Source organism: Lacrimispora xylanolytica (genome assembly GCF_026723765.1).
Classification (GTDB): Bacteria; Bacillota; Clostridia; order Lachnospirales; family Lachnospiraceae; genus Lacrimispora; species Lacrimispora xylanolytica.
The window spans coordinates 1,203,358-1,261,028 of sequence record NZ_CP113524.1; the positions used below are offsets into that span (position 1 = coordinate 1,203,358).

The window sequence follows — 57,671 nt, forward strand, 5'->3', positions numbered from 1 at the left end:
CGTAAGAGAAAAAGATATTCTGATCATGGAGCATCCTGCCGTCCGTTTCCGTCAGGCAGGAGAGAACATGGAAAATCCTCTGGATTTTCTGGAGCAGAATCTATACCGTTATAAGGGTAAGGTATCAAAGGACTTTACATCCATTCGTTTGGTAAAGGCATTAAACCCATCCGAAGAGATTTTATTTGTGATCCATTCCATGGAAGAAGCCATACGGACCAGGGGACTTCAATACCGGGATATGGCGGTGATTACGGGAGATTTAGGAAGCTATGCCAATGAGATCATTCATCAGTTCCAGGTAAATGGCATTCCGTTCTTTCTGGACGATAAAAAAAGCATTTTAAAAAATCCCATGGTGGAGCTAATCAGGGCGGCCACCCAGATGATACAAAAGGATTTTACGTATGAATCCGTGTTCCGTTATGTTAGAACTGCTCTCATCGTTTCGGATGAGGAGAAGGAAAAGACAGACCGGCTGGAGAACTATGTCATTGCCATGGGGATTCGCGGCTTTAAACGATGGGATTCCACCTGGGAAGGCTGGTACCGTGGAGCCAAAGAGCTTAATCTGGAGGAATTAAATGAATTCCGGGAAAGGATCATTGCCCCCCTACGAGGGCTCAGAGAGGCATTTCGAAAGGAAGATTCCACCGTAAGAACCATGACAGCAGCAGTCACAGAGCTTTTAATGGAGCTTGGAATCGAAGAAAAACTCCTCGCCTATGAAGCCAGATTTAAGGATATGGGAGAAATGATACTTGCAAAGGAATACAGTCAGGTCTATGGCCTGGTCATGGATTTATTCGACCGTCTGGCAGGACTTTTAGGAGAGGAACACGTAAGCGGGAAAGAGTATGGAGAAATCCTGGATGCCGGTTTTTCTGAAATAAAAGTGGGACTGATTCCTGCATCCGTGGACCGGGTGGTGGTTGGAGATATAACCAGAACAAGGCTTGATCATGTAAAGATTCTCTTTTTTGTAGGAGTCAATGACGGAATCGTACCGGTAAAAAAGGAAAAGAGCAGCTTATTTACGGACAGGGAACGGGAATTTTTAGGAGCTCAGGCCATAGAGCTTGCACCTACAAGCAAGGAAGAGGGCTTTCGCCAGAGATTTTATCTATATCTTGCCCTCACAAAGCCGGAGCAGGAGCTTTGCTTATCTTATTCCGCCATGGATGGATCAGGAAAGAGCCTTCGTCCCTCCACTCTCATTGGAGAACTGAAAAAGCTGTTCCCAGGGCTGACTGAATCGATCCCTCAAAAGGATCAGGTTCCTCTGTCCATGAGAGAGGCAAAGGATTCTCTCCTCCATGGGCTTCGGGAATACCGGATGAATGGAGAGAACAACCGGTTTCTGGAGCTTTTTAAGGCATTTCTTTTATCGGACCGTTACAGCGGGGAGGGGAAGAAGCTTTTAGATGCAGCCTTTTATACTTACGAGGAAAAGGGAATCGGAAAGGTGGCAGCCAGAGCTCTCTACGGCTCGGTCATCAGCGGAAGTGTCACTAGAATGGAACAGTATGCTTCCTGCGCTTATGCCCATTTCTTAAATTACGGTCTGGAGTTAATGGAGCGGCAGGAGTATGAGCTGGCAGCCATGGATATCGGGAATCTGTTTCATGATTCCATTGATTTATGCTTTCAGAAGATCAAGGAGGAAGGAAAGGATTTTAAGACATTATCCGAGGAAGAGCGAAAATCACTGGTACATGAATGCGTTTCCCTTGTGACTGGAGAATACGGAAATACCATTCTTAAAAGTTCAGCCAGAAATGCTTATCTGGCTGGAAAGGTAGAACGGATCACCGACCGAACCATGTGGGCACTGACCGAACAGCTGAAAAAGGGTGATTTTGTTCCTGTTGGGTTTGAAGTAGCTTTTTCCGCCTCCGATCATCTAAAGGCCATGCGGATTCCCCTCTCAGGAGAGGAGGCTATCCATCTGCGGGGAAGAATTGACCGCCTGGATCTTTGTGAGGATGAGGATGCGGTGTATGTAAAGATCATCGATTATAAATCAGGCAGCACTGCCTTTGACTTAACTTCTCTATTCTATGGGTTGCAGCTCCAGCTTGTAGTCTATATGGATGCAGCCCTTGAAATGGAGGAGAGGCACAGGCCGGAAAAACAGATAATTCCTGCGGGAATCTTCTATTATAACATCGGCGATCCAGTGGTGGACAAGGAAGGAAATATGACAGACTCTCAGATTGACCAAAGGATGTTAAAGCAGCTTCGCATGAACGGTCTTGTCAACACGGATTTAAACTCCATCTCCCATCTGGACCGGGAGATCGAGACAGAGTCTGATGTCATACCAGTTGCCATGAAAAACGGCATCATACAGGAAGCAAGGTCCTCGGTTGCCGGGGGAAACCGGTTCAAAGCTCTCCGCCAGTTCGTGCAGGAGAAGCTAAAGACAGAGGGGCAGGAGATTTTAGACGGTGTCATTGATGTAAAGCCTTATAAGCAGGGAAACAGAAGTGCCTGCGATTATTGTCCCTATCATGCTGTCTGTGGCTTTGACCTAAAGACAGAAGGATATGGCTACCGCAAGTTTAAGGCTTTGAAATCAGATGAAATATGGCCAGTTATTGAAGGCGAAAAGGAGGCTAAGGACGATGGCGATCAGCTGGACGGATGAGCAAAAAGCGGTCATTGAAAGCAGAAACAGGAATCTTCTTGTCTCAGCGGCAGCAGGAAGCGGAAAGACAGCCGTTTTGGTGGAACGAATTATCCGTATGATCACAGAGGGGGAAGAGCCTTTAAAGATCGATCAGCTTTTAGTTATGACCTTTACAAAGGCAGCGGCAGATGAGATGCGGGAACGTGTCTTAAAGGCGGTAGATGAAAAGCTTATGGAACAACCGGACAATACTCATCTGCAGATACAGGCTGCTATGATTCCTTATGCCCAGATCACGACCATCGACAGCTTTTGTCTTGGACTCATAAGAGAGCATTACAACAAGCTGGACATTGATCCCGCTTTCCGGGTGGGAGACGAAGGGGAGCTTATTCTCCTTCGGGCAGATGTGATGAAGGAGATGCTGGAAGATTTTTATGAGGCAGCAGACCCTCAGTTTGAGAAGTTTGTGGAGACCTATGCCACCGGTAAAACGGATTATGGCATTGAAGATTATATCATGCAGGTTTATACCTTTTCCCAAAGCAATCCGTGGCCGGGGGAATGGATTGACCGCTGTCGGGCAGAGCTTTTGGCTGATGACATGGAAGGAATGATGGAAACGGAATGGATGAAATTTCTCATGCATGATAGGAAGCTTCAGATTTCTGAGTTAATAATCCAGATAGAGCGAGCCGCAGAGGTGTGCGAGGAAGAAAATGGGCCAGAGGCATATCTGCCCATGATGATCAGTGATCAGCGCCTGTTAAAGCGGCTTTTAGACGCAGAAAATTATGAGGCTTTTAACAGAGAGTTAAAGGAGGTTTCCTTTGACCGTCTGGCCTCCATTCGGAAAAAAGACATTGATGCGGAGAAAAAGGCTTATGTAACAGGAATCAGGGACCGTGTGAAAAAGGCAGTTTCAAAGCTTTCTGATCTTTACTGCTTTGAGTCCCCGGATGAAGTTCTCTCAGACATACAGGGAACCAGGGAAGCCGTATCCATGCTCCTTGATCTTGCTTTGGAATATGCCAGAAGGTATCAGGAGAAAAAGCGGGAAAAGAATCTGGTGGATTTTAATGACTTAGAGCATTATGCCCTTGAAATCCTGTTAAAGCAGAAGGGGGATGAACGAATTCCATCCGATGCAGCCGATGAGTTAAGCAAGCAGTTCGTTGAGATTTTGGTGGATGAGTATCAGGACAGCAATGATGTTCAGGAGGCTTTAATCACCAGTATATCAAGGGAGCGGTTCGGTACACCCAATGTTTTTATGGTAGGAGATGTGAAGCAGAGTATTTATCAGTTCCGTCTGGCCAGACCTCAGCTTTTTTTGGATAAATACGAGACCTACCAAAAGGAAGAGGGATTATACCAGAAAATAGAGCTACATCAGAATTTCCGAAGCAGAAATGAGGTTCTTACCGGAATCAATGAAGTGTTTTATCAGATTATGACAAAGAATCTGGGAAATATTCGTTATACCAGAGATACCGCTCTTCACCCCGGAGCCTTTTACCCGGAAGGGGAAGGCAGGATAGGAGAAAAGCCGGAGCTTATGATGATTCATGCAGAAGGCGATCTCTTAAAGCAGCTTGATGAGGATGGGGGAGAGTTTACCAGCCGTGAATTGGAGGCAAAGGCGATTGCTGCCAGGATTCGTGAATTCGTTCATCCGGAAACAGGACTTATGGTCTTTGATAAGAATTTAGGCGGCGGGGGTGGTTATCGGACGGCACAGTATGGAGATATGGTTATTTTGCTAAGAAGCTTAAGCGGCTGGGCAGAGGATTTTGTAAACGTATTGATGAACGAAGGAATTCCGGCTTATGCGGAAAGAAAAACCGGTTATTTTACTGCCATTGAGGTAGAGGTAATACTTTCCCTTCTTAACATCATAGATAACCCCATGCAGGATATCCCTCTGGCAGCCGTGTTAAAATCCCCTGTCTGTGAGGTAACAGACGAAGAGATGGCCCACATGACCGCTCTCTTTAAAAAGAAGGCAAAGAAGGGACAGGACCGGGGAATCTATGGAGCCTGGCAGCAGTACCTTTTGGAATATGAAGAAGCAGAGGATATGGCTTATCCTTATTTATATAGGAAACTGGAGCGATTATCTCACATGCTGATGACCTACCGGGCAAAGGCAGCTTATTTATCCATCCATGAACTGCTTTATGATATATACGAAGGAACCGGGTACTATGATTACGTTTCAGCCATGCCAGCCGGAGAAGTAAGAAGGGCCAATTTAGCCATGCTGGTGGAAAAAGCATCTGCTTATGAAAAAACCAGCTACACCGGGCTGTTTCATTTCATCCGTTACATTGAAAATCTTAAAAAATACGATACGGATTTTGGAGAGGCTTCCCTGTCCGGGGAGGATAATACCGTTCGTGTCATGAGTATCCATAAGAGTAAGGGACTGGAATTTCCCGTTGTATTCTTAGCGGGTATGGGGAAAAAGTTTAATAAACAGGACGCATATGGAAAAGTGCTCATTGATCCGGACCTTGGGATTGGAACCGATTATCTGGATCTGGAGCGGCGTATCAAAGCCCCCACCCTAAAAAAGCATGTCTTACGCCGAAAAACAGAGCTTGGGGCTATGGGAGAAGAGCTTAGGGTTCTCTATGTTGCCATGACCAGAGCAAAGGAAAAGCTGGTCATGACTGGACTGGACCGTTATCTGGAAAAGAAGATGGAGCGGTATCAGGAGGTCTTTCGGGTAGACGGAGCCATTCCGTTTACCATTCTCTCTACTGCAGATTCTTATTTAGACTGGATGCTCATGAGTCTTTCGGGGAAATATTCGGATACAGCCATTCTTTTGGAGGAAGGTCAGGATACGGGCAGCCTGATTGTAAAGGAATTGCCTGTGACCCATCTGGTAGGTAGGGAGGTTGAGCGCCAGGCAGGAAAGAAACTGACCAAGGAGCGGCTGCTCTCCCTTAATACAGAAGAAATCTATGATGAGGAGCTTCAAAAGGAGTTACATGCAGCGTTTCACTACCAATATCCTCATGCAGCTGAAATAGGACTTCACACCAAGCTGTCAGTTTCAGAGCTAAAGAAACAGGGACAGTTTCTCGATGAGGAGGAAAGCGAGTTTCTGCCTACCATTCCCATGTTCCTAAAAGAAGAAGGGGAGGGGGATTCCGTTAAAGGTGCTTACCGTGGAACCGCCTATCACCGCGTGCTGGAGCTGCTTAACTTTGGAGAGGTACACACAAAGGGAGAGATTTTAGAAGCCATCGATGGTTTTCGAAGAGAAAAGCGTATGGATGAGGAAAGCATTTCCCTCCTGTCAGAAACCATACTTTTTAACTTTTTAATGTCTCCTCTTGGAAAACGGCTGTCCCTGGCACAAAGGGAAGGAAGATTAAAGAAAGAACAACAGTTCGTTATTGGGATTCCTGCAAGAGAAATGGACCTTGGAGATTCAGATGAGCTTATTTTAGTCCAGGGTATTATTGACGCTTATATGGAAGAAGAGGACGGGCTGGTTTTAGTGGATTATAAAACGGACCGCATCAGAGAAGGGGAAGAAGAGATCTTAAAAAACAGGTATCAGGTGCAGATTAATTACTATACCCGGGCTCTGGAGCAGATGACTGGAAAAAAGGTAAAAGAAGCAGTCATTTATTCCTTGTCCCTTCAAAAAGAAGTGATAGTAAGCAGTTCATAAAAGAAGGATTCTCTGCCGGTAAGCATAAAAACCCGGCAAAGCAGTATAATAAGAAACAGCAATCCGGCATAACTTAAGCGGGTATAAAATCTGGCAGAGAATCCTTGATAGAAGTATTATTATGAAACGCAATTTCTGGAGAAAAATTAACTGATAATTACAGATAATGGATTAAAAATCAGCAATAATATTGGAAGTGCACAAGAATAAAAATAGCGTTGACAAATAGTTTTACAATATGTTATAGTCGACCTGTCAGAGATCACAAAATTTAAATTGTTACAGTATCAATGAAGCTTATATATGCTCATAATTGGTTGAGTGTTTCTACCAGCTACCGGAATAGTTGTCTATAAGTTTTCGCATGGATTACGGCGCAGCCCTTGTTGGCTGTGATTTGTGGTGCGTGAGCAGGAGGATAGAGAAAAACGGTGGTTTTTTATTGCGCATGGAACAAACACGCTGCAATGGAAACTGCCGTATTGTATTTTATGGATAGCAGAGCAGGAGGTTTTATGGCTGAACGAAAAAATTTTGTCTTAAAAGGAAACATATGCTACAGTGAGGATATTCATCTGTTACGGACAGTGGAACAAGGGTATTTGGTATGTTTGGAGGGAAAAACAGAAGGTGTTTATAAAGAGCTGCCAGAGCAGTTTAAAGCCCTTCCCCTTACGGACTGGGGAGATATGCTTATCATTCCTGGTCTTGTGGACCTTCACATTCATGCCCCCCAGTTTTCATTCCGCGGGCTAAATATGGATCTGGAGCTTTTGGACTGGCTCAATACCAACACGTTTCCGGAAGAAGCCAAGTACAAGGATCTGGATTATGCAAAAAAGGCCTATCAGATTTTTGCCGATACAATGAAGAAAAGTGCAACGACAAGAGCCTGCATTTTTGCCACCATACACCGTCCGGCCACGGAGCTTTTAATGGATCTTATGGAAGAGACCGGGTTAAAGACGATGGTGGGAAAGGTGAATATGGACAGGAATTCTCCTGATTATTATTGCGAAAAAAGCCCCAAAGAGTCGGAACGGGATACCATAGAGTGGCTGGAGTCTGTTATGTCGAAATACGACAATGTCACCCCCATACTTACTCCCAGGTTTATTCCATGCTGTACGGATGAGTTGATGGAACGCCTGTCAAGGATACAGAAGAAGTACAGGATACCGGTTCAGTCACATCTGTCGGAAAATAAAAGTGAGATTCATTGGGTGAAGGAGCTTTGTCCGACCTCAAGGTTTTACGGAGATGCCTACGACCAGTTTGGTCTGTTTGGCAAGCCTGCTAAGACCGTTATGGCACATTGCGTTTATTCTACCCATGAGGAGATAGACCTAATGGAGGAACAGGGAGTCTTTATTGCCCATTGTCCTCAGTCCAATACCAATTTGTCTTCTGGAATTGCGCCAGTGAGAACTTATCTGGAGCGTAAGATGAACATTGGTCTTGGAACTGATGTGGCAGGAGGCAGTGGGGAATCCATATTCCGCGCCATGGTAGATGCCGTTTCCGTATCTAAATTAAGGTGGCGCCTTCTTGATGAAAGCTTAAGGCCGGTAACCATGGAGGAGGCATTTTACATGGGTACCTTAGGTGGAGGAGCTTTCTTCGGAAAGGTTGGAAGCTTTTTAAAAGGCTATGAGTTTGATGCTCTGATACTGGATGACAGCAGTCTGCCTCATCCACAGCCACTTTCCTTAAAAGAGAGGCTGGAACGTTTTATTTACCTGTCTGATGACAGGCATATTAAAGGAAAATTTACAGAAGGAAGCCGGATCTTTTAAAGGTAGGTTCCGGCATCAGGAGGTACGAACATGGCAACGAAAGATAGGGGAAGTTTTTTAGATAAGACATTCCACTTGTCACAAAACCACACGGATGTAAAAACCGAGGTGGTGGCTGGTATTACCACGTTTATGACAACTGCTTACATTCTTGCAGTGAACCCCAGCATCTTAAGTGCAGCTGGAATGGACAGCGGTGCTGTATTTACAGCCACTGCACTGGCATCATTGTTGGGAACACTTTTGATGGCCTGGCTTGCAAACTATCCGTTTGTACTGGCTCCGGGTATGGGACTGAATGCTTTTTTTGCTTACACCGTAGTACTCAACATGGGATACACCTGGCAGATGGCTCTGGCGGCCGTATTCATTGAAGGTCTGCTATTTATCGTTCTTTCTCTTACCAGTGTCAGAGAAGGAATTTTCAATGCAATTCCAATTAATTTAAAGCATGCGGTTTCTGTAGGAATCGGTCTTTTTATTGCATTTATCGGAATGCAGAATGCTAAAATTGTTGTAGACAGCTCCACTCTTGTTTCCTTTTATTCATTTAAACATTCTTTTACAGATGGAACCTTCCATACCGTTGGTATTACTGTTTTACTTGCAATCATCGGTATTCTTGTTACATCCATACTTGTAATTAAGAATGTAAAAGGCAACATGTTATGGGGAATTTTAATTACCTGGATCCTTGGTATGATTTGTGAAGCGACTGGCCTGTACCAGCCAAATCCAGAGCTTGGTATGTTCAGTGTTTTCCCGGATTTAAGTGCAGGATTTGGAATTAAAAGCATGGCTCCTACCTTTATGAAGATGGATTTCTCCAGAGTATTTTCCCTGGACTTTCTGGTAGTTATGTTTGCATTCCTGTTCGTTGACCTATTCGATACCCTGGGAACTCTCATTGGAGTTGCATCAAAAGCGAACATGCTTGATAAAGACGGAAGACTTCCTAACGTCAAAGGCTCTCTCTTATCAGATGCCATTGCAACAACCGCAGGTGCTGTATTCGGAACCTCTACAGTGGTTGCATTCGTTGAAAGTGCAGCTGGTGTAGCAGAAGGCGGAAGAACAGGACTTACTGCAGTCGTAGCCAGTATTTTGTTTGGTTTATCCCTGTTTTTATCTCCCATTTTCCTGGCGATTCCGTCCTTTGCGACGGCACCGGCTCTGGTTGTGGTAGGATTTTTAATGCTGACTTCCATTGTAAAGATTGATTTTAATGATTTTACAGAGGCGATTCCGGCTTATATTACCATCGTTGCCATGCCGTTTATGTACAGCATTTCTGAAGGTATCTCCATGGGAGTCATTTCCTATGTTATCATTAATGTTGTTACAGGAAAGAGCAAGGAGAAGAAGATCAGTACCCTGATGTATATTCTGGCGGTTCTGTTTGTTCTAAAGTATATATTGATCTAGGTGATCAATGATCTTAAGATAAAAATAGCCGAAGACAGTACTACGGAAAAAGCTTATGCCTTTTTCGTAGTATTGCCTCCGGCTTTTTATTTGTCAATTAGTTTAAAAAGATAATGGCCAGGTTTAAATATGCGGCGAACGTAAGCCACAAAAGATAGGGAATCTGCAAAAGTGCAGCTGTGGGATCCACACGGAAAAAGATGCGGATCATCCTAAATACAACGTACCATAAGACAATTAAGACCAGGAATGCCAGAACGTAATTTCCAAGGCCAAAGAAAATCGGGCTCCAGATGAAATTAAGGAACAGCTGGAGGGCATAAAGCATGAGGGCTTCCCGTTTCTTTGGAGAGGGAGAGGTGGCAACTAAATAGGAGCTGACTCCCATGAGTATGTATAAAATGGTCCAGACTACCGGAAACAGCCAGCCAGGAGGAGAAAGAGCAGGCTGGTTCAAGGTGTTGTAAGTAGTCATGCTGTTTCGTGTAAGTATCCCTGCAACTGCTCCAACAGCCAGGGGAAGTATGATAAAGGCCAAAAGCTTTCTTCTGTTTGCATTCATAGGCAGCCTCCTGTATATCATTTGATAATATCATATTCTTTATATAAACAGATTATCCTAAAAGTAGGTATTTTGTTATTTTTTCTATGCTATAATAGGATAAAGCAAGTTCAAAGACCAATAACAATGGAGGGTATCATATGTTAAGAGAAGTAGAACTAAACCAGTGTAAATTAGATCCGCTCACATTGATCGGAGAGGAATGGATGCTTGTTTCTGCCGGGAATGAAAAAGGTTATAATATGATGACTGCAAGCTGGGGCGGAATTGGAGTCATGTGGGGGAAGCCGGTAACGACCATTGTACTTCGCCCACAAAGATACACCCTGGAATTTGTAGACAGGGAGGATTATTATACCTTAAGCTTTTTTGATGAAACCTACAAGAAAGCTCTGGGATATTGCGGTTCTCATTCCGGCCGGGATGTGGATAAGGAAAAAGAAACGGGCCTTACTCCCTTATTCGACGGAGATGCTCCCTATTTTAAAGAAGCGAAGCTTGTGCTCATCTGCCGTAAGCTGTTTAAGCAGGGCATTGATCCGGAGGGGTTTGTAGATAAGGCGTTAGATGGAAAGAACTATCCGGATAAGGATTATCATCAATGCTTTGTTGGTGAAATCGTAAAGATTTTAAAAGATGATGATTCCAAGTCTTCATAAGGATTCTTCTGCCTGTTCTTACTTATAGGGTGCTATTTTATACATGATCCCACCTTTTTTTCAAATTTAGTTTATATTGTAATAGGACCAAAGAAGGGCTGATGATCGGCCCTTCCTTTTGGTGTTACAATATTTTTCTGAGTGAGGTATTATGTTATGAAAGACAAATTTGAGACAGTGGAAGGGATCACTTTAACGTGCTCCATGGGAAGCTGCTCCAGCCCTTTAAAGGTTCCGGCCAGCCGCAGTTTTGATGAGGGGGGAAGGCGGCTGGTTACTGTCATGGATTATAAACCTGGGACTAATATCACCTCTTTTGGCACGTGTACAAGGATGACGCCACCCCAGCCATGTGTTCCGGTGGTCTTAATTCCATGGATGGTAAAAGATAATAAAGTTAAGATAAATGGGGATGCAGCCCTGTCCGATCAATATGTCTTATCCTGTTTGTGCGGCGGAGTCATTCGGCTTAACAAGCTATAATTCACCCGCTGCCGCTTGGCAGTCTATCCATAAGTAGCTCGTGGTGTGAAAGATCAGGACGCAGTAACCGGGATCATCTGGGCTGTTAAAGTGGTTTGCCATGCCGGAATACCACATCTCATGCCGGATGTCAGGGGCTGTTGAAACTTCCATCCAGCCGGTTAAGGTAATGTTATAGTCTCCCCCGGTATTAAAGCATACACTGGCTTTGGTACAGTCAAAAATCCGTTTTGACTTAGTGCTTCCAAGACCGGTACAAAAGCTGATCCACTGAATTCCCTGGGCTTTTGATGGTGTAATGGTGGAAGCCGTAGGACCTCCATTCTTATCCATGAGAGCCAGAACGCAATAAGGATTAAAGCCTTCCGGTCCGGAGTGCACCGTAGTTTGCTGAATAATAGCCTCTGCTTTTTTAAGAATATCTTCGTTCATACCCACCTCCATAATTTCTATGAATATTATCCCTTTATAAACTTAATTATTTTCTTAGAGTCAGCGTTTGGATTAAGGAGTAGGATCTGCTCTGTAATCTGCTTAATTGCATCCTCTTTCTTGATTTTTGCTGCCTCTTCAAAAACGTCTGCTCCCCAAAAGGTTTCTGTGGAACAGAAAACAGTGGAAGACCAGCCGTATTCCTCTCCCTTTAGGGATCGCTTCTGTTTTCTTCCACACATGGTCACATACAGCTTCATCTGCAATTCCACCAGGGAACGGTCAAACAGAGACTTGTCTTCTTTTCCAAAACCCGCAAGCTCCTTAATGGAATGGAGAGGCAATGAGATATGCTCCACAATGGTTTCATAAATCCTTTTTGCAGGACTGCTGATAAGCCCGTCCCGATATTCTTCCTCCAAAGTTCTGCCATTTCTTCGGACAGCAAGGAATAGAGGAGCCCAGTCTTTTGTTATAAATCCGCTTTTCTTAAAGAACAGCTTGGAATAAGCGATGTCATTACGCTCATCTAAAACACGAATTCTCCATTCCCAGGGATCGGTCTCCCAGCTTCCAGTGTGCCAGGTTATTGGTGTCTCATATGGGGGCGACTGATTCCAACCCCAGTTTATAATGGAATAGATTCCTTCGCTGTTTCCTCCCCCCATGGAAAAACCGGCTTCCAATAAGGTTTCTAAAAAATCTTCGTAGCTTCTAATTTCACGATGAATCAAATGAATTCCCTCCTTTAACATAATCATACCACGGGAAACATGACAGCAGTATGTCCTGTTCTATTTATAATTCTCAACTATTTTACCAGCAATCTCTTTCATCTCCATTGCCAGATCAAGAGGCTTTAGTACGGTTACCTTTTCTCCGAAGCCAAGAAGCCATGAAATCGTATAATCCCGGTTCGTATACCCGATTTCAAGGCGCAAAAGACCTTCCTTTGTTTCCTTATAGCAGTGAGGACCATAGGTTTCAATGAGCTGATAACGGACGGAAGGGTGGAATAGGGCCACTAAGGGCTTGTCATCTGGAAGCGTGTCATTTAAGTTTCTTTTATCCCCTGGAATCTCCCTAGGAAGAAAGGATTCCTTACAAGAATGAAGATTCCACAGACGCATGAGCTTAAATAGCCGCCAGTCTTCTTTCTCCCGGCAGTAGCCAAGGAGATACCAGGAAGTCCACTGATAAACGACCAGATATGGCTCCACCTGCCTGCGACTCACTCCCTTTTCATAATAATAGTCAAATTCCACAAGGTGTGATTCCAGAATAGCCGATTTAATCAGCCGGATTTTTTCTGTCAGGCTTCCTTTATAATGGGAGGCAAGATCAATGACAACAGGCTCCTGTAAGGGCACTGTCTTTTCCTTGCCGGCAGATAATTTATCAAGTGTCTGTTCCATATAAGACTGGTCCATAACACTTCCCATACCCTTTAAGCCCGCAATGATCCCGGAGAGCTCGTCTGGGGTCAATAGGCTTTTATCCAGCTTGTACCCCTCAGCGATACAGATACCGCCGCCGCTTCCCTGTTGTGTGATGACAGGAATCCCTGCCTGACACAAAGCTTCAATATCACGGTTAATGGTACGCCTGGATACTTCAAATTTCTCAGCCAGATAAGGAGCTGTCACCTTGTCGTTTTTTAGCAGAGTGGTCAGTATTCCAAGTAACCGGTCAAGTTTCATCGCTTTCTGACTCCTTTTTCCATCCTGTGAGACAGGTTTTTTTTAAAAATATAATTTCTTAAAGCTTATTATACAATAGATTGTATAAAAGGTGAAACAAAGTTTTTTCGGAGCAATAATGGCAAAAGATTACATGCAAATTTTGGCAGTCAAAGTGTATAATTTTAGCACTTAGGTTGAAAAATGTCGGTTTTCATTATATGCTGAAAAAGATATAAATACTTAAATTTGTAACAATAATACATTGATTTCTATGGGATGCTGACGAAGAATCGTGCTGTGAAAAGTGTGCTGCAAGAGAGGCAATGGTAAAAAGTATCCATGAGATCTGTGTGTATGAAAAGATGGAACTATGAATTCTGTAAATCTTAACGGTGTGTCAGCACTTTCGTAAAATCTATAAAAAAACCTATAATCCATAAAATCAATGGCTAGCATGTGAAAAATATAAGGTTCTTTTAAACAATACAGAATAGTGGGAGGTAAGACTATGTTAGAAATTGGAGTCTGCGATGATGACCGTCTGCTGCTGTGGGAAATGGAGAAATATCTGCTGGAATTAGGGGAGGAGACCGGGGTGAAATTGGAGGTCGATACTTATGCAGACGGGGAAGAGATTGTAAGAGCAGTGATGAAAGGAAAGCGTTTTGATATTATTTTCATGGATATCGAGATGCAGCATTTAAGCGGCATGTGTGCAGCAAAAAGAATCAGGGAGATGGACCGTACCGTGCAGCTTGTTTTTGTAACGTCTCATGAAAGCTATATGAAGGAAGCATTTCTCGCTGCTCCCATTGGCTTTCTTTTAAAACCGCTAAGTAAGACAGAATTTACGGATACGTTTCATCATATTTTAAGGATGATCGGGACGGAGGATCAGTTTTATCGTTTCCGCTATGACCGGTCTGATTATAAGGTGCTTTTAAAAGAGGTCATTTACTTTGAAAGCAAAGGGAGAATGACAGAGATTGTCTGGGAAGGAGGCCGTTACAGGCTCTATAAAAACCTGGAGACCATTGAAGAGGAATTAAGAAGTCAGAAGATGCGCTTTGTGCGTATCCATAAGTCTTATTTGGTTAACTACTGGCGAATTTCCAGATTTTCTGCGGATTTTGTGGAATTAATGGATGGAATCTGTCTTCCTATCAGCAGAAGCCGCAGAAAAGAGGTGGAAGTCAATTTATATGATGCAATGGAATGGTGCCATGTATGAACGAGGGGATGAGAATGACTGCCAGCGTATTATTTTCGCTTTTTAGTGTATGGATCATGAAGCTGTATTTAGATACGTTCCTTACAAAAAGAAGCGGATTTAGAAAGGCAGCAGGATGGCTGCTTTTCTTTTTATGGCAGATGTATGGAAGGCTTTATCTGGCCGGAGATTCACCGATTTATTACCTGTTTGGTTCCTTTGCTGTTATTGGTCTGGTCGGAATCGTTGGCTATACTTCAGCCATCTGGAACCAGGTGACCTTTTCTGCGCTTTTTGCAGCGCTGTGGGAGCTTATGGACATGTTTTTTCTGCTGGGAACAAGGCTGTTTCTGGGAGGAGAGGCTGATGGGACAGTGACCGCTATGTGGCTGTCAAAGCTGTGCCTGTTTTCTTTGATTCTGGGAATTCGAAGGTATATGAAGGCGAAAGGAAGTATAAGCAATCTGCCTGCTCAGGGACTCTCCTTTCTTCTTCCCTTTACTGCTTTGATGACTGTATATTTTGCATTTTATATGATAGCCGAGCATTCTGTGTTCCAGGGTGGTAACATGCTCTTTTGGCTTCTTTTAGGCACATCTGGCATGATACTGCTGAATCTTTTGGTGTATCCTGCTTATCTTCTTCGGGTAGAGGAAGCACGGATCAAGAAAAATGAGTGCATGTATATCAAACAACTGGAACTATTTAAAAAACAAAAACAACTGGAAGCCCAGGAAACCATAGAGCTACAGACAAAGCGTCATGATATGAAGCAGAAGCTGATATACATACACGAATTAGCCCAAAAAGAAGAGATGGACAGGCTGATGGCAGTCCTGGATGAGATGATTGGAGAAACATCTAAAAAGGAGCATTTAGACGAGTGGACAGGAAATCTGGTGGTGGATTCTCTGGTTAATCATCTATACCGGGTAACCCAGGCGAAGAAAATCAAGCTGGATACCAGAATCAAGGTTCCGCAGGAGCTGAACATTGAGGATACAGATCTTTGCATCCTTCTTGGTAATGCCTTTGACAATGCAGTGGAAGCCCTGGAATATGTGGAAGAAGAGAAACGGGATATGCGGGTGGATATGAAATATGAGAGAGGCTGCCTGCTTTTGTGCGTTAGAAACAAGTTTGCAGATGAGCTTAAAATGGACGAAGAGGGAAGGCTTAAGACCAGGAAAACAGAAGGAGTCCATGGTCTTGGAATCCGGTCCATGAAAAAGGTGACAGAACGGTATCACGGTGTCCTGATGACTGAAGGTGAGGATGATCTGTTTACTTTGAAGGCGATTTTATACGAACCTAAGAAAGCATAAGAGAAGTGGGAGGTAAGATTGATACAGTTGCCTCCTATTTTCATGCCAAAAAAAGAAAAAAGTTTCACATAATGCCTTGTAAATGACAAAATAATACATATTATGACCAAAAGTTACATATAACCTGCTATTTCATACGTGAATGATTTTTTTGTCGTTTTTTATAGTATATTGTAATAAGTAAAAAACAAAAACAAAGGTGTGTTAGATCGATGAAGAGATTAAAAAGGGTTCTGTTTGTACTATTTTGCTTTGTTTTTCTCTCGGGTTCACAAAGGGTCATAGCAAAGGAAATCCGGAGTGAGCAAAATGGTCTGGATGTCATATTTGTTATGGATTACAGCGGTTCCATGAATGCCAATGATCCGGATCATACGGCAAGTGGAATGGTAAAGGCATTTATTGATACGGTTCACAGTGCAGATATCCGGATCGGCTTTGTTGCATACAATGACAGAATCGTATCTTCGGCAGCACCGGTTTCTGTTAAGACCCAGGAGGAACGTGACGCCCTAAAGGCACAGATGGATTCTGCCGGATATTCCGGAAACACAGATATCGGTCTGGGGTTAAATTACGCTTATGGTCTTTCCGGTCAGGAAACAGGACGTAAGCGCATGATCGTCCTTATTTCAGACGGCGAGTCTGATTTAAAAGGCTCCAAAACAGGAAGATCCTTAGAAATCTCAAACGCAGATCTTAAGAATACGGTAGATGCCTGCCAGTCTCAGGGAATTCCCATTTACACCGTAGCATTTGGGAAATACGACGGAAGCAAGGAAGTATTAAAGGAAATTGCGAAGCAGACCAATGCAGGTAATTATACGGTGGAACAGCCGGAGACCTTAATTGACGTCTTGTACGGAATATTTCACTCCAACATGGCTTACCGGATTCAGGAGATAACCAATGGCATCTACGGAGCGGGCAGCCAGAGCATAAGGGTAAAGCTTGACGATGCCTATCTGGATGAGATGGATGTACTGATGATTTCTCCCCAGCAGATTCTTGATACTACAGTGATTTACGGGGACCAGCAGATAAAGCCGGTAAACCTGGTTCATTACTCGGTAGCGAAGCTGTCGGATGTGAAAAGTGAGATCAAGGAATTAAACATACAGACAAACACGTCTAAAGATCAGGGTTTAAAGGTTTATTTGATCAGCTATCGGGATCTGGTTCCGGTTCTGGAGATTGAGACCGATATGACAAGAAATAAGCCCCTTCCATTCCGGATTTATTTTAAAGATAAAGGCGGCAGTGTCATTACCGATGAAGCATTTTATAAAAACTTTACTCCCAAAATTGAGATTTATGCCGATGGTCAGTCTGCCAATGGCCGGACACCTTTAAATACAGAAATTAAGAACGGTGTGATAGCCGGCGAAGTAAAGCTTGGCAGTTCCGGAACGTATTACATAGACAGCCGTTTGGATGATGTGATGGAGTCCTGTGTGTTCGATACCGTAAGGGTACAGGTGGTCAATACACCTCCTGCCGGTGAGCTTCCGGACAAGCTTTCGTTAAATCCTTTAAGCAAAGAGAAAAAGCTAAGGCTTGATGATTTTTTTCATGATTCCGATGGGGATGCACTTACCTATTCCATGGAAGAAAGCACAAAGAATGCGGCAGCCGTGACTCTTGATAAAGGCGTTCTTACGGTAAAGCCTTTAAAGTCAGGAAGGGAAAGCCTTGTAATCAAAGTGGCTGACGGAGAATCTGCCATTTCCTACCGTTACAGCTTTGAAGTAATTCCTCTTTGGAAGGCATATTGGTGGGCGTTTGCACTGGGCATTTTGTTGCTTGGGGCGATAATATGGAGAATTTTCCATAAGCCAAGACCAGAGCTTGAGGTAATCACAGAAAAGAAAGCCCAAAACCGCTTTCAGGGAAAGATGGATGCCTACTTTGTCGGGCAGCCGGAGGAGGAAGAGGAGATTCCGCCTCTCACATTCCCTATGTACAAAATCAAGGATAACCGTGTGAGCATTGGAGACTTAATGAAGGAATTCCCTGAAGCCTCTGAATCACTGGGGCTTGACCGGATCTTTCTGATTGCAGATGAAGAACGTCGGATGATCCTTTATCATTCTTCGGATTCTGTCATTATGCTGGGAAGCTCTATTGTATGCAAAAAGATTCAGTACAGCGTAAGCTTTGGAGACATTATTTCTATTACTGCTCCGGAAGGAGATTACGACTTGGAGATCCACTATATCTCCATGATCCAGTAGGACAGACTTTTTATCCGTAACCATGTTGTTTACGCTTCTTATCCCAATTAAGACGGTAAGAGCGAATAAATAAAAGTAACAAGTAAGAAAGAGGGAGAGCGCCGATGGAAACGATTACACAAACAAACCGGACGATTCTATTTTCCGAAATTAATCCTGAAAAGCTGAATCTTTTAACGCTGATCGGAGATGTGAGAGGAAAGACAAGTCTTGATGACGACAAGATTAAGGAAATCAATGAAGTACTTCTGGTTGAGAGCTTTGAAGAATTTTTAGAGAAATTTGCACCAGTCGTTTATTCCTGGTGTGATGCCAACACTGGCTCCATCCAGTACAGCCTCATGAAACCAGAGAATTTACCGGACAACTGTATCACTGAGATACCTCTTAACGAAACAAATGATCTGCTGAACATGCTGATCACCCTTCAGGGGGCAAAAGGCGCATTGGGAGTCGCAAACGTTGACTTTAAATTCAGCAATATCCTGGATATGATTTCTCCTAAGAAGATCATGGAAGACATCCGTCAGGTGAGAAGAGAAATCCAGTATACCTACGGTAAATACATGGAGCTTGACGACGAAGATCCAAAGAGACTGGATATGGGGGATAAGCTGAATTATCAGTTCGAACAGGCCAGCCACAACTACAACAACGTATTGGCGATGCTTCCTCTTGCCATTGAAGATATTAAGACCCGTCTGCTCCTTGGAAGCGGTGAATCTGCTCAGGGCGGTCAGGAATTTAAGGCAGGTCTTTTAAGCATGGGTGACGACGGTGAGCTTAAGATCCTTGAGATGAAGCAGGAGGAAGGAACTCAGCTTGCTCTGGTGGATGACCATATTAATACAAGCCTCATTGAGACCTTTAAGGATGATTACGATGCCCTTAACGATACGCCTTCCGATTATGTAAGAGAGCTGGTAGTAAGAACCTTTTGTCCTCTTACTTCTACGGTGGAAAGCAGTGTGGACCGTGAGGTAGAGGTGAAGAACTACAATACATACTTAGAGTTCTATAAAAAGAGCAAGGATGATTTCGTCAAAGCAGTGAAACCTTTGATTGAGAAAATCCTGGGAGTAAAGTCCTTCTTTGATCAGTATCAGGTAAAGGAAAAAGGAATGCAGCCAAAGCTTCTCATTACCAATACACCTCTTGAGATGATGGTAAAGTCAAGCAATCTGCCAAGACTTTTGACTTACTTAAATACCACCAATGATAAGAATGAATTTGAAAATACATTGTGGTTCGGCATTGTTCCTGACGTGGAATTCAATCAGTCAGGCGGTGGAAAACTCCAGAGAATGCGTTTTGCAGGAAATCAAAAGGAGAAAAAGCCGGGAACCAATACCATGGAAAGCCTTGCAACCTTAATGAATGCAATCAATCCATACAAGATTACTACCTTCTTCAGCTTTGCCACAGGAGAGGAAAGTACCTTCAGCTATGTAGCAACCGAAGGAATCGGCATCTTTAAGGATAAGTGCACTCCTCTTATGAAGAGAGATTTCAGCGAATTCGTAGTTCCCTGCATTCCCAATGTGACCATTATTCCAAAAGATAAGTCTGGTCTTATCCTTGATAAGCGGATGCTCATCGATGACGAAGGAAGAGTGGCTCTTTCTGAGGAAAAAGAAGATGTTATGAAGATGTGGATCGAGGGCGTATACGTGGGAGCCTCCTACGGAGCAGCCGGAATCACAGCTGCATGGCAGTGTCCAGAGTATTTAAAACAGAGATTTGGCAATACAACCAAGGAATATCCGGGTGTACGCTATGACATAGAAGCTGGTGACAATGCACTCTTAGTAACCACCAGTATGACAAAAGAGATTTCAGGCTTTACCAACACCATTAAAAATTCCATTAATAATACTGGCTTTGGTTTTGTATTTACCTCAGACAATGCTCAGTGTAAGGGGCGGGAGATCAAGAATATCATGGTCTACAAGGCTAGGAATCTTTTAAGCAATGGAAATGAGTTTGAGCCAATCTATAAAACGCTTGTAGTTACATACATTGAGCGTATGCTTCGTTTTTACAGCGGAGACTTTAAGCAGGATAAGATTCTTCAGTTCTTCAGCAACAATCCAAGCAGTCAGAAGAGCAAATGGGATGCCAACCGTCAGTATGTCAATTCTCTTTTACAGGATGGAGACGAGCTGGACTTTAATATTGATGAGAAGAATGGAATCTGTAATGTACTTCTGACCTTCAGCAATACCACAAGAAATTTAAAGGTAGAGCTGACAAGAAAAGGACAGACAGCATAATAGCTGCGTGATGCCCGCAGGTACAAATGTGCATCAGGGTGGTGGATTTTCCGTGAAGCCGGGGGGCAGATGGGAAATTCCTGAATGAGTGGTTTTGTGATTTTATTTGATAAATGAAAAGCAGATAATGAAATTTATCTGCTTTTCGATCCCCCAGTCATCGAATGAGATGCAGGATAGGTAAATCAGGGTGGATCATGATTCTGGTATCTGAAAGCAGGCATTGACCGGCTTATAGATTACAAAAAACATTTATTAAGAATGGAGGATGAAATATGGGACTTAGAATGAAAATCACAGGAAGCGAATCCGTTGATTTGCGTGAGACAAGTATCGTTAAAGTGGTATTTGGGGCAGATATTCCTCATGATTCCAATGCAAGATCCACCGATCTTGGTTCAACCGTACTGGTTGAAGGAAAAATACTGGCAGCAGTAGGTGGGGAAGCAGCAGACGATACCAGCAAGCTGGCAAGATGGTCTTTAGTACCAGCTGAAAATTCCGATTGCTACCGCAACGTTCAGATCGATGTTGTCAATGCATCACAGGTGGTAAGACAGATTACCGTTCCTAACGCATTTGTAGTGGATTACACAGAAGATTTTACAGATGAGACAGGAACCGGTGTGTTCAAGCTTCTGATCAAGCAGAAGAAGGACAAGATGACCACCTTAAAATTTGAAGGCGGATTCAGCGGAGAATAATTTAAAACGAAGAGAAAGGAAGGGATAAATTATGGGATTTACATTAAAAGTTGAAGGGCCGTCTACCGTCGACCTGGGTACCACAAGTATTACAGGAGTTAAATTTAGAACAGATATTCCTCTTGATTCCAATGCTCGTTCCACCGATTTAGGAAGCACAGTGGAAATCACAGGTAAGATTTTAACAGCAGTGGATGGAGATCCTTTTGATTCCACCAGACAGTTAGGTCTCTGGTCTTTAGTTCCGGCAGAAAAATCCGATTGCTACCGTAAGGTAACGATTGAAGTGATTGCTGCTTCCCAGGTGATTCGTAAATATACATATCCTAATGCATTTGTCGTGGACTACAAGGAAGACTACGGTGATACAGAAGGCGTGGGAACATTCCGGCTGATCATCAAACAGAAGAAAGACAAGATGGCGCAAATCGCTGTGGAAGGCGGATACAGCGTGTAAACATGCAGGGGCTGCCGGTTAGGCAGCCCCTTTCTGTAAAGGAAACATAAAATGCTTGATTACTACAAAATTCTTCTCGTATCCCCGAATGCTACGGATAAAGATATTAAGGCATCCTATAGAAAGCTTGCCAAAAAGTATCACCCGGACGTAATAAAGGATGACCCGGAAGGAAACAAAAAGATGTACGAGATTCAGGAGGCTTACAGCGTCCTGAGTGACGAAGAAAAGAGAAAGAAATACGATGCAGCCCTGGCCGGAGACAAGGAACGAGGCAAAGAGGAAAGAAAAAGTGCCGAGTCTTCTAAGGCGGCTCCGGATATGAGCCAGTTTGAACGGTTCTTTGGCTTTCAGGCTGGAAAAGGTATGGAGACCTACCGGGGCACAGGAGGGAGCGCCAAAAAGAATGCCGGCCCAGTGAATCCGGATGATCTGTTTGCCGCTTTTTTCGGGACAAAAAAATAGGAAAGGAGCCGGATTGTATATGGGACGGAAAAAAGCATTAAAAATCGGTTTTGATATTGCTATTTTAGTCAGCGTGGCATGTATTACTTTCCTGATTATCTACCGTGGAGGCTACCCCTTGTGGCTGAAAGTCCTGATTCTTTTATTCGGCCTGTCCGCCGCCGCAGATTTAACACTTCTCCTTGGAGGGAGAGGGTCTGTGAGGGAATATGAAAGGGCAGTCTCATCCCATTCTTTAAAGGCAGGTCAGCTGGTGCTTTTAGATGAACATGACAAACCTTTAAAATCCTGGGATCTGGCTGGAAGAACGGCTCTTATCATTGGAAAGAAGAATGACCAGGAGGACGTGGATGTAGACCTGACGGAATGCGAATACGGTACCTTCATCGATGATCTGCATGGGGTACTAAATTACTGTCTGGATTCCTGGTATATGGAGGATTTAGGTTCGACCAATGGAATTAAGATTAAAAAGGTAGAAGATGGCGGCTGTTATAAGGTAACGAACCGGCCATGCAAAGTTTCGGCGGGAGATGTGATTTATGTTGCCAATACCCGCCTCTTACTGACATAAGAACAAAGATTGGAGATTGATACATGAGCTTAGTAAGATGCCCCAATGGACATGTTTTTAACGCAAGGCGTTACGGCAATACCTGCCCTTACTGCCAGATGAAGCTAAAGGAAGAGGCAGAAGAGAAGAAGCCCCTTGGATTTGAGCCTGCCATGGAGCTTTTGGAGGAGGACATCCTTCCGGTCTGCGGCTGGCTGGTATGTATCTCAGGTGCAAGAGTTGGAATGGACTATAAGATCCACAGCGGAAAGAACTTTGTAGGCAGGGGAGATGATATGGACATCCAGATTCTGGGAGATAACGAGATTAACCGGAAAAACCATACCATTATAGTCTATGACCAGAAAAAGAGAAATACCGTCATACTGCCTGGAGATGCGGCAGGACTTGCCTATTTAAATGAAGAGGCTGTTTATGTGCCTACCGAATTAAGGCCCTACGACGTAATAGAGCTGGGGAAAAGCCGGTTCCTGTTTGTTCCCTTGTGCGGAGAAAATTTTGAATGGAATGATCAGAAATGACGATGACGATATTAAGCGGACTGGGAGCTATATTATTCCTTTCTCTTTTAGGAAGAATTCTATTGTCTGCCAGTGAACATTTGAGCCAGGCTGGAAAGAATCACAAAGCGCTTGGCGGGGAAGCCGTGAGCCAGACCACGGGAGATCAGGAGATACAGGCAGATGTTGCTGAAATTATGAAAAGCCCGGCAGGAACTCTGGCAATTTTATCAGACGGAATGGGACGGGCAAACACAGGAAAGGTATGTGCCGGGATTGCGGCAGATACTTTATTAGATGCTTACCGGTCCTATGAAGTTTTACAAAACCCGGAATATTTTTTTAAGACCTCCTTTCGTGAGGCCCACTCCCGGATTCAAAAGACCATTGGAGACCGCAGAGGAGGAGCCTGTTTAGCAGCTGTTTTTGTGAATGGCAAAACACTACATTACGGCCTGGCAGGTAACATTCGGGTGGCCCTTTTAAGAAACCAGGAGCTGATTCCCATAAGCAAAGGGCATACTCTTGATGTTCTTGCTCTTAACGCCTTTGATGATGGAGTCCTTACAAAATCGGAAACAGTCTGGACTATGGAGGAAAAACGAATCTGGAATTATCTTGGACTAGACGGTTTCCACGAGATTGAAGTCTGTGAGCCTCCCATACAGTTAAAGCCAGGTGATGTGATTGTGCTTCTTACAAAAGGAATTTATGAAGCGCTGTCCTGGGCGGACATGGAGGATATTCTTTTAAAGGACGATACCTTAAAGGAAAAAGCAGACTTAATGGTAATGGAAGCAGAAAAAAGAAAGGGTCTGGAAAAAGAAAATGGAAGCGTACTGCTTCTAAAGGCGGAGGTACTTTATGAGAAGAATTAATTCTGAATTCCGCACCCGGTATATTTCCGAAGAGGGGCAGAAGCTGACAAACCGGGATTACTTTGGTTATGTGGAAATGGATGATTATGCCTGTTACATATTAGCAGACAGCCTGGATGGAGAGCTTCAGACCAACAGCGCCAGGTTTGTAGTGGAGAGCTTAATCCGAAGCTTTGTGGAAGGACCTTCTATGAAGACTTCGAGGCTTAAGCATTATATGAATCAGGCTCATAAAGAACTTCTAAAGCAGCGGGGCGGAATGCACTTAAAAGCATCGGTTACCATGGTAGTGACCGATTACAAAAAGCTATGTTATTGTTACGCAGGAAACAGCCGGTTCTATCTCATCCGAAATGCCAGGCTGCTCTTAAAATCAACAGACCAGTCCCTGACACAGAATCTTCTGAAAGAAGACACCATCACCTTAGATCAGGCAGCTGCTCATGAGGAACGAAATAACCTTTATTCCTTTCTGGGAGACAGAGGACAGCCGGAAATCCTGGTATCAAAAAAGATCCCGTTGGAAAATGGAGACAGCTTTGCCCTTCTTACCAGAGGAGCCTGGGAAAATTTAAGGGAAGAAGAATTTTTAGAGATATCAAAGGACGCTACGGAACCAGAGGAGATTTTAGAAAAAGCAGAAGACTTGATTTTAGGAAGGCAGGAGACGGAAGAGGTAGACAATTACAGCCTTGCTGTCACCTTTATTGACAAGGTCTACCAGTCTCCCAAGAAAAAAATCACAGCTAAAAAGGTCCTGATGGTCGCTATTCCCGTGATTTTGATTATTGGAGGAGTCAGTCTTGGATTGTATCTTAAAAACCGCAGCGTGAAGCAAAAGGAAGAGAGTCTGGAGCATCATCTAAGCAGCGGTCAGGAATATTTAAGATATGACAATTATCAAAAGGCATCTGAAGATTACAAAGAGGCAAAGAAACTGGCTGACAGCTTAAAGAAAAAGGACTTGTCAAAGGAAGCAGACCGTTATCAGAAGCTATCCGAACAGATTATCCTTTCTGATGGAGTCATGAGCGCAGGAGATTATAAAAAGGCGCAGGATCTTTACTTAACGGCTAGAGAACTTTCTAAGGAAGCTGGAAATGCAGGTAAAAAGTATATTGAGAGCCAGCTGACCCAGACCAGAGATTATATTGATGTGTTTGATTTAATTGAGGAAGGCCAGCAAAAGGAAGGATACGGAGATGTAAAGGGAGCAGTTGATTCCTATCGTAAGGCAAGAGACAAAGCAGCGGCTCTTTATTTTACCGATGGAAAAGAAGATGCTATGAAAAAGCAGGCGGCCCTGGAAGAAAAGCTTGAAAAGGACAGTCAGAAAACAGAGGCAGCGGCAGCGGCAGCCAAAGAGGAGTCCCAGGCGGCAAAGGATAAGGAAGACGAATCCAAGCAGGCAGACGAAGACAAGGCAAAAAAAGAAGAAGAGGAACAGCGGGAGCTTGAAAACCAACAAAAGCTCAATGATCAGAAGAATGCCATAGACTTGGAAAACAAGGCCAACGAGCTTTTTGCAGAAGGAAAATATGAAAGTGCAATCACCTATTATAAGACGGCACAGTCCATATACACCCGTTTGGAGATGACGGAGCTGGCAGACGGAATCAATGGAAAGATAAAGGCTGCAAAGACTGCCATAAAAGAAGAAAAACAGGAAACTGCCGAAGATGAAAGTACTGGGGAGTATGGCCCGGGAGCTAGTAAAAAAAAGTCCGAAAAATAACGAAGCGAGGAAATGCACATGAGCCGATATACCTATACCTTACATCCGGGAAAGACGGAGCCGGAAAAGGGTACCTATAAAAAAAGCAAACTGGAAAAGATGACGACGTTTCAGTTAAGGGAGATATGCCGGATGGAAAAGCTGGTTATGCCATCGGGAAATTCCATGGACCGGGAAGGTCTTTTGCGTCTGATCATGCGGTTTCGGGGACAGAAGGATTATCGGCATATAGAAGAAAACCTGGAAGGCGGAATTTCGCGCCTGCAGGATTATTTTGACCAGAATTACATAGAAATCAGCTCCAGCTCGGAGGTCATCATACCTGGTACTATTATTTTATATGAGGGAACCGGGTTAAATGAGCTGGATCAGTATAAGGTGAAATCTGATATAGAGCTGTACGAGGGAAACCTCCTGTTAGTGGATGAAAATCTTCAGGTCTATACCTGTTTCTATCTAAAGGAAATAGAAGGTACCTGGAATTTGTTTCAGGGAGTCAATATGCCTGTAAAATCCTTATCAAAGCACCAGTATTCCGTTCTTTATTTTCCAAATGAGAGAGATTCCGAATTTCTTTACGACTGTTACCAGGGAAGCCTAAAAAATATTCCTGGCCGCATGGAAGCCATTCGAATTCCCCTTCTAAATATTGAAGTGAGAGAAGTCACAGACACAGACCTTCCGCTTGTCATTGACTTTGGAAGCTCCAATACTACCATGGGAATCTGCCTTCCAGATGGAACCACAAAGATTGCAAAGGCCGGAAACGGCAATATTATTCCAAGTGTCATCGGTGTGGAGGAAAAAGAAGAAGGCAGTCATGGATTTTTATTCGGATATGATGCTTTGACTCTGGAAAAGCAGAATTACCAGGATGAAGATGTTCCTGTATTTTTCGATATAAAGCGGTGGGTCAGTGACCCTGACCGGCTGGAGGGGGTCATTTTAAAGAGCGGCTTCAAGTATCAGATTCCAAGAAGAGATATGCTGAGAGCTTATTTAGAATATTTAATGGACCTTGCAAAGCAGCAGTTTAAGTGCCGGTTTCAGAACATTCAGTTTTTAGCTCCCATCCGCCAGAAAGAGAAATTCCAGGAACTGTTTAAAGAGCTGCTTCCCGAATACAGTGTAAATTGTGAGCTTGATGAAGGTATGGCAGTCCTCTTTAATACCATTCATGGAATGATCCGGAACAATCAGTATGAAAGAGGCCGCTGGTATCAGGCACTGATCATCGACTGCGGAGGCGGCACCACGGACCTTACCTCAGGAAGGTTCCTGATTGATAACAGCCGGATTTCCTACACCATTAACTTAGAGACCCGTTATGAAAATGGGGACACTAATTTTGGAGGCAATAACTTAACCTTCCGCATTCTGCAGATGCTGAAAATTAAGATTGCCAGGGCTCTATCCTATGCATCTGAGGAACGAAGCGAGCTGCTTTTTGATGGAGAAGGCTTTGAAGGAGTAAAGGACTCTTATGAAAGGGCGGAATCCATTTTGCCCACTCGTTTTAAAGAGTATGAGGAAAAGAGCAGAGATGAGTATTTTCGGGTGAAAAATAATTATTATTATCTGTTTCAGCTTGCGGAGGAAGTAAAAAAGTCCTTCTTTCAGGCGAAATTTCAGTACGAGCTATTAATTAATTCTGATAAAAACCATCTAAATCATGAGATGTTTTTAGATAAATGGAAGCTATCCATCCGAGAGGGATCAGGACTCGCTCATATGGATCAGGATATTTGCTTTCCCCTTTATTTAAATGAAATTGAATCCGTGCTCCAGCCGGATATTTATCATGTAATGGAGCGCTTTCTGGATCAGAAGTTTGAACAGGGAGAGCTTCAGGAATACGAAATGCTAAAGCTGACCGGACAATCCTGTAAATCAAAGCTGTTTACAGAGGCCTTAAAGCAGTACGTTCCAGGTAAGCTGATCCAGAGCACAAAAAGGGAAGGAGACGATGCAGCACTGAAGATGTGCTGTCTCGAGGGGGCACTGGCCTACTTTATGGATTGCAAACGTGGCTATATGAAGGTGAATCAGGATTATCAGGTAAGGGCCCTTCCTTATGAGATTATGGCCTATACCCACGAGAACCAGGAGAAAATCCTCATCCGCAGTCTGGATGAGGAAGACCACATTGGTTGTATCTCCAGGTTTATGGTAGGAAAACAGCTGGATCTTTACTTAAGCGATGAAAAAGGAAAACGCTTAAAAGCCTATTATTTTGTATACAATACCGAAGAATTTACAAGAACCACCCAGGAAGAGATTGACAGAGAGTATGCAGGAAGCGTCATTCAGGAAGAGACGGATACCATCTTAGAAGGAGAGATGAAATTCTTTGTATGGGTATCCAGGAAACGCTGGGGCTTTCTGGTACTGCCGGTTCTTCGGGAAAATGAAGTACTTTATAAGGGGAAAGAAACCTTCTTTGATTTTGAGGATGATACCTGGGAAGAGAACTTTTTTGACGGGAGGAAATAGCTTTAATGGACCAGATCGAAGAGATGAAGGCAATGATCCGGGAGGAAATTCAGTCCATTGGTGATCTAAAGGAGAGGATTACCTTTAAAAATCTGATGGAGGGAGTATTCTTGGAGCTATATGAGACCAATATCCGAATGTATCAAATGCTGGAAGAACGGGTCATGAATGACCTGGTATATGATATCAACCGCTACTTAATCCGCACAGGTCTTATGGAACGGTCATATCTTGACCAGTCCCACCACTTAATGTCACCTATGTGGGCCGAAGATATGGAAACCCCTGTTTATGAAATTGCGGATGTGAGAAAGAAACTCAAAGAGGAGGGGAAATTTCGGGTGGCAACCGTATTTCTCCAATGTGACGCTCTGGAAGTGAGAGAGGTATTTAAAAACCAGGAAGGCTTTACGGGAATCTTAAAAGCAGGAAAAGAGTACCCCGTAGAGATCCATCTGGAGCCAAGCAAACGTTACCTAGACAAACTGGAGCACTTATACCATCTGTTTATGAAGAATGGGATTCCCTGGAAAACACTAAATGCCCCTTATCTGTTTAAAATGGCGGATATATGTATCACTGCAATCCCAGATGAGGCAGCTGATGATGAGCCAGTCACTAATTTTGGCGGAGATTTTGGGGAATACAACCGATTTGTCCATTACGATATGATTCCAATCTGGAACGTTTGGCATCTTAAACTGGAAAGCGTTGGCTTTCCAGTGGCCTGCAGGGATCATGAAAATTATGAGCACGTGATTTCCATTCGGGACTATGGCAGCGGTCATGCCTATCTGGTGGAAGAAAAGGCAGGAATCCGCAGTGTAAGACAGAGTGGGGAAAAGCTTCTTGTCACTGGTAAGGTAGCCAATGCCAAAAAGTGGGATGTTTATATGATTCGCGGAGGCACGGATCACAGAATCGACCGCTATACGTATCCGGTTATGGAGAATTTGAGAAAAGACGGATTTGCCGAACGGTTCCAGGGAAAAACAGGGCAGATGGTAAAGACAAAGGGAGAGCTTGAGCGGTTTATCCGTGGATTTGGCCTTGAAGAGTACATAGAATATCAGGATTGCGTGCTGGAAGAAGAGAATGGGGAACAGCAGGAAACTTATCCCATGAACTTTTTCATGGAAGATGAGATCAGAGACCGGAAGGGAAAGAAAAGACTTTTAATCTATTTTAAGCCAAGGGGAAAGGAGCGGTGGCTCCTAAGAGATCTGGCGAGCTTTGTCACCTCAGAGGTACAGGAATTATACCCGGAATATGAATGCGGAGGAAAGCTTGTATGAACTATTTATGGGAAGTGATGCTAAAGCTGAGAGAGCAGGGTTTACCGGAGCATTCCATACGTTACCAGATGCCAGATGAATTCAGCGCCTATATGGAACTGGCCATGCCGTATTTAAACCAGGAATCTATAGAAGAAAATGTCGTGGTAGAAATTAATCCATATTATCGGTTTTATCATATTTTTAAAGATTTTTTCCGACCGGATCTGGAGGAGTTTCCAAAGCTTCGGGAAAATCTCTTTCATCTGATCTTTCACATGCTGGCACAAAACGATGCTCTGTCCGGGATGACAAGAGAAGAATATTATAAAAAGCTTTTGTACGAGGATTTTATGGGAGATGCATTTGGATCAGATGCCAGGGAAGCCATAGCTTTATTCAGCCGGGATGAAAGAGAGTTTATACTGAGCGGACTGTTAAAGCAGTATGAGACCGGAAGTTCTCTGGATATTTTCAAGGACATGATGGAAACTCTGATTCCAAATAACATTGTGTATCTAAGCAATCAGAATTCCTTTGAACTACTGGTTTATATCGGCAGGAAAAAGGACAAAGTTCTGGAAGATAAAATGAGATTTTTAATTAAGATGTTTGTGGAGATTCCATATCACGTAGAAATATATTATGAGTATCACTTTGGAATCATGGGCATGGAAGAGACCATGTCCATGGATGAAATTATTTTGTGCTGACGGAGGAAAAGGGAATGTTTCAATACGATTATCCCCAATTTGAAAAAAAGCGGCTGCTAAGGGTAGAGATGCTTGATAAGCTGAGAGATTATCCAAAGAATTTTCTGGAGCTGTCATTAAAGGAGTACGGCGACGGAGTCATCAGCGGCTGTGGGATTACCTGGGATAACCATAGGCTCACCATTGATTCCGGAATGATTTTATGGAAGAAAAATCTTTATTTCATGGAGCAGCCCTTTGTCATGGAATGTAAAGCAGAGGATAAGGTCCGTTTTTTAAAGGTCCAGTTCATGGCGGAAATCAGGGAGGCAGGGAGAATTACTGCAAACACTAGAATCTTTTTAGAAGATAAGAAACCGGATCCCTCCTGCGAGATGGAGCTGTGCAGATTCCGCCTTCAGGAGGGAGCAAGACTTCGTGACAGCCACGAAAACTTTCAGGATTATTCCACGGGATTTGATACAATAAACATCATAAATCAGCCTTATGGGGCTCCCGGTGGAACCACCTTAAATCCTTGCATGATCAGGCAATTTTCCAGGGAAATTTTAAGAAGTGGTTCTACAGACCCTTTTGATATCAGCTTTTCTGCCACGGCTTTGTCCAGTCATGGGCTGGTGGCATCCGAGTTTATCCTGGAATACTTATTTGCAAAGCTAGAAGAGGATTACTCAGGAAAAAGCAATCTGGATATATACAATGGGCTCCTGGAGGTTTTAAGAACCAGAAGAAGCGGAGAGATAAAAAGAACGCAGGGGAATCAAGGAAAACGAGGCATGATGCTTTTATAAAAGGAGGATTACCATGTATCTTGACGAAAAAATAGCACTTATGGAGCGAGCCAGAAGGCAAAAGGAAAAAGAGGAACGGGAGGCTTCTAAGAGAAGCCAGGAGGAGAACCAGGAGGAAAAGCTGGAGCTGGAAGATGCCTTACAAGGCGTTTTAATGGGTGAGCTGCGCCTTCCAAACGAAGAGCATCTGGAATTCGAACCACGTGTCTATACCAATCAGAACATTCCCATGATGGTATTTAAAAACTTCTATGAGGCTTCCAAAGAGGAAGAGGAGGGAGTGATTTATGTCAACCATAACAGACAAGTCAGCCAGATTCTCTCCTGGCCGAAGAAACAGGTAAAGCCGGTTCCCTTTCAAAAATGGGAGAATCAGCTTGTAAATGGCATGGCATCCAGCGGTCTTCATGCCAAGGTGGGGAAAAAACAACAGCTGAAAGCCCTGGAATACCTTTGCTTTGAGGTACCCACCGGGGAAGGCTGGCTTTACAATATCATATTTCGGAAAAAAGGAAAGGAACAGACGATTTCAGGAAATTATAATTGCCTGAAAGAAGATAAGGATACCTACGGAATCATTTTGGAAGCAATGGTGATGGCACTTGACCAGTGGTTTACAGACGGAGAAGGGGGCGGTCTTTTTGGAGAAGAAAACGGGGATAAAACAGGAAAATGACAATGGAGCGATTACCTACAAGGACCTATATTTAGGGGCCATAGGAATCGCTTATTTTCGTAGCATTGAGATTAAGGAGGCGCCGGGAGAGCATGCCAGTCTTTTTGTAGAGGCAGTCTTAAACAGTGACACCAGTGAAAACGCATTTCATGAGATTGAGGATACCATATCCCTGGTCTATAAAAAAGACAATGAGGACAAGGTGCTGTTTTATGGTGTATTAAAGGACATAGCCATGGACCGGGATGGAGATGAGCTGGTCGTACGGATAAAGGCACTTGATGGAACCTGTCAAATGGACGTGGAACGAAAAAAACGAATCTTTCAAAACCCACAGATGGGAGTTCATGAACTGGTACGTCTTGTCATGAGTACTTATTCAGGCTCCGACCATGCAGTCCATATTCCGAATATCCCCATCGGGCAGCTTGTGGTTCAGTATGAGGAGACGGATTGGGAGTTTTTAAAACGTTTTTTATCAAAGTATCAGGAACACCTATACCCAGACCCTGCATTTCCGGATATTCGATTTGAAGCCGGGCTTTCTCCAAAGCCTGAAAGCAGGGACTGGAATAAACTTCCCTTTTCCCTGTCTCAGGATTTTATCTATCTTGAGGCAATGAAGGAAAATGGATGTCAAAACCTGACCCGCTCTCAAAATGCAGTTTACGAATTGACTTCCTATGACATTGCAGCCATTGGCAGCCAGATCACCTACAAGGGCAGTTCCTGGTTTGTGGAATCGGCTAAGCGGACTCTTAAGGAAGGTCTTTTACTGAACCGATACTGCCTGCGCCAGAGAGAGAGCCTTAAACTTCTTTCCTATTACAACGGAAGAATCACGGGTGTATCCCTGGAGGGAACCATAGCTGCTGTAAAAAGGAATCAGGTACAGGTTAACATGGCGATAGCTGCTGGGAGCGGAGAAAAATACTGGTTTCCATTTTCCACAGTGGCTGCTTCCTCTGATGGAAGCGGCTGGTACTGTATGCCGGAAAAAGGAGACAGCATACGGGTTTATTTTCCGGTTGCAGATGAAAAAGAGGCCTACGTGGTGACACATGGGAAAGGCCATAAGCCGGAGCCAGGAAACCCCTCAGATACCATGGCAAATCCAGACCACCGTAATATCCAGACTGCCCAGGGAAACCAGGTAAAGATGACAGAGGAAGGTGTCTTCATAGCCGCAGGAGATGGACATGGCAGTATCCTGTTAAAGAAATCGGGAGAGGTGGTATTAAACGCCTTAAAGGACATTCAAATTTTGGCAGCAGAAAACTTGAATATCACGGCTAAAAAAGATCTGACCATTAAGTCCCAGACTTCCGTCAGGGTCGCTTGTCAATCTGGAGCGGATATAGAGTTAAAAAAAGGGGCAGTAGACTTTCATGGAGATGAGATTTACGAAAATTAGGAGGTGTTTTTATGGCATTTACTGCGGAACAGATCGTTATCAAGGGAATTCCGGTGGAACATTTAAACGGACTCACCTTAAACTGCGTACCTGGAGAGCACGGAAGCCTGAAAATAAGCGGTAGCATATCATCTGAAAAAGGGGAAAATGCCCTTTATGACTTTACCGAACAAGATTCCATTACCGTGTCTGTAAAAGAAGGAAGGACACTATTTTCCGGAATCCTTACCAGTGTCAGTATAACGGAAGAGGGCGGTAATATTAATATCGAGGCCGAGGCAAAGAGCCGAAGCATTCTCCTGGACCAGAAAAAGAAATCCCGTTCATTTCAGGATGTAGCAATGACTTATGACCAGCTGTTTAAAGCCGTCTTAGCCGAGTACCCTAAAAGTGAGCTGAAGCTGTCCCTGCCAGATCAGCCTTTGGGTGAGATCGCGATTCAATATGAAGAAACGGACTGGCAGTTTCTAAAAAGGATGCTGTCCATGCTCCATGGAGTCTTAGTATGCCGTACGGTATCAGAAAACTTAAGTCTCTATGGTGGAATTCCTGATATTCCTTGGGGGAAATGGGCGTATCAAAGAACCGGATACCGAAAGGAAATGGGAGAATACGCCTACTGGAGCTCGGAAGGAGCAGCAGTTGGCGACAATGACTTTCTTATTCTGGAAGTGGAGACAGACCATGTACCTGAAATGTTTGAACAAGTGACCGTAGAAGGAAAGACCTTTGTGATCAGGCGGCTTTTCTATGAATTGGAACGGGGGGAAATCCGTTGCCGCCTGGAGCTTCAAAAGAAGGAAGGAATCCTAAAAAGATCCAGATACCCCATGCACATTATTGGTGTAGCACTGAATGGCAAGGTCCTTGAGATCTCAGGGACCAAGGTAAAAATACATCTGGATATAGATAACGGAGGAAAGGATGTGTATTGGTTTCCATTTTCCACCTTATCGGCATCTCCTGACGGCAGCGGTTGGTACTATATGCCGGAGAAGGGGGATAATGTGAGGATCTATTTCCCATCCAAGCATACCCGGGATGTGATTGCGGTCAGTGCAGTCAGCTCCTATGATGGAAAAAGCGGGGGTGTCCCGGACCGTATGGGAAGCCCGTCGACCAAGTATTTAGGCAATCCTCACGGCCAGGAGATGAAGCTGGCCGCAGACGGAATCTATCTCTCCAGCAGCAAGGGAGCTGCCAGTGTGAAAATCGGCAATGGAGGAGATGTCACCTTAAGTGCCAAGGGTACCATTCAGATCGAGGCTGCGAATAACCTAGAGCTGACTGCGGAAGAAGCCATATCCTTTGAGGCACTTGAAAATGCAGTGGTCACCTGTGTAAAGGGCGGTGCAGTTAAGATGCCGACAGACGGAAAGCTTTATATTCAGGGGACGGAAGTAAAGGTTAATTAGGAGGATATGTATGACAAGACAGGAAGCGCTGAAACGATTCCAGGAGCAAGAAAAAGAGTATCTGGAAGAGAAGAAGCTTGAATTTTATAGAGGGATTATGGAAAATTCCGAGGAGCTTGCCAAAGTAATACGGGAAGCATTTGGTGAGCTTAAGGAGGAGGTGCTAAGGCTTGACAAGGAGAAAATCATGTTCTTTCATGTTTCCCTGTTACGCATAGATTCACTAAACGGAACATACCGTTTCCTTCTAAATGCTATGGATGCCAGATGGTATCTGGATACGGAGCCGGCTAAGACCACATTTTCTCTGGAATTTCTTTTCTCTATAACAGAAGAAATGAAGGGACGGCTTATGTTAGATGCGGGAAAATATATGGGGAAGGTCAACCGCTATGATATCGAGAATATATTGCAGGATAACGCCATTGAATGGAACCGGATTCTGGCAGCAGAGCTTCGTTTCTTATTCAGGGATATAGAAGAAAATCAGGACTTTATAGAGATTCCAAAGCTGGACACCTGGGGAATCTACTGGGGAGAGTACCGGGATTCCAGTGACTTAATTGCCTTTGTGGACAGGGAGAAAAAGACGCAAAAGGACTGGGAACGAGCCCTTCGCCAATCCAAGGAACAGGAGGATGTGTTAATTTCCAAATACTGGTATGAGATGGAAGTGGCGGACTCAGACTCCAGTGAAAGATTATTTCTGTTCAATCAGTTTGAAAATTGTACATTAACGCAAATTTCCTTTGATTATGCCAATCTTTCCGGAACCCGGTTTAAAAACTGTACTTTGAAAGGGTGCAGCTTTCAAAATGCTGTAATCCGCCAGGCCGATTTCGTGGACTGCCGGTGGGAGGACAATAATTTTTCCGGAGCAGACTTATCAAACTCCATTTTTCTGGAAAAGGATATCCCTTTCTTACATATAGAGCCGGAACAGCTTCAGACCATCCTCATCGACAGGAGGGCAAATGCATGAGATTTTTTACCATAGAACAAGATAAAGCTTTGCAGGACCAGATACGTTTCCGGGATTTTGATATCAATGGTCCAAGGCATATTTTTTATAAAGAGGATAGAGACGACATTCAGGAATCTACCATGATGTATCTCACAAAGGACAGCGGAGAGGCGGCTCCTGATTTCATACAGAGCCCGGTCTATTTGGTATCGGATCAGGTGAAAAAGGTATTTGATGTCTATGAGGATGACATGGTCTTTAAGACGGTTACCATTGCCCATAAAGAACGGGAGACCATCTGGGTTTACCATCATCTCCTTTTAGAGCGGCTGGATGCATTTGCAGAGGAAACCGAATTTTATACCAATGGAAGCATAAAACGGCTGGTACTTGATCCAGAGAAGATCGGAGATCACAAAGTGTTTCTGTTAAATGACAAGCGTTTCCCCAATCCACTCATCAGTCTTGAGGTGGCAGAAAGCCTTCTTCGGAGAAATGTCATGGGGATCATCTTTAAAGAAGTGGAGGTAGGAGCATGGCAGAATTAAATGATACCTTTGTTGTTCACGGAGCCTGTTCTCTCTGCACCATGGGCATGCGGCCAAGCGTGGTGGTACTGCCTGAAACCCATGGAGTCTTTTTAAGAGGCCAGGCTCAGATGACCATCAAAGACTGTGAGGGAGATACTAACGTCATCTGCTTTGGCGGCTGTTATAGCATGGAAAATCCAAGCACCAAGGAAGAAGCTGAAAAGGTTCAAAAGGCAGTGGACGAAGCCTGCCCTGAAACATTTACCGACAAGGTCATGAACTTTTTTACAGGCGGCAAGAAAAAAAAGAAGAAAGAGGAGCCGAAAGACAGTGAAACCCCTCAGGTGGTAGGCGTCTGCACGCCCCGCATCATAGCCCAGGAATGGGATCACGGCCAGGAAGGGGTAGAGACCGAAACAGAACGCCCTTTGATGGGGGGAGCGAAGCTCTATTGCATGTATGGGGGAGAGATACAGATCACAGAGGCCGGGCAGCCGGAGGCTGGGAGTGGAGAGTCAGAGAAAAAGCAGGATACATCCGAGAATAATAGTATGGCTGAACAACTGATGGCGACTGCAACGGGCTTGGGGTTAGGGATTGCAAAATTAGGGAAAGCTGGAATAGCACTTGCTTTGGAAAATATGGATGCTAAGGTTAATAGTCGAATTCATAAATTGTTAAACTGGGATGAGGAGATAAAGGGGAATATACAGATGGCACTTTCTGTAATTCCAAAAGATTCGGTGAAATCAAAAGCTGGATTGTTTCAGAATAATGATTTGAGAGAAATGGATTTAATTATTACACAATATGAGAATAGGATATATGAAAAGTATCAAAAGCAGTTTACATATTATAAGGAAAAGAGAGATCAGTATAAAGGTAAACAAATCCCGCCCGAGGAAATGGAGAAAATTATTAATGAGTTCAAAGGTACTAATATAATGGATGAGCTTTCAGAGATGGGAGAAGAATTAAATTCTATGGAAGCTGTTACAAAGCATAAAAATGATTTGGTAAATTTTTTTAATATGGTATATACCGATAATCCCATTGATCTTAAATCCAGAGGATTCAGATATCCAGGAACAACAATTTCTTCTGGCATTTCTATTTGGGCAGCACCGTGGCCTAAGGAAACGGGAGAAAGCTTTGAAATAGATTATGCCGGAAATTGGTTGTACGGGTATGTAGGAGATGAGTACTTTACAACCCCAGCTGATAGTGAAGTTTTAAAATATGGAGCAGGGGCAGCTCAGTTACTTTCTGATATTATGAAGGTTTCTAAAAAAAAGGGAAATACTACATTAAAACAAGTAGCTGTGAAGTATCTGGAAAGTGTTTTGACTGGTAATTATGGTGACAATATTAATGATGGTACTCAATCAGATGCAGAAATGATACAGGAGGGAATTAATGCTCATCGTAAAAACAATAAAAGGTAAGATTTTAATAAACTTAATGTGCTTTTTAAGTGTACTTTTATTAGTCGGGTGTTCTGGAAACGAATTACCTCAGGAGAGGTTTAGTCATTCTGATGATAAAGGTAATGGATATGATACTTTTGCGGGCTACGATGTCAGAGAATTAGGAGAGCAAGTAGAAGGATATTGGAGTTATTATAATGAAAACGAAAGCCAAAAGTTAGAAAAAAAATCTATTATTGATAATAGCAATGTGCAGTGGATAGGTACTGGAGAATATGTAGTTGGTAATGAAGTTCAAGAGGGACTTTATATATGTAAAGGTAAAGATTCTACTTCAAATGCGCATATTTCAATTAGAACACAAGGAGACGAAAAAGGAGAATACAAAGATTTTTGGCTGGATTCTATGTCATATTTTCTATTGAAAAAGGGAGATGTGATTTCAGTTGAAAGAGAAACAGTAATAGCACCATTGGATTTAATGGATTTTTCAGCTGAAAGTAAAGATGGCGTATACTATGAAGGCTCGTATATCGTGGGCGAAGAAATACCAAAAGGCGAATATTTCATGCTTTCTATGGAAATATCAGTTGGTACTGCTATAGCAAAAAACGAGAAAGATCAGACGTTGGGGTTAATTAGTCGTTTTGGATACGTGAGTATTGAAAATGATTTAGCTGTAAATTTACAAAATTGCATTTTAATACCGTTGAATAAAAAACCAGCAATTCGACCGATTAAGTACCAGAATGAATCTGAGGTAAAAGGAGATATGGTCTTTGCAGCAGGGATGTATAAGGTGGGGGTAGATTTGCCCTTGGGAACTTATAAAATTAAAAATGAGATTTTTAAAGACATATCTGATTTGACTTATGAGGGTAACCATGAAAATGTTGACTATTATCCAGGATATCATAATTGGTGTGGGCTTATTGCTGGAAGTAAAGCTCAGGCAGATCGGCTCGGCTGGTCAGAATTAGAAATGGATTCGTATCAGAAAAGTAAAACAAGATATCTCAAAGTAACTGATTCAAAAGGTGAAATTAGTTACAAAGAGTTTGAAGGACTTCCTACCGTTACGTTTTCAGAAAAAGACACTGGAAATAATGTCGACATAATGCGTTGTGTATTAATTCCCGAGTTCAATTAAGAGATTATGCTACATTTCCATTCATTAATCAATCTTTATTTTAAAAAGCTAATGTTGTCAATGAAAACTGTTGCATACTGGATATTATGATAAATATTTATAATTACGTAGAGTGTTAAAAATCAAATTTGATAATAGCACTTAGTCTCTATATGGACCTGAATTATTAGAAATAAATACTAAGGTCTTATGGAAGTAATAATATAGGGAATTTCCAGTGGGTGTAAAGATTAGAAATATAGATATGGCCTAAAAGACTGCCCAGGTATCAAGGAATTATGAATCAGATAAAAGCTAGATATTATCATTATATGTGTTAGCCCACGCTATATAGAAGAAAGGATATGGTGCTCATTATCTATAGACATTATACAAATGAATCGATACACAAAGTTACAGTTAAAAGGTTATTATTTATTCTATTACTTATCTTAATTCTATCTATAATTAGTGGACTTATAATAACAACCAAGGTACTAAATAAAACAATATCACCGGAGGAACATTTTCGTTATGTGTTGGAAAAACCTGATGGATACGAAAATTACGATAGTTTCGATATTAGAGAATTAGAGACGCAGATTAAAGGATATTGGAATTATCAGCAGGAAAACGATGTAGAAATGGCAGCAAAAATCAAAAAAATAAATTCAATAAGTGGAGAATGGATCAGTGAGGGCGAATATACTGCAGGAACTGATATACCAGAAGGACTTTATCTATGTAAAAATCTTAGAGCAGAAAAGGATTTATCATCACCTAATTTAACAATTATACGTAGCAGTAAAAAGGATATATCTGATCAAGATTATTATATTTTTAAATTTATGAATTATGCCTTTTTGAATAAAGGGGATGTAATTAAGATTAATGACCAAACAGAAATAATACCTGATAATGATAATGCATATGAACAAGATATCAAAAAGAATTTTTATGGAGAGGGAGCCTATAAACTAGGTGAAGAGATACCAAAAGGTGAGTATTTCATTTTGTCCATGGATATCCAGACCGGTGGAGCTGGAGTTTATGATGATAAGGATAAACAATTAGTTAGCGTTAGTCGTTTTGGATATATCACTTTAGACAATGAGAGAGCTGTTAACCTGGATGACTGTATACTGATTGCTTTAGACAAGAAACCTGATATAAATCCAATCGATTATGAAGGGAAAGGAAAGGGAGAAGGGAAGCTAGTTTATCCTCCTGGTATGTATAAGATTGGTGTGGATATTCCTACAGGAAAATATCAGATAAAAAATGAGGTATTCAAAAATATTACGGACCTTTCTTTTACAGGATATCACGGAAATGAATCGTATAATCCGGGGGATTGGAACTGGTGTGGTATTGTGGCTGGAAATGAAAAGCAGGCTAAACTATTAGGCTGGAAACAATTAGAATTAGATTCTTATTTGAAACATAAAGAAAGATTTGTAAAAATATCGGATTACAACAATAAGTATAGCTATCAGAAATTTAATGGATTACCTACTATTTCTTTTTCGGAGCAGAATAAGGGGAGTGAAATCAACATCATACGCTGTATTTTGATTCCAGAATAAAGAGATGATGGTCTGGAGCATGTTTTGCTGCCGGGAGGTATTAGGTGAGCGTAGATTTGCCTTTGGGAACTTATATCCAGGTTATCACCATTATTACGGAAATGAGAGCTATTATCCAGTTTTTTTAATTGGTGTAGGCTTATTGCCGGAAGTGAAGGACAGGCGAATTGTAAAAGTTCCTACTGTTTCATTTACAGATAAAGATATTGGAAATAATGCGTTGTGTATTAATTCCCAAGTTAAATTATGAGACTATGATGAAAAAAACAATTATTTATTTTTTATTATTAACGGTATTACTTTTAGCAACATTTCCCTTCATCAATCAATCTTTTATAAAAAAGGCTAATGTTATCAATGAAAACTGTGGAATACAAGATGTCTTGAAAAATATTGAAAATTATGCGGAGTATTTAGAAGATATCCATGTAGCTGCTAAAGTGGTAACTTACGATGAAAAAGAGTGCTTAAAGATTAAATTTAATTCTAATACTGAGGCTATATATGGACCTGAATTATTAGAAATTAATACTAAGATTTTATGGAAGTATTATTCTAAGAAATATCTAGTGGATGTGAAGATTAGCAATATAGATATGGTCAAAAAAACTGCCCGGGTTTCAACGGATTATGATGGAGGATATGGCACTACAGTAAGCTATTATCTTCCCGATTTTTATGACATGAAACCTGATGCGGGAGATTACCTGCAAGCAGATCTGGACGTGAAGAAAATCGTATCAAAAGAAGAACTAAAGGAGCTTTACCTTGCAGCAGTACAGATGAAAGAAGGAATAGATAAAGAATATTTGAGAAGAAATGGTTTGGTTAAGCAATAGTAATATACTTCCTTCTATTTCCTTTCGGAGCAGAATAGAGGGAATGATATAAATTATATTTGATGTATTTTGATATACGGATAAGTGTAAAAACATTTTTTGTATGAACAGTAAAATGCCCTGCTTACTTATATCGAAAGTTGCCTGAGATATTCATTTAACTTCAAGGTATTTCATAAAGGACTTGCAAAAGATGAAAAGTATGAACAAATAGTAAATACAAATGAACGGTTACCTCATGAAAAAGGGGGAATGAGATATGATATTGGCTTATAAGGAATTGGAAATAGAGCTCTCTCTGGAAGGTATCATACAGGTAGAGACATTTCGGCTTACACAAACATTAAACGACCATGTATTTCTGACAATGAAAATGCTGGTTAGTGATGAAATGGCTGAGCAATTCGTAAATATGGCTTCGGTTGTTCCGGTCGTAGTCAGGGAAAAAGAGACTTCCGGAGGGCAGACAGTATTTCAGGGAAAGATTGAGACTGTCTATACGAGAGTAGAGCAGGGATTATCGTTTCTATATCTGGAGGCATATTCCTATACAAAAGACTGGGACCGGAAGGAAAAAAGCAGAAGCTTTTTAGACGGCAGCATGACCTACATGGCGGTTGCAGGAAAGGTTCTTAAAGACTACGGAACATTTGATATTAAAGCAGAAGCTGGGTGTGATGGAGTCATACCTGAATTACTTTTGCAGTATGAAGAAAGTGATTGGGTCTTTCTTCGCAGACTGGCCAGCCATTTTAACACCTATTTAATGGTAGATGCCAAGAGCGACTGCGGAAAAGTCTATTTTGGAATCCCTGATATACAAATTGGGACAGAGCTGCAAAAAGAAGATTATGTTCTCAGTAAAAACATGGCTCATTACACAAAGGTATTAAGACCTGATGGTGTGTTGTCTCAGGAAGCGTCCCAGTGGTGCATCAGGATCAGAAAATTTCTCCAGGTGGGGGAAACGGTAGCTTTTAACAAAGTATCTGCCATTGTAATCGGAATGGAGCTGTATACCTTAAAAGGAGAACTGGTCTATGAGTATACTCTCTCCCGTAGAGAAGGACTGAAACGGGAAAAAGAAAAGAATCCACGGATTTACGGCATGAGTATTCCTGCGACTGTGAAAGAACGTAGCGGAAACCGAGTCCGGGTGCATTTTGACATTGATCCGGTTTATGAGCCGGCAGCTCAGCTTAAATATTTTACATATGCCATAGAAAGCAGCAGCTTTTACTGTATGCCAGTGGAAGGAAGCCGGGTACATATTTATTTTCCAGAGCATGATGAGCAAAGTGCTGTCGCAGTTCATGCCATTGGAAGCGGCTCTGGAGACAGTGCAGGAGGCGGGGGAAGCAAAAATCCAGATAACAAACAATTTTCAGATCCAAGCGGAAGTGCCATGGATATGACAAAGGACTATTTAAGCTATGCCCCTGATTCCAGCGGCAGCATACTTCTAAGCTTAAATAAGGCCGGATTTATGTCATTGACCGGAAAGGACATTAATATCAGAACCCAGAAGGGCATGATGGCCGGAGGAGAAATTCCGGTTAAAAATCTGATGATATCCGGCGAAAATAAGGTGGTCTTACAGGTAGGTGACAGCGGTGATGATATCATTACCCTGGAAGATAAAACTGATGTAAAATCAACTCTTATTAGTCATAAGGCAGATTCCCATCCCCAGGCAGTTCCATCGGCAGCAGAAATAACAGCGGAGCTGACAAAGACAGATGCCGCTGATCGGGATGCCCAGAATGCCGCCTTGACCAATACTCTGATTGAGAACAAGCAAAAGAGTAAGCAGAAATTCTTAAACGGAGTTTTAAGCATTGCTACGGTAGTCGGTCTTACTGCCTTAACCATTTGCACTGGCGGCGCAACGGCTCCACTTCTTGTGGCAGCAGGAGTAAAAGCAGCCTTTGCAGTTGCAGACGTGGCGGAAGGACTGGATGGCTACAGTAAGGTCAATTCCCTGGATGCCTCGCGGCCTTCCAATTTCATACGGGATACCATATTTGGAGGGAATGAGGATGCCTATAATTTTGCCTCTACCATAACGGATATTGTATTTGATGTGGTAAGCGGAAAGGCCCTTACAAAGGCCGCCAAGTTTGGAAAATTCACCAAATTCATGTGTCCCAAATCCCAGGTAGCCAATGTGGTATCTCAAATGGGTGGTTCTTTGATATTTGGTGGTATTAAGGAATATCAGATAAGTGGCAGGGTAGATGTGAAGAACATGGCCTTTAATGCAGCTCTTGGTTTGTTTAAGGGTGGTACAGGCAATGCCATTATGGGTAAGGCTCAGAATTTTGCCAAAACGAAAGTTGGGAAAAAGATAATTGGTGCCGGAGTCCAGACGGTATATGGAACGGCAGTAGATGTGACAGTGGATGCAGCTTTGCCGGGAAGAAAGGTAGACGTTCTCGGATCGTTAAAGGAGAACTTTATATCCAGCGGCCTTGGCCAGTTGTTTGGTGAACCTGTAGATGCAGTTTCTGGTGCGTTTCTGATTACAGCTTCGGATTATATAATTCCTGATATCCAGGAGTCAATCCGGCTGGAGCGAAGATATAATTCTACGGTTAAACGGGAAGGAATCATGGGCGTGGGCTGGTCCTTTGCTTACGAAGGGAAGCTCTACCAGGATGGAAGCAAACGCCATGTGATACTAGACAGTGGTCATCATCTCATCTTCCAGTGGGATGGAGAGAAGGCGTTAAATGTAACCAATGGGTGCGGCTGGTTTGAATTGGTAAATGATCACGAGGAATGGCTGGTAAGGGATAAAAAGAAGCACAAGACTTATCGCTATGCCTCCAACGGTCTATTAATGTCCATAACAGACAAAAACGGTCAGGCCATGTCATTTACATATCACGGCGAAAATTTAGAAAAAATCACAACGGCTCTTAACTATGAAATTAACGTTACCATGAGAGAAGGACGTCTCATTCAGTTAACAGATACACTTGGAAGAACTATGCAGTACCGGTATGAGGATGGGCGGTTGTCTGATGTGGTTCATATGGATCAGGGGATAACCCATTACGAGTACGATGCAAATGGATATCTGACAAAGGCGGTAGATCAGGCAAAGGTAGCATATCTGGAAAACCGGTATGATGCAAATGGAAGAATGGTCCATCAGACCCTTGCGAACGGAGATATTTATCAGGCAGAATACATGGACGAAGATCGGAAAGTTCATGTGTTTAGCAGTGTTGGTAATAAAAACGTTACTTACCAGTATGGGAAGGAAATGCAGATTCTTTCCGTTTATTATGAAGACGGGACTTATGAATCCTACAAATACAGTGAGACGGGCTACCGTATCTGTAAGAAAAATCGACTGGGGCATGAAACGTACTGGTCCTATGACTGTAACGGGCTTATCACAGAAGAGAAGCAGAAGAATTGGCTGACTACGATCTATCAATATAGTGAAACTGGAGATTTAATAGAGAAGAAAGACAATGCAGGCCGGAGATTTATTTATGAATATGATGATAATCACAACTTGATAAAAGAAAAGGAAAAAGTTTCTTCTCCAGATGAATGGTTCTCTACAATCTACCTTTATGACAGAAAAGGAAGGCTTATAGAAGAGACAGATCCCTTAGGAAAGACAACGAGATATCATTATAATGAGTATGAGGGTAAACCATCAGTGATTACCTACCCGGACGGGGAGGAGGTCCATTTTGAATACGATGCCATGGGGCGAATGATGGCAGAAGAGGACGTTTGCAGCCGCCTTGAATATGGATATAATGCCAGAAATCACAGAACAATGGTGCGAGATGGAGAAGGGAATGAATCCCGCTATTTGTATGATGGAATGGGAAGACTTTTAGCCATGTATCCCCCAAAAGCATGGAAACAGCAAGAAGGAGAATATACATACCAATACGATTTTCTAGATCGCCGCATAGATACAATTAGGCCGGATGGCAGTCACGAGAGACAGATACTGGACGGAGAGGGAAATATCTTAAAAAGGATACATCCAAATTCTTATGCAAACGATATGGAAAACGGAGAAGGAATTGTCTATGATTATGACAGTGATGGAAACCAAATCCGGATTCATCATCCAGACGGAGGCTGCGAACGAATCTTTTACGATGCCAATGGAAACCGGATTAAACACGTTATGCCCGAATCATACAATGCCATAAAGGATGATGGAGAAGGCTGGCAGTATACTTATGATGACGGAGGGCACCTGGAACGGGTAATAGGTCCTGACGGAAGCCAACAGGCAGAATATACCTATGATTTGCTAGGAAATCCAACCAGAAAAAAAGATGCTTTAGGTCGTACGACTTGGTATACCTATGACTTAAAAGGCCAACTTTGCGAAGTATACCGTCCATTTAAGGAAAAAGACCAGGAAATACTTTACCAAAGAGCTGCCTATACCTATGATGCCAATGGTAACAAAATAAGCGAACAACGTTTTGGTGGATATTGGAGTTTGGACGGGCAGATAAGGGAAGAAGGAGGAAACGGGCTCCATCTGAAGTTTTCGTATGACAAAAGGGATCGTCTGATACGCGTAGAGGATGGCTTAGGAGCAGTAATTCAGTATCGCTATGATGTTCAGGGAAAAAGGATTTATGAGGAAAAAACAATATCTGATGAGATCAGTCAGGTAATTCATTACAATTATGACAAAGCTGGAAGGTTGATAGAGAAAAAAGAAGAACTTGACAGCGGTTTGCCTGCAATGAAAGGAGAAGCAAAAGCAGCGATAACAAGATATTATTATGATGAAAATGGCAACCGGACCCGAATACAGACGCCGGAAGGATATGAAATTTTCCGGGAGTATGATTCCTGTGATCGTTTGAGTTTAGAACGAACTCTGGACAAGCAAAATGGCGTTGACCGTACCGTGCAAGTTTCTTATGATTATGCAGGAAATATCACAAAGATTGTCAAACAGGGAAAGGGAAGTGAAGTTTGGAAACTAGATTATCAATACGATTTGAAGAATCGAATCACCCATGTAAAAGACTGTCTAGGTCCGGTTTTCCGTTATGAGTATGATTTGAATGACCGTTTGGAAAAAGAGAACCTGGTTAAAGGAGAACAAGAGGCAGAAAAAGAAAACAGTTTCCAATATTCCTATGATTTATACGGAAACATTATTTTAAAAACAAATGGAGCTGGAACAATACTGGAGCAGAACCAGTATCACACAGACGGCCATATATACCAAAAAAGAACTGCAGATGGGAATGAACTTACTTACCAGTATGGAATCCATGGACTAGAAACAGAGGTGTACACCTCCAGAAGCAGGAAAGAGGGAAAAGCTGCACAATCTTACCGTTATGATTCCAATGGCCGAATGACTGGAATTGTAGACGGCAACCAGAACTATACAGACATGGACACAGACAGCTGGGGCCGAATTCGAAGCGTACAAAACGCAGATGGTGGGAACGAAAGTTATACCTATAACAGCATGGGCCTTGTGACTAGCACCACAGATGCCAATGGAGGTGTTATCACTTACCGGTATAATAGCCAGGGAAAGGTCTGTGAAATCATTGATCAAGATGGAAACAGCGAGACCTTCCGGTATGACAGGGAAGGGCGTATGATACTTCATGTGGACCGGAACGGAAACCGAGTAAAGACTGTCTATAACATAGATGGGAATCCGGTAATGGAACGCGCCTGTGACTGTAACGGAGGGAATGAAGTAATCCGTTCCTGGGAATATGATGAAATTGGAAATAAGAAAAAGGCTGTAGCAGGAGGTTTCTGCTATACATATGAATATCGTCCGGATGGAAAACTGATGAAGAAATCATCTTCGGGACGGCTGCTTGTATCCTGTACTTATTATAAAGACGGAAACTTAGAGACTTTAACAGATGTATCTGGTCATACGGTAATATATGGATATGACAGACTGGGACAATTAGAGAGCATTTGTGATAAGAATGGGACTGAAATAGTCCGCTACTGTCACACTCCGGGAGGAAAACTAAAGGAAATCCATCATGGAAACGGTATGCATACTATCTATGAATATGATACAGATAACAATATCGTAAGACTGACTTTGAAAAAAGAGGATGGATCTCTTATCTCTGATTTTTGCTATGAGTATGATTTGAATGGAAACCGGACTTTAAAGTCAGGGAAATGCATTCTGCCAGGAGAAGAAAACCTGAGGGAGCAGAGGGCTTGTTATCAATATGACAGTATGAACCGCCTGTTGGAAGAACGATATCATGACGAACCCATTCGTTATATCTATGACAGATGTGGAAATCGATTGGAAAAACTGGATATAACAGGAAAAGAGGTGTATAATTATAATAGGAAGAACCAACTGATAAACAGGCAGCATGGCGCAGAAAAAATAACCTGGCATTATGATCAGCAAGGGAATAACCTGGAAGAAATTAGTTCTGAGGGAAAGACGGAGTACAATTATAATGCGTTTAATCAGCAGACTGCTGTTTTAAAAAAAGATGGACAAGTTCAGGAAAATCACTATGATGCGGAATATTTGAGAGCCGGTGTAATTGAGAATGGTCGGGTATCTAGGTTATCGTACTTCAACGGAGAACTTCTGACAGAATCCGATCAGGATGAAACTGTGACGAACCGTTATTTGTTGGGATACGGAGTCGCGGCTGGTTGGAATTATGTAAATGAAGGATACCATTCATATCATCTGGACGAGCAGAATAGTACTGCTTATATATCAGATTTAGGACAGAGGATAAAGAACAGCTATCAATATGATGCATTTGGAGGAATCCGGAGTAATAATGAAAAAATTCATAGTAGGATTTTTTATACAGGACAGCAGTATGACGAGGTAACAGGACAGTATTATTTAAGAGCCAGGTATTATAATCCAGTGGTTGGAAGGTTCATGCAAGAAGATGTGTACCGGGGGGACGGATTGAATCTCTATGCCTACTGTCATAATAATCCGATGATTTATTGTGACCCAAGTGGATTTGCTTATTCATTAAATGATGTTTTAAGTGCCCTAAAAACAGATTCTAATGGCAATAGGTATGTACTGAATCATGACCATGATACTGCGATAAAATATGGTTACACTAGCCCTGATGATTTTTCTGGCACACTACAATCGCATCATGGACTGCAGCAAAAATGGGCATCTAGTAATCTAAGTGCCTATGGATATAATCCTGATTTAGCACCAACAATAACATTGGAAACTAATGCTAATGGTGTGAAAAATCTCCCTCATACCTTAATCACCAATCAGCAAAATTCCTATAATAGAGAAAATGGTTCGACATCAGGAACGTTACAGGAACGATTGGTATTAGGGGCACAACAACAGATAAAAGCAGGGGTATCAAAAGATGTTGTCATGCAGGATTTAGAAAATAATTATAAAATGATAGACAAACTAAATAGGAACAATGCAGATAAAATTGCAAGCGGAAATTTAGAATCACTCACCTATTCAAGAAAAGAAATAGAAAGTAGTATAGAAGGGCATAATGATAAACCAAAATCAGAAAAGTGTCCATAAGGAGGCCAAAAATGAATTTATTATCTAAAGTTAGCAGTAAATTTGAAAATTTATATCATGAAAGTGAGATGCAACGGATTAAGGTGTCGCCAGAAGATATGCAAAAAATCGATGAATTAGCCCAAATACCTCTACCTAAAATGTTAGTAGACATTTTGGAAGAAGGGATAATATATGGATTTAAAATTAAGGGTACATCAATAATAATTAACTTTATTTATGTTGAAGATATTATCAATGTTGATGACAATTATCCATATTTTAAAGAAGACATTAAGGAAGGACTGATTTTTGCTACAGATTTAGGTGGTAATGTGTATTATTATGGCAAGGGACAAGAAGGAGTAGGGTTGTATATTGTTGGAGCGGGAGATGGAAACTTTTATGAAGAAGCCACTAAATTTGCAGACACATTTGAAGACTTTTTTATTGAGGGGAAGGGAATTGATATCTTAGAAATGCGATAATAAAGTTATACACAACCATCTGAATATATTTATTATCCAGATGGAAGTCTAGTTAAGAAACGGCTTGTGGATAGAAGATTGAAATGCGCTGGCATGAATGGACGAAAGCAGGTAATCCATACTTCAAGGAACTGTAGAACGGTCAGTTATTTCAGGAATATACCTATGATGCCAGTGGAAGAATCACCGAAATCAGAACCAGACAGTATATACCTTGGATTTCTATGGAATAGTACGTAAGGTCGTAATAACGAAAGGGGGAAGACCTATACATATGACTTCGCAGGGATGCTACTAGTACCGCGGACGCCAATGTCGTTATGAATGACTAATCGTATAAAAGCCAGGTAAAGACTGCCTATAACATGGATAGGAATTCAGTACAGGAACAAGTCTATGGCTGTTTGACGGGAATGAAGCAATCGTACATGGGAATATGTTGATATTGTAAATAAAAAAGGCAGTAGCGGGTAGCTTCTGCTACACATATGAATTTCGTCCAGCCCGAAAAATGATTAAGAAATCATCTTCGGGCTGGATGCTTGTTTTCTATACTTATTTTGAAACATGAAAATGTACTTGTAATGCAGAAAATTATGCCACTAAAAACCCTAAATTATATCGCATAAATATGAAGCTAAGCAAGAAAAAACCGATAATTGCAAGGGATGATGAAATGATCAAGGATGGCATTGTTAGATTATTAAGAAAAAGTAATGCGATGAGTGATTCTTAAAGAAACTTACATCTTTTTGAATCAAAGATTATTTCAGAAGAGTGGAATAATCCTATTAATGGTATATATGGAAGTTCTAATAGAACAATATTTGATAGAGCTGATATTGAAGATATTTATAAAAGAACACGTCCTAATGTTCCTGAGGATATTTTGGAAAAAAGGTTACAAGAACAGTATGATCTTGCTATGCGTACAAAAAAAGATGCGGATGTCGAGAATATAATAAGTGATGATGGTAAATGTTAAAATCTATTATTTAAGGAAGGTAGAGTTAAATGAAAGAATTAGTTGATATTAAAAGCCTTTATCAATATGCTAAAAATGAAACAAGTGAAGATTTGGAAAAATTCGATATGATTTACTATGGTGTTACTGACGAAGAATACACATTTCGTTTAGAAGATATTGTTTCTTTATGTGAGTTGCAAATACAAAATTATCCATATATGGAACCACATCAGGAATCCAAGATTATGGAAATAGTTTATTATGTTATTAATGAATATGGGGTAAGTGCAGGTTTTCCTGAATTAATAAAGGGATTCGAAAAAATTATAGAAATAAAGGGATTTTTAATAGGAATGTACTTGAGAATGATGTTTAATAGTTATAGCGAAAAGGATATTTTACAATTTGCTAATCTTTTAATTAGTTGCCCCAGAACATTTAAAAATGAAATTAAAAAACTTATTCTTGAAAGTATAGATATAGATTCAGAACGTTACGAAATAAAAGGAAATATTATTCTAGAAAAGTTGGAATTATAAAGGTAAGATTAAATATATCTGTTTTCATCTGTCTATTATCACTTTTCTGGCTGATTGAAGGTGCAATTGAGTAGGTGGTAGAATTAAACAGTAGTTTAACCTACTGCTGGAGATTAGGTTTGGAGTAACAACCTACAGATATGATGTTATGGGTGCTGGATTACCTATAGTATGATAGTCTTCATCAGTTGATTCAAATATCATTAAGTATGTTTTTACCCTGCTTGAATTCATTAAAACGAATTCAGGCAGGGATTTTTTATTTTAATCAATAGTTTCTTATTTATATATGAGCAACTGTCTATAAGGAAGGTTGTGGCATAAAAAGTGTTCAACTATTTTTTGAGCTGGAAATCAGCCATGCCTGGAGATCTTACAATGGTTAAAATATTAACAAAATGTCGAAAAATGCGTTAAATATAGTCGAGATTATATAGTTTACTAACTCGAATAATTGTATAATTTGACTAGATTATAAATTTATAAATATCAAAAACGCAGGTATTCAACATTTAGAAGTAGCTTACAACGATTTGATTTTTTATATAAATATATCAACAACCCAAGTGGCGGCCTAGTTTATATTTAATAAAAAAAGTGAAAAAAGATCCAAAACAGAAGAATCCTCTATTTGATAGAAACGAATCAAAAATTTAGCAATATCTGAATAGAACATAGCAGAAAGTAGTGAGAAAATTAAGCAAATCCCCGTTAAGATGAGATGGGGGCATGCAATGATTTCATGGGGATCAATAAATACAGCTTTACTTATATACTTAAGGGGAGGGAAAAATGGCAAATAATCCGATAAGAGGACAGAATCCATTATTGAAACAGGATTATCCAGATCCTGATGTAATTCGTGTAGAAGACACTTATTATATGATCAGCACCACGATGCATTTCATGCCAGGTGGTGCAATTATGCGTTCTTATGATTTGATTCACTGGGAGCTGGCTGGTTACGTATATGAAACCCTGGATAATACGCCAGCTCAGATGCTTGAGGGAGAGTTGAATATTTATGGTCAGGGGATGTGGGCAGCCTCTTTAAGGTATCATAAGGGAGTATTTTACGTTTGCTTTGTATGCAATGACACCCATAAGACCTATTTATATGAATCAGAAAGTGTGGAGGGGCCATGGAAAAAGCGGAGAATAGAAGGTTTTTATCATGACTGCTCTCTGTTTTTTAATGACGATGGCAGAGTTTATATTATCTATGGAAATAAAACAATTCGACTGACAGAGCTGAATGAATCACTGACCGGACCTAAGAAAGGCGGCTTAGACCGTATTCTTGTTGAAGATAAAGACCACCCGGGATTGGGATATGAGGGCAGTCATTTTTACAAAATAAACGGCAGATATTATGCTTTTTTTATACATAGCTTAAGAGAACGATGGTTTCGTACGGAGGCCTGCTTTTCCTCCAATTCTTTGGAGGGAGAGTTTACAGGGGGAGATGTACTTTGCGATGATATGGGATTTCGTGGTTCCGGTGTGGCTCAGGGCGGAATCGTTGACACACCGGAAGGAAAATGGTATGCAGTATTATTTCAGGACCGTGGTGCTGTTGGGCGAATTCCTGTGTTAGTGCCTGTCATCTGGAGAGGAGAAACTCCCGTATTTGGAATCAACGGGAAGGTTCCCACCGAAGTAGAGACAGTAGCTACCAGATCAGGTTATATTTATAAGCCATTGCATGTGTCGGATGATTTTATCTATGAGCCGGATGAGAAGGGAAAGCTCCATTTGAATATGGCATGGCAATGGAATCATACTCCTAGAAATGACTTATGGTCCCTAACCGAACGGAAAGGAGCGCTACGTCTCCATTCCGGGAAAATTTGTAAAAATCTCACCCAGTCCTATAATACATTGACCCAAAGGACAATGGAAAGTGTCAGCGCAGCCAGCGTTACAATTGATGCCAGTGCAATCAAAGATGGCGATTTTGCTGGAATTTCAGCATTACTGGGGCGCTATGGGGCTGTTGCAATTACCAGAGAATTGGGGAATTACTTCATCGTGATGTTTCATAAAGGGCAGGAAGAAGTCATTCAAAAGAAACTTCCGGTAGAAAAACCACAAGTCACCTTAAGATGTCAGGTAGACTACAGAGATGAAAAAGATGAGGCTTTGTTTTTTTATGAAGAAGAGGGCACATGGGTACCTATCGGGGTTCCCCACAAGCTTGTTTTCCAATTGGATCATTTCACGGGATGCCGGTTTGGACTGTTCTATTATTCCACCAAAGAAATTGGAGGGACAGCTGATTTCATAAAGTTCAACTATGAATGCAGTTTATAAAAATGGGGATTTCAATGAGTGAGGAGGGAATAAAGTGGCAATTGAGTATTTTGAGGAGGATAAGGTTTTTAAACTGGATACTCCAAATACCAGCTACATGATTGGTATCATTGGGGAAGAGAGGTTTGTAACTCACATCTATTACGGAAGAAAGATGAAAAGCCATAGACTGGTTTATTTAATGGGGCTAGGAGAACCAGCAAATGCAGCAGACGAGATGGCTGCAGACCGACTGAACTTTCTGGGTGGATTTCCAAAGGAATATCCCACGGGAGGAATTGGTGATTATAGGGAATCAGCAATTGGGATACGGACAAAGAGCGGACATACAGCTCTGAAGCTTTCCTACATAAAGCATCGGATCTATTCAGGGAAGCCGGAGCTAAACGGTCTGCCTGCAACCTTTGGCGAAAAGGGTGAATGTGTTTCACTGGAACTGGTGTGTGAAGACCCGTTTTTGAAACTGCAAGTCATTTTGCTCTACACAGTATTTGAGGCTGTGGATGCAATAACCAGGAGTGTCCGTATTGTCAATATGGGGGAAGAGGAAATTTACTTAACCAAGGTGCTTAGCGCATCCCTTGATATGGATAACAGGAATTTTGATCTCATTACGCTTCATGGGGATTGGGCCAGAGAGTGCAGAATCAATCGGTATCCTCTTTCCATGGGAACTCATCGGGTACATTCTATCTGCGGAAAATCAGGACATCAGTCCCAACCTTTTATGGCTCTTGCATCACATGAGGCAGAGGAAGATCAGGGAGAAGTCTATGGGATGAATTTTGTATACTCAGGCAATTTTTTAGCCCAGACCACCCTGGAGCCGTCAGGAGGACTCCGCTTTATCATGGGAATACACCCGGAGGACTTTTTATGGAAGCTTAACCCCGGGGAGGAATTTCAGGCACCGGAGGCAGTGCTTGTCTACAGCAGGCAGGGAATTGGCGGCATGACCCGAACATTTCATGACTTATACAGGAAACACCTGATCCGGGGAGAGTATCGGGATAAAAAACGTCCCATTCTTTTAAATAATTGGGAGGCAACGTATTTTAATTTTAATACGGAAAAGCTTCTTTCCATTGCAAAAGAAGCGGCAGCAGACGGTATCGAGATGCTGGTTGTGGACGATGGCTGGTTTGGAGTGCGGAATGATGATTCTAGTTCTTTGGGGGACTGGTTTGTGAATGAAGAAAAGCTGCCGGGAGGACTATCCCATCTGGTTAGTGAAGTGCATGCTTTGGGCATGAAATTTGGAATATGGATGGAACCGGAGATGGTGTCTCTGGATTCAGAATTATACCGCGCCCATCCTGACTGGGCCATCGCGGTACCAGGTAGAAAGCCGTCTCTTCAAAGAAGTCAGTATGTGCTGGATTTATCAAGACAGGAAGTAGTGGACGCTGTTTATGATATGATCTCAGGAGTACTGCACAGGGCTCATATCGAATATGTAAAATGGGATATGAACCGGACACTGGCGGATATCGGAAGCTATGGTCTGCCCCCGGATCGACAGGGGGAGCTGCTGCACCGTTATGTTCTCGGAGTATATCAGCTGCAAAATCGCTTATTAAAGGAATTTCCATATCTGCTTCTTGAGAACTGCTCCAGCGGGGGCGGTCGTTTTGATCCGGGAATGCTGTATTATGGACCACAGGTGTGGACTTCCGATAATACAGATGGCCTGGAACGCCTGATAATTCAGGAAGGAACTGCATTGCTATATCCTTTGTCCTGTATGGGAGCTCATGTCAGTGACTGTCCCAATCATATCACGGGGCGTGTGACACCATTTAAAACAAGAGGGCAGATAGCGCTTGCAGGCACCTTTGGATATGAGCTTGATGTGACAAAGCTCTCCAAGGAGGAACGCATCCAGATTCCGGAGCAAATTGCGATGTATCACAGATATCATGATTTGGTGCGGCAGGGAGATTATTACCGTATCGCTTCTTATGCCGCAAATGGCGTATACGATTGTTACATGGTGGTGTCAAAAGATAAAGAAGAAGCAATTATTTCCTTTGTGCATGTAATGCTTCATCCGGGAGAATTTGTACATACAATTCGATGCAAAGGCTTGCATCCGGATAGAAACTATGAGATTGAGGGCGAAAAACGTTCCTATACGGGAGAAGAACTGATGTATGGAGGCTATCGCATTCATACACCATGGGCCGGTGGAGACTGTTTTGGAAGTCTGATTCATCTGACCGCCCAGAGTTAGCTTATAAAGGGAGAAAATATGGACCAAATAAATCCTATTATAAAAACGGATTATCCAGACCCGGATGTTATCAGAGTGGGGCACACTTATTATATGGTTAGTACGACCATGCACTTTTTTCCAGGAGGTGTAATTTTAAGATCCTATGATCTTGTAAATTGGGAAATCGTTACCTATGTATTTCGCCGACTAGACAGTACGCCGTCACAGTGTTTGGAGGGGGAGCAGAATATCTACGGAAAAGGGATGTGGGCAGCGAGCCTGCGTTTTCATGAAGGAAGATTTTATATCTGCTTTTCGGCCTATGACACAGGAAGGACCTACCTTTTTACGGCCAATCAGGCAGAGGGGCCTTGGGAGAGGCATGATGTACAGGGCGTTTACCATCACGGTTCGTTGTTTTTTGATGGTGGAAAAACGTATATCATATGGGGAATGAACCAGATTCATATGACAGAGATGAATGAAGAGCTGACAGCCCCTAAAAAGAACGGATTGAGTAGAATCCTGATTGAGGAGCAGGCAGATGTTTACCTGGGCTATGAGGGTTCTCATTTTTATCGGATTCATGATAAATATTATCTTTTTGTTATACACTGGCCCAAATATGGAATGGCGCGCAGAACCCAGGCCTGCTTTATGTCGAATCATTTGGAGGGAGAATTCAAAGGCGAGGACATTTTTGACGAGGACATTGGTTTTTATAATCAAGGGGTCGCACAGGGAGGAATTGTAAGTACGCCAAAAGGAGAATGGTTTGGGGTACTGTTTCAGGATCATGGGGCTGTGGGTAGAATTCCGGTTCTGGTTCCTGTTACCTGGGACCATGACTGGCCGGTTTTCGGAGACTGCAAAAAGATGCCTCAACACTTTAACATCGAAAGCACAAGGCCTGATTATGAGTATAAGCCTTTGTACGCCTCCGGATTTTTTACCGGAAAAAAAGATGAAAATGGAAAGCCAGAGCTTATAAATGTGTGGCAGTGGAATCATGAACCCAATGACAGCCTGTGGTGGAGAACCGATAACAACGGGTTGGCAATAAAGACGGGTAAAATCAGTATCAATTTAACACAGGCGGTCAATACCCTGACTCAAAGGATGATGTATCCGGTCAGCAGTGCAGAAGTGACCCTGGATGTGAGTGAATTACAGAATGGAGATTATGCAGGACTATGCGCGCTGCAGGGTTGTTATGGTCTGGTGGGCGTTACCAGAGAGACCGGATGCTATTATCTGGTGATGTGGAGCAGAAGAATGGAAGATACCTCACTGAGCGATCTTTCACTGGATTGTATGCCGGGAATGGAATGCTACCGGGTTCCTATGGAAGGAGATTCTGTTACATTGAAAATAAAAGCAGATTTCCGGGATATGAAGGATATGGCTGAATTTTATTATAAGCAAAACAACCAGTGGATTCTTGCTGGGAATCAACATCTGGTCTTTAAACTGGACCATTTTACAGGCTGCCGGTACGGTTTGTTTTTATATTCCACAAGTAATACAGGTGGAACTGCCGTATTTCATGATTTCAAATATTATAACGGAGAACAGCTATGAAGCAATTAAAGATTCCAGAAGGAATAAAAGCAATTCTTTTGCGGGAGGAAATCACGGAGAGCCAGATATTATATAAGGCTGAAACGGATATGGATTTAGAAGGCAGCTACCGGGATGGGCTTGTGATTCTTACGGAGCAGATACTTTTTTTCTTTCAGGAGATAAAAAGAGCGGAGCGTGTACATTACTTTAAAGGCTATGGCTCCACCAGGGAAATGCATGCGGACTGGGAAAGAGATTGGACTGTCAGCCAGTATCAGGTATTGGATATAGAAAACATGTTGATAGAACCTCAGGTGGCATGCAGCACATTGACAATACGGTATCGGGGTATGGATTACTGCATTGCCGCATTTTCTAATTTCTGTAAGCATCAGGTCCACCGGCTGATTATGACCTGGGAGGGACGCCCTTTTGAGGTGGAAGAGGAAATATACTGCCCAACATGTGGAAGAATGTATCCGGATACTGCCACCAGGTTATGTCCCAGATGTACCAACCGGAAGACTGCCTTCATTCGGGCGACAAAATATTTTAGGCCATATCGCTTTAAACTGGTGCTGATGTTAATCTGCGTTCTGGCAGGGGCGGGACTGAACCTGGTATGGCCTTATTTAACTGGTATGGTTTTGTATGACCGGATTCTTGCAAAAAACCAGGATTTTTTAATACGGCTTGGAATCCCACATGGGGATTTTGTAACAGCACTGTTTTTGGCTGTGGTTACTATGCTGGCTGTAAAAGTAACACTTCTGTTACTGCAGATTATTCAGGGGGTTTTTACAGCACAAATGGTAACAGGAGTCGTCCGGAATATGGAAAAAGATATCTTCCGTGTCATGGGAAAGCTTTCCATCAGTTTTTATAAAAACAGACAGACCGGCGGACTGATGACACGTGTCATGAGCGACGCGGATCGGGTCACCGGGTTCTATTTTGACTGTGCGCCATATATTCTCATCAATGGTTTTATCATTCTTGCGTCTGTCGCGGTTATGGTTCGAATTAACTGGCAGATGACCATCGTGACCATTCTTTTGTTTCCCGCCCTTGTTGCAATCAGTTG

The 57,671-nt window shown here is 42.2% G+C and carries 41 protein-coding genes and 1 riboswitch (2 of these 42 only partly in view); of the genes, 37 read left to right on the plus strand and 4 right to left on the minus strand.

The window, feature by feature from the left end; genetic code table 11:
- The 4 genes from addB to OW255_RS05780 form a co-directional block, all read left to right on the plus strand.
- A protein-coding gene (addB, locus tag OW255_RS05765; RefSeq protein WP_268115937.1) for a helicase-exonuclease AddAB subunit AddB crosses the window boundary here: on the plus strand, nt 1-2,650 show its 3' portion. The gene continues 794 nt to the left of window position 1, outside the view; the window shows 2,650 of its 3,444 coding nt (coding positions 795-3,444); the start codon falls outside the window, past its left edge; the stop codon is at nt 2,648-2,650.
- Nucleotides 2,628-6,323: a helicase-exonuclease AddAB subunit AddA gene (gene addA, locus OW255_RS05770; RefSeq protein WP_268115938.1), complete on the plus strand. Its 3,696-nt coding sequence runs from the start codon at nt 2,628-2,630 to the stop codon at nt 6,321-6,323. Before addB ends, addA begins: the two co-directional genes overlap by 23 nt.
- A gap of 277 nt (nt 6,324-6,600) precedes the next feature.
- Nucleotides 6,601-6,696, plus strand: a riboswitch (purine riboswitch).
- A gap of 142 nt (nt 6,697-6,838) precedes the next feature.
- Complete coding sequence (locus OW255_RS05775; protein WP_024836849.1) at nt 6,839-8,119, plus strand: amidohydrolase family protein; 1,281 nt, start codon at nt 6,839-6,841, stop codon at nt 8,117-8,119.
- A 30-nt stretch (nt 8,120-8,149) separates the two neighbouring features.
- Complete coding sequence (locus OW255_RS05780; protein ID WP_268115939.1) at nt 8,150-9,544, plus strand: NCS2 family permease; 1,395 nt, start codon at nt 8,150-8,152, stop codon at nt 9,542-9,544.
- A gap of 97 nt (nt 9,545-9,641) precedes the next feature.
- Here OW255_RS05780 and OW255_RS05785 read toward each other — a convergent pair whose 3' ends face one another.
- Nucleotides 9,642-10,106: a TspO/MBR family protein gene (locus OW255_RS05785; RefSeq protein ID WP_268115940.1), complete on the minus strand. Its 465-nt coding sequence runs from the start codon at nt 10,104-10,106 to the stop codon at nt 9,642-9,644.
- 140 nt (nt 10,107-10,246) lie between these two features.
- Between OW255_RS05785 and OW255_RS05790 the strand changes: the two genes are divergently transcribed.
- Both OW255_RS05790 and OW255_RS05795 read left to right on the plus strand, forming a co-directional pair.
- The gene (locus tag OW255_RS05790) at nt 10,247-10,765 is read left to right on the plus strand and encodes a flavin reductase family protein (protein WP_268115942.1); all 519 of its coding nucleotides are present in this window, start codon (nt 10,247-10,249) and stop codon (nt 10,763-10,765) included.
- Nucleotides 10,766-10,921: 156 nt separating this feature from the next.
- On the plus strand, nt 10,922-11,248 hold the full coding sequence (locus OW255_RS05795) for a DUF4280 domain-containing protein (protein ID WP_268115943.1): 327 nt from the start codon (nt 10,922-10,924) through the stop codon (nt 11,246-11,248).
- Here OW255_RS05795 and OW255_RS05800 read toward each other — a convergent pair.
- The 3 genes from OW255_RS05800 to OW255_RS05810 are packed head-to-tail and all read right to left on the minus strand — an operon-like array spanning nt 11,243 to nt 13,380.
- Entirely contained in the window at nt 11,243-11,680 is a 438-nt protein-coding gene (locus tag OW255_RS05800) for a pyridoxamine 5'-phosphate oxidase family protein (protein ID WP_268115944.1), read from the minus strand. The genes OW255_RS05795 and OW255_RS05800 overlap by 6 nt on opposite strands.
- Before the next feature lie 26 nt (nt 11,681-11,706).
- Complete coding sequence (locus OW255_RS05805) at nt 11,707-12,414, minus strand: AlkZ-related protein (RefSeq protein WP_268115945.1); 708 nt, start codon at nt 12,412-12,414, stop codon at nt 11,707-11,709.
- Between the two features lie 60 nt (nt 12,415-12,474).
- The gene (locus OW255_RS05810) at nt 12,475-13,380 is read right to left on the minus strand and encodes a helix-turn-helix transcriptional regulator (RefSeq protein ID WP_024836842.1); all 906 of its coding nucleotides are present in this window, start codon (nt 13,378-13,380) and stop codon (nt 12,475-12,477) included.
- A gap of 490 nt (nt 13,381-13,870) precedes the next feature.
- Here OW255_RS05810 and OW255_RS05815 point away from each other — a divergent pair, with 490 nt between their 5' ends.
- From OW255_RS05815 to OW255_RS05965, 31 genes are all read left to right on the plus strand, one after another.
- Nucleotides 13,871-14,593, plus strand: a complete 723-nt coding sequence (locus OW255_RS05815) for a LytR/AlgR family response regulator transcription factor (RefSeq protein ID WP_268115946.1) — start codon at nt 13,871-13,873, stop codon at nt 14,591-14,593.
- Nucleotides 14,590-15,897: a sensor histidine kinase gene (locus tag OW255_RS05820; RefSeq protein WP_268115947.1), complete on the plus strand. Its 1,308-nt coding sequence runs from the start codon at nt 14,590-14,592 to the stop codon at nt 15,895-15,897. The genes OW255_RS05815 and OW255_RS05820 overlap by 4 nt, the downstream gene beginning before the upstream one ends.
- 212 nt (nt 15,898-16,109) lie before the next feature.
- Nucleotides 16,110-18,131, plus strand: a complete 2,022-nt coding sequence (locus OW255_RS05825) for a vWA domain-containing protein (RefSeq protein ID WP_268115948.1) — start codon at nt 16,110-16,112, stop codon at nt 18,129-18,131.
- Between the two features lie 104 nt (nt 18,132-18,235).
- A complete protein-coding gene (locus OW255_RS05830) occupies nt 18,236-20,404 on the plus strand; it encodes a hypothetical protein (protein ID WP_024836838.1) in 2,169 nt (722 codons plus the stop codon).
- Between the two features lie 275 nt (nt 20,405-20,679).
- Nucleotides 20,680-21,108: a hypothetical protein gene (locus OW255_RS05835; RefSeq protein WP_024836837.1), complete on the plus strand. Its 429-nt coding sequence runs from the start codon at nt 20,680-20,682 to the stop codon at nt 21,106-21,108.
- 31 nt (nt 21,109-21,139) lie between these two features.
- Nucleotides 21,140-21,565 (plus strand): hypothetical protein, encoded by a 426-nt coding sequence (locus OW255_RS05840; RefSeq protein ID WP_024836836.1) that lies wholly within the window; start codon nt 21,140-21,142, stop codon nt 21,563-21,565.
- A 51-nt stretch (nt 21,566-21,616) separates the two neighbouring features.
- Entirely contained in the window at nt 21,617-22,030 is a 414-nt protein-coding gene (locus OW255_RS05845) for a DnaJ domain-containing protein (RefSeq protein WP_268115949.1), read from the plus strand.
- 19 nt (nt 22,031-22,049) lie between these two features.
- The gene (locus OW255_RS05850; protein WP_268115950.1) at nt 22,050-22,604 is read left to right on the plus strand and encodes an FHA domain-containing protein; all 555 of its coding nucleotides are present in this window, start codon (nt 22,050-22,052) and stop codon (nt 22,602-22,604) included.
- Between the two features lie 23 nt (nt 22,605-22,627).
- Nucleotides 22,628-23,125 (plus strand): FHA domain-containing protein, encoded by a 498-nt coding sequence (locus OW255_RS05855; RefSeq protein WP_268115951.1) that lies wholly within the window; start codon nt 22,628-22,630, stop codon nt 23,123-23,125.
- Nucleotides 23,122-23,982, plus strand: coding sequence for a PP2C family protein-serine/threonine phosphatase (locus OW255_RS05860; RefSeq protein WP_268115952.1), 861 nt, complete (start codon nt 23,122-23,124; stop codon nt 23,980-23,982). Before OW255_RS05855 ends, OW255_RS05860 begins: the two co-directional genes overlap by 4 nt.
- Nucleotides 23,969-25,717 carry a PP2C family protein-serine/threonine phosphatase gene (locus OW255_RS05865; RefSeq protein WP_268115954.1) on the plus strand — a complete coding sequence of 583 codons (1,749 nt, stop codon included), beginning with the start codon at nt 23,969-23,971 and terminating at the stop codon, nt 25,715-25,717. The genes OW255_RS05860 and OW255_RS05865 overlap by 14 nt, the downstream gene beginning before the upstream one ends.
- Nucleotides 25,718-25,735: 18 nt before the next feature.
- A complete protein-coding gene (locus OW255_RS05870) occupies nt 25,736-28,210 on the plus strand; it encodes an acetate and sugar kinases/Hsc70/actin family protein (RefSeq protein ID WP_024836830.1) in 2,475 nt (824 codons plus the stop codon).
- Between the two features lie 5 nt (nt 28,211-28,215).
- Nucleotides 28,216-29,505 carry a hypothetical protein gene (locus OW255_RS05875; protein ID WP_024836829.1) on the plus strand — a complete coding sequence of 430 codons (1,290 nt, stop codon included), beginning with the start codon at nt 28,216-28,218 and terminating at the stop codon, nt 29,503-29,505.
- The gene (locus tag OW255_RS05880; RefSeq protein WP_268115955.1) at nt 29,502-30,197 is read left to right on the plus strand and encodes a hypothetical protein; all 696 of its coding nucleotides are present in this window, start codon (nt 29,502-29,504) and stop codon (nt 30,195-30,197) included. Before OW255_RS05875 ends, OW255_RS05880 begins: the two co-directional genes overlap by 4 nt.
- Nucleotides 30,198-30,211: 14 nt before the next feature.
- Nucleotides 30,212-30,988, plus strand: a complete 777-nt coding sequence (locus tag OW255_RS05885; RefSeq protein ID WP_024836827.1) for a hypothetical protein — start codon at nt 30,212-30,214, stop codon at nt 30,986-30,988.
- Between the two features lie 13 nt (nt 30,989-31,001).
- Nucleotides 31,002-31,664, plus strand: coding sequence for a hypothetical protein (locus OW255_RS05890; RefSeq protein ID WP_268115956.1), 663 nt, complete (start codon nt 31,002-31,004; stop codon nt 31,662-31,664).
- Nucleotides 31,630-33,078, plus strand: a complete 1,449-nt coding sequence (locus OW255_RS05895) for a phage baseplate assembly protein V (protein WP_268115958.1) — start codon at nt 31,630-31,632, stop codon at nt 33,076-33,078. Before OW255_RS05890 ends, OW255_RS05895 begins: the two co-directional genes overlap by 35 nt.
- Before the next feature lie 11 nt (nt 33,079-33,089).
- Nucleotides 33,090-34,493 (plus strand): contractile injection system protein, VgrG/Pvc8 family, encoded by a 1,404-nt coding sequence (locus OW255_RS05900; protein WP_268115960.1) that lies wholly within the window; start codon nt 33,090-33,092, stop codon nt 34,491-34,493.
- A gap of 10 nt (nt 34,494-34,503) precedes the next feature.
- On the plus strand, nt 34,504-35,475 hold the full coding sequence (locus OW255_RS05905) for a pentapeptide repeat-containing protein (protein ID WP_024836823.1): 972 nt from the start codon (nt 34,504-34,506) through the stop codon (nt 35,473-35,475).
- Entirely contained in the window at nt 35,472-36,005 is a 534-nt protein-coding gene (locus tag OW255_RS05910) for a hypothetical protein (RefSeq protein WP_024836822.1), read from the plus strand. Before OW255_RS05905 ends, OW255_RS05910 begins: the two co-directional genes overlap by 4 nt.
- Nucleotides 35,993-37,432 (plus strand): DUF4280 domain-containing protein, encoded by a 1,440-nt coding sequence (locus tag OW255_RS05915; RefSeq protein ID WP_268115962.1) that lies wholly within the window; start codon nt 35,993-35,995, stop codon nt 37,430-37,432. Before OW255_RS05910 ends, OW255_RS05915 begins: the two co-directional genes overlap by 13 nt.
- A complete protein-coding gene (locus tag OW255_RS05920; RefSeq protein WP_268115964.1) occupies nt 37,404-38,564 on the plus strand; it encodes a hypothetical protein in 1,161 nt (386 codons plus the stop codon). Before OW255_RS05915 ends, OW255_RS05920 begins: the two co-directional genes overlap by 29 nt.
- A 515-nt stretch (nt 38,565-39,079) precedes the next feature.
- Nucleotides 39,080-40,129 (plus strand): hypothetical protein, encoded by a 1,050-nt coding sequence (locus OW255_RS05925; protein ID WP_268115965.1) that lies wholly within the window; start codon nt 39,080-39,082, stop codon nt 40,127-40,129.
- A gap of 254 nt (nt 40,130-40,383) precedes the next feature.
- Nucleotides 40,384-40,968, plus strand: coding sequence for a hypothetical protein (locus tag OW255_RS05930; RefSeq protein WP_268115966.1), 585 nt, complete (start codon nt 40,384-40,386; stop codon nt 40,966-40,968).
- 259 nt (nt 40,969-41,227) lie between these two features.
- Entirely contained in the window at nt 41,228-48,523 is a 7,296-nt protein-coding gene (locus tag OW255_RS05935; protein WP_268115967.1) for an RHS repeat-associated core domain-containing protein, read from the plus strand.
- Between the two features lie 11 nt (nt 48,524-48,534).
- On the plus strand, nt 48,535-48,990 hold the full coding sequence (locus tag OW255_RS05940; protein ID WP_024836815.1) for an SMI1/KNR4 family protein: 456 nt from the start codon (nt 48,535-48,537) through the stop codon (nt 48,988-48,990).
- Nucleotides 48,991-50,004: 1,014 nt separating this feature from the next.
- Entirely contained in the window at nt 50,005-50,496 is a 492-nt protein-coding gene (locus tag OW255_RS05945) for a hypothetical protein (RefSeq protein ID WP_024836814.1), read from the plus strand.
- Between the two features lie 792 nt (nt 50,497-51,288).
- On the plus strand, nt 51,289-52,809 hold the full coding sequence (locus OW255_RS05950; RefSeq protein ID WP_268115968.1) for a glycoside hydrolase family 43 protein: 1,521 nt from the start codon (nt 51,289-51,291) through the stop codon (nt 52,807-52,809).
- Between the two features lie 34 nt (nt 52,810-52,843).
- On the plus strand, nt 52,844-55,042 hold the full coding sequence (locus OW255_RS05955; RefSeq protein ID WP_268115970.1) for an alpha-galactosidase: 2,199 nt from the start codon (nt 52,844-52,846) through the stop codon (nt 55,040-55,042).
- An 18-nt stretch (nt 55,043-55,060) separates the two neighbouring features.
- Nucleotides 55,061-56,605 carry a glycoside hydrolase family 43 protein gene (locus OW255_RS05960; protein WP_268115972.1) on the plus strand — a complete coding sequence of 515 codons (1,545 nt, stop codon included), beginning with the start codon at nt 55,061-55,063 and terminating at the stop codon, nt 56,603-56,605.
- On the plus strand, nt 56,602-57,671 hold the start of the coding sequence (locus OW255_RS05965; protein WP_268115974.1) for an ABC transporter ATP-binding protein. The gene runs 1,237 nt beyond the window's last position; the window shows 1,070 of its 2,307 coding nt (coding positions 1-1,070); its start codon is at nt 56,602-56,604; its stop codon lies off the right edge, out of view. Before OW255_RS05960 ends, OW255_RS05965 begins: the two co-directional genes overlap by 4 nt.

Excerpts from the sequence above, each read along its gene's own strand:
- addA (WP_268115938.1), top strand. The coding sequence starts at position 2,628 with ATGGCGATCAGCTGGACGGATGAGCAAAAAGCGGTCATTGAAAGCAGA.
- OW255_RS05775 (WP_024836849.1), top strand. The coding sequence starts at position 6,839 with ATGGCTGAACGAAAAAATTTTGTCTTAAAAGGAAACATATGCTACAGT.
- OW255_RS05780 (WP_268115939.1), top strand. The coding sequence starts at position 8,150 with ATGGCAACGAAAGATAGGGGAAGTTTTTTAGATAAGACATTCCACTTG.
- OW255_RS05785 (WP_268115940.1), bottom strand. The coding sequence starts at position 10,106 with ATGAATGCAAACAGAAGAAAGCTTTTGGCCTTTATCATACTTCCCCTG.
- OW255_RS05790 (WP_268115942.1), top strand. The coding sequence starts at position 10,247 with ATGTTAAGAGAAGTAGAACTAAACCAGTGTAAATTAGATCCGCTCACA.
- OW255_RS05795 (WP_268115943.1), top strand. The coding sequence starts at position 10,922 with ATGAAAGACAAATTTGAGACAGTGGAAGGGATCACTTTAACGTGCTCC.
- OW255_RS05800 (WP_268115944.1), bottom strand. The coding sequence starts at position 11,680 with ATGAACGAAGATATTCTTAAAAAAGCAGAGGCTATTATTCAGCAAACT.
- OW255_RS05810 (WP_024836842.1), bottom strand. The coding sequence starts at position 13,380 with ATGAAACTTGACCGGTTACTTGGAATACTGACCACTCTGCTAAAAAAC.
- OW255_RS05815 (WP_268115946.1), top strand. The coding sequence starts at position 13,871 with ATGTTAGAAATTGGAGTCTGCGATGATGACCGTCTGCTGCTGTGGGAA.
- OW255_RS05820 (WP_268115947.1), top strand. The coding sequence starts at position 14,590 with ATGAACGAGGGGATGAGAATGACTGCCAGCGTATTATTTTCGCTTTTT.
- OW255_RS05825 (WP_268115948.1), top strand. The coding sequence starts at position 16,110 with ATGAAGAGATTAAAAAGGGTTCTGTTTGTACTATTTTGCTTTGTTTTT.
- OW255_RS05830 (WP_024836838.1), top strand. The coding sequence starts at position 18,236 with ATGGAAACGATTACACAAACAAACCGGACGATTCTATTTTCCGAAATT.
- OW255_RS05835 (WP_024836837.1), top strand. The coding sequence starts at position 20,680 with ATGGGACTTAGAATGAAAATCACAGGAAGCGAATCCGTTGATTTGCGT.
- OW255_RS05840 (WP_024836836.1), top strand. The coding sequence starts at position 21,140 with ATGGGATTTACATTAAAAGTTGAAGGGCCGTCTACCGTCGACCTGGGT.
- OW255_RS05845 (WP_268115949.1), top strand. The coding sequence starts at position 21,617 with ATGCTTGATTACTACAAAATTCTTCTCGTATCCCCGAATGCTACGGAT.
- OW255_RS05850 (WP_268115950.1), top strand. The coding sequence starts at position 22,050 with ATGGGACGGAAAAAAGCATTAAAAATCGGTTTTGATATTGCTATTTTA.
- OW255_RS05855 (WP_268115951.1), top strand. The coding sequence starts at position 22,628 with ATGAGCTTAGTAAGATGCCCCAATGGACATGTTTTTAACGCAAGGCGT.
- OW255_RS05860 (WP_268115952.1), top strand. The coding sequence starts at position 23,122 with ATGACGATGACGATATTAAGCGGACTGGGAGCTATATTATTCCTTTCT.
- OW255_RS05865 (WP_268115954.1), top strand. The coding sequence starts at position 23,969 with ATGAGAAGAATTAATTCTGAATTCCGCACCCGGTATATTTCCGAAGAG.
- OW255_RS05870 (WP_024836830.1), top strand. The coding sequence starts at position 25,736 with ATGAGCCGATATACCTATACCTTACATCCGGGAAAGACGGAGCCGGAA.
- OW255_RS05875 (WP_024836829.1), top strand. The coding sequence starts at position 28,216 with ATGGACCAGATCGAAGAGATGAAGGCAATGATCCGGGAGGAAATTCAG.
- OW255_RS05880 (WP_268115955.1), top strand. The coding sequence starts at position 29,502 with ATGAACTATTTATGGGAAGTGATGCTAAAGCTGAGAGAGCAGGGTTTA.
- OW255_RS05885 (WP_024836827.1), top strand. The coding sequence starts at position 30,212 with ATGTTTCAATACGATTATCCCCAATTTGAAAAAAAGCGGCTGCTAAGG.
- OW255_RS05890 (WP_268115956.1), top strand. The coding sequence starts at position 31,002 with ATGTATCTTGACGAAAAAATAGCACTTATGGAGCGAGCCAGAAGGCAA.
- OW255_RS05900 (WP_268115960.1), top strand. The coding sequence starts at position 33,090 with ATGGCATTTACTGCGGAACAGATCGTTATCAAGGGAATTCCGGTGGAA.
- OW255_RS05905 (WP_024836823.1), top strand. The coding sequence starts at position 34,504 with ATGACAAGACAGGAAGCGCTGAAACGATTCCAGGAGCAAGAAAAAGAG.
- OW255_RS05910 (WP_024836822.1), top strand. The coding sequence starts at position 35,472 with ATGAGATTTTTTACCATAGAACAAGATAAAGCTTTGCAGGACCAGATA.
- OW255_RS05915 (WP_268115962.1), top strand. The coding sequence starts at position 35,993 with ATGGCAGAATTAAATGATACCTTTGTTGTTCACGGAGCCTGTTCTCTC.
- OW255_RS05920 (WP_268115964.1), top strand. The coding sequence starts at position 37,404 with ATGCTCATCGTAAAAACAATAAAAGGTAAGATTTTAATAAACTTAATG.
- OW255_RS05930 (WP_268115966.1), top strand. The coding sequence starts at position 40,384 with ATGATGAAAAAAACAATTATTTATTTTTTATTATTAACGGTATTACTT.
- OW255_RS05935 (WP_268115967.1), top strand. The coding sequence starts at position 41,228 with ATGATATTGGCTTATAAGGAATTGGAAATAGAGCTCTCTCTGGAAGGT.
- OW255_RS05940 (WP_024836815.1), top strand. The coding sequence starts at position 48,535 with ATGAATTTATTATCTAAAGTTAGCAGTAAATTTGAAAATTTATATCAT.
- OW255_RS05945 (WP_024836814.1), top strand. The coding sequence starts at position 50,005 with ATGAAAGAATTAGTTGATATTAAAAGCCTTTATCAATATGCTAAAAAT.
- OW255_RS05950 (WP_268115968.1), top strand. The coding sequence starts at position 51,289 with ATGGCAAATAATCCGATAAGAGGACAGAATCCATTATTGAAACAGGAT.
- OW255_RS05960 (WP_268115972.1), top strand. The coding sequence starts at position 55,061 with ATGGACCAAATAAATCCTATTATAAAAACGGATTATCCAGACCCGGAT.